Annotated in this window: 55 protein-coding genes and 1 tRNA gene (1 of these 56 cut by a window edge); 32 read left to right on the top strand and 24 right to left on the bottom strand. The window is 65.7% G+C overall.

Going from position 1 to position 56068, the window contains the following annotated elements; all coding sequences use genetic code 11:
- The 15 genes from dinG to EO174_RS04040 form a co-directional block, all read left to right on the top strand.
- Positions 1–1425 carry the 3' portion of an ATP-dependent DNA helicase DinG gene (gene dinG, locus EO174_RS04105; protein WP_126942441.1) on the top strand. 708 nt of this gene lie to the left of the window's left edge, so only the last 1425 of its 2133 coding nucleotides appear in the window; the start codon falls outside the window, past its left edge; it ends in the stop codon at positions 1423–1425.
- 148 nt (positions 1426–1573) lie between these two features.
- A complete protein-coding gene (locus EO174_RS04100; protein ID WP_276568234.1) occupies positions 1574–2854 on the top strand; it encodes an HlyD family efflux transporter periplasmic adaptor subunit in 1281 nt (426 codons plus the stop codon).
- Positions 2851–5037 (top strand): peptidase domain-containing ABC transporter, encoded by a 2187-nt coding sequence (locus EO174_RS04095; RefSeq protein ID WP_126942438.1) that lies wholly within the window; start codon positions 2851–2853, stop codon positions 5035–5037. Before EO174_RS04100 ends, EO174_RS04095 begins: the two co-directional genes overlap by 4 nt.
- A 19-nt stretch (positions 5038–5056) precedes the next feature.
- A complete protein-coding gene (locus EO174_RS22870; RefSeq protein WP_023905561.1) occupies positions 5057–5224 on the top strand; it encodes a hypothetical protein in 168 nt (55 codons plus the stop codon).
- A 68-nt stretch (positions 5225–5292) separates the two neighbouring features.
- Positions 5293–6378 (top strand): hypothetical protein, encoded by a 1086-nt coding sequence (locus EO174_RS04090; RefSeq protein ID WP_342344520.1) that lies wholly within the window; start codon positions 5293–5295, stop codon positions 6376–6378.
- Positions 6375–6983, top strand: a complete 609-nt coding sequence (locus EO174_RS04085) for a DUF6624 domain-containing protein (protein WP_126942435.1) — start codon at positions 6375–6377, stop codon at positions 6981–6983. The genes EO174_RS04090 and EO174_RS04085 overlap by 4 nt, the downstream gene beginning before the upstream one ends.
- Positions 6984–7422: 439 nt before the next feature.
- Positions 7423–8928, top strand: coding sequence for a catalase KatB (katB, locus tag EO174_RS04080; protein ID WP_181142067.1), 1506 nt, complete (start codon positions 7423–7425; stop codon positions 8926–8928).
- 57 nt (positions 8929–8985) lie between these two features.
- The gene (locus EO174_RS04075) at positions 8986–9561 is read left to right on the top strand and encodes an ankyrin repeat domain-containing protein (protein WP_126942432.1); all 576 of its coding nucleotides are present in this window, start codon (positions 8986–8988) and stop codon (positions 9559–9561) included.
- Positions 9562–10429: 868 nt separating this feature from the next.
- Complete coding sequence (locus EO174_RS04070) at positions 10430–10654, top strand: hypothetical protein (RefSeq protein ID WP_016902784.1); 225 nt, start codon at positions 10430–10432, stop codon at positions 10652–10654.
- A 462-nt stretch (positions 10655–11116) separates the two neighbouring features.
- A complete protein-coding gene (dusA, locus tag EO174_RS04065) occupies positions 11117–12121 on the top strand; it encodes a tRNA dihydrouridine(20/20a) synthase DusA (protein ID WP_126942498.1) in 1005 nt (334 codons plus the stop codon).
- A gap of 337 nt (positions 12122–12458) precedes the next feature.
- A complete protein-coding gene (locus tag EO174_RS04060; RefSeq protein WP_104584226.1) occupies positions 12459–12761 on the top strand; it encodes a hypothetical protein in 303 nt (100 codons plus the stop codon).
- 71 nt (positions 12762–12832) lie between these two features.
- Complete coding sequence (locus EO174_RS04055; protein ID WP_002808458.1) at positions 12833–13516, top strand: response regulator transcription factor; 684 nt, start codon at positions 12833–12835, stop codon at positions 13514–13516.
- A 74-nt stretch (positions 13517–13590) separates the two neighbouring features.
- Positions 13591–14961: an ATP-binding protein gene (locus EO174_RS04050; RefSeq protein WP_024939071.1), complete on the top strand. Its 1371-nt coding sequence runs from the start codon at positions 13591–13593 to the stop codon at positions 14959–14961.
- Between the two features lie 144 nt (positions 14962–15105).
- The gene (locus EO174_RS04045; RefSeq protein WP_241235954.1) at positions 15106–16674 is read left to right on the top strand and encodes a DUF1800 domain-containing protein; all 1569 of its coding nucleotides are present in this window, start codon (positions 15106–15108) and stop codon (positions 16672–16674) included.
- 84 nt (positions 16675–16758) lie between these two features.
- Complete coding sequence (locus EO174_RS04040) at positions 16759–17946, top strand: DUF1501 domain-containing protein (RefSeq protein ID WP_126942429.1); 1188 nt, start codon at positions 16759–16761, stop codon at positions 17944–17946.
- A gap of 146 nt (positions 17947–18092) precedes the next feature.
- Here EO174_RS04040 and EO174_RS04035 read toward each other — a convergent pair whose 3' ends face one another.
- Entirely contained in the window at positions 18093–18848 is a 756-nt protein-coding gene (locus EO174_RS04035) for a M90 family metallopeptidase (protein WP_126942426.1), read from the bottom strand.
- Positions 18849–18856: 8 nt separating this feature from the next.
- Complete coding sequence (locus EO174_RS04030; protein WP_126942423.1) at positions 18857–19171, bottom strand: hypothetical protein; 315 nt, start codon at positions 19169–19171, stop codon at positions 18857–18859.
- A gap of 50 nt (positions 19172–19221) precedes the next feature.
- Here EO174_RS04030 and birA point away from each other — a divergent pair, with 50 nt between their 5' ends.
- The 4 genes from birA to EO174_RS04010 all read left to right on the top strand — a co-directional run bounded on the left by birA (position 19222) and on the right by EO174_RS04010 (position 22110).
- Positions 19222–20226 (top strand): bifunctional biotin--[acetyl-CoA-carboxylase] ligase/biotin operon repressor BirA, encoded by a 1005-nt coding sequence (gene birA, locus EO174_RS04025; RefSeq protein WP_321186574.1) that lies wholly within the window; start codon positions 19222–19224, stop codon positions 20224–20226.
- Positions 20223–20951, top strand: a complete 729-nt coding sequence (locus EO174_RS04020; protein WP_126942420.1) for a type III pantothenate kinase — start codon at positions 20223–20225, stop codon at positions 20949–20951. Before birA ends, EO174_RS04020 begins: the two co-directional genes overlap by 4 nt.
- A gap of 156 nt (positions 20952–21107) precedes the next feature.
- Positions 21108–22001, top strand: a complete 894-nt coding sequence (locus EO174_RS04015) for an SPOR domain-containing protein (RefSeq protein WP_126942417.1) — start codon at positions 21108–21110, stop codon at positions 21999–22001.
- A gap of 33 nt (positions 22002–22034) precedes the next feature.
- Positions 22035–22110, top strand: a tRNA-Thr gene (locus EO174_RS04010).
- Positions 22111–22280: 170 nt separating this feature from the next.
- On the opposite strand, the gene tmk is transcribed toward EO174_RS04010, so the two are convergent.
- The 5 genes from tmk to EO174_RS03985 all read right to left on the bottom strand — a co-directional run bounded on the left by tmk (position 22281) and on the right by EO174_RS03985 (position 25925).
- Positions 22281–22964: a dTMP kinase gene (gene tmk / locus EO174_RS04005; RefSeq protein ID WP_104584242.1), complete on the bottom strand. Its 684-nt coding sequence runs from the start codon at positions 22962–22964 to the stop codon at positions 22281–22283.
- 534 nt (positions 22965–23498) lie between these two features.
- Complete coding sequence (locus EO174_RS04000; protein WP_016904520.1) at positions 23499–24041, bottom strand: GTPase; 543 nt, start codon at positions 24039–24041, stop codon at positions 23499–23501.
- A complete protein-coding gene (locus tag EO174_RS03995; protein WP_126942414.1) occupies positions 24038–24955 on the bottom strand; it encodes a hypothetical protein in 918 nt (305 codons plus the stop codon). Before EO174_RS03995 ends, EO174_RS04000 begins: the two co-directional genes overlap by 4 nt.
- A 94-nt stretch (positions 24956–25049) precedes the next feature.
- Positions 25050–25409 carry a hypothetical protein gene (locus tag EO174_RS03990; protein ID WP_016904518.1) on the bottom strand — a complete coding sequence of 120 codons (360 nt, stop codon included), beginning with the start codon at positions 25407–25409 and terminating at the stop codon, positions 25050–25052.
- Positions 25410–25472: 63 nt separating this feature from the next.
- Complete coding sequence (locus EO174_RS03985; RefSeq protein WP_126942411.1) at positions 25473–25925, bottom strand: roadblock/LC7 domain-containing protein; 453 nt, start codon at positions 25923–25925, stop codon at positions 25473–25475.
- Between the two features lie 476 nt (positions 25926–26401).
- Here EO174_RS03985 and rocF point away from each other — a divergent pair, with 476 nt between their 5' ends.
- From rocF to EO174_RS03950, 7 genes are all read left to right on the top strand, one after another.
- Positions 26402–27325 (top strand): arginase, encoded by a 924-nt coding sequence (rocF, locus tag EO174_RS03980; protein ID WP_104584297.1) that lies wholly within the window; start codon positions 26402–26404, stop codon positions 27323–27325.
- Positions 27326–27434: 109 nt separating this feature from the next.
- A complete protein-coding gene (locus tag EO174_RS03975; protein ID WP_006451340.1) occupies positions 27435–27587 on the top strand; it encodes an entericidin A/B family lipoprotein in 153 nt (50 codons plus the stop codon).
- 78 nt (positions 27588–27665) lie between these two features.
- Positions 27666–27800, top strand: coding sequence for an entericidin A/B family lipoprotein (locus tag EO174_RS03970; protein ID WP_016904515.1), 135 nt, complete (start codon positions 27666–27668; stop codon positions 27798–27800).
- Positions 27801–28038: 238 nt separating this feature from the next.
- Positions 28039–28248, top strand: a complete 210-nt coding sequence (locus EO174_RS03965; protein WP_016904514.1) for a CsbD family protein — start codon at positions 28039–28041, stop codon at positions 28246–28248.
- Positions 28249–28441: 193 nt separating this feature from the next.
- Positions 28442–29731, top strand: coding sequence for a tryptophan--tRNA ligase (locus EO174_RS03960; protein ID WP_126942408.1), 1290 nt, complete (start codon positions 28442–28444; stop codon positions 29729–29731).
- A gap of 57 nt (positions 29732–29788) precedes the next feature.
- A complete protein-coding gene (locus EO174_RS03955) occupies positions 29789–30733 on the top strand; it encodes an MBL fold metallo-hydrolase (protein WP_126942405.1) in 945 nt (314 codons plus the stop codon).
- 318 nt (positions 30734–31051) lie between these two features.
- The gene (locus EO174_RS03950) at positions 31052–32746 is read left to right on the top strand and encodes a M28 family metallopeptidase (RefSeq protein ID WP_164740082.1); all 1695 of its coding nucleotides are present in this window, start codon (positions 31052–31054) and stop codon (positions 32744–32746) included.
- A 124-nt stretch (positions 32747–32870) separates the two neighbouring features.
- Here the strand turns inward: EO174_RS03950 and EO174_RS03945 are convergent, their stop codons facing one another.
- Positions 32871–33254 (bottom strand): Rap1a/Tai family immunity protein, encoded by a 384-nt coding sequence (locus tag EO174_RS03945; protein ID WP_232087887.1) that lies wholly within the window; start codon positions 33252–33254, stop codon positions 32871–32873.
- A gap of 117 nt (positions 33255–33371) precedes the next feature.
- On the opposite strand from EO174_RS03945, the gene yedA reads away from it, so the two are divergent.
- Complete coding sequence (gene yedA, locus EO174_RS03940) at positions 33372–34268, top strand: drug/metabolite exporter YedA (protein WP_126942399.1); 897 nt, start codon at positions 33372–33374, stop codon at positions 34266–34268.
- Positions 34265–35176, top strand: a complete 912-nt coding sequence (gene rarD, locus EO174_RS03935) for an EamA family transporter RarD (RefSeq protein ID WP_104584258.1) — start codon at positions 34265–34267, stop codon at positions 35174–35176. The genes yedA and rarD overlap by 4 nt, the downstream gene beginning before the upstream one ends.
- Positions 35177–35428: 252 nt before the next feature.
- On the opposite strand, the gene EO174_RS03930 is transcribed toward rarD, so the two are convergent.
- The 5 genes from EO174_RS03930 to EO174_RS03910 form a co-directional block, all read right to left on the bottom strand.
- The gene (locus EO174_RS03930) at positions 35429–36544 is read right to left on the bottom strand and encodes an alpha/beta fold hydrolase (protein WP_104584260.1); all 1116 of its coding nucleotides are present in this window, start codon (positions 36542–36544) and stop codon (positions 35429–35431) included.
- Positions 36545–36735: 191 nt separating this feature from the next.
- On the bottom strand, positions 36736–38061 hold the full coding sequence (locus EO174_RS03925) for an ABC transporter permease (protein ID WP_164740076.1): 1326 nt from the start codon (positions 38059–38061) through the stop codon (positions 36736–36738).
- Positions 38062–38068: 7 nt separating this feature from the next.
- Positions 38069–39229, bottom strand: a complete 1161-nt coding sequence (locus EO174_RS03920) for an ABC transporter permease (protein ID WP_126942396.1) — start codon at positions 39227–39229, stop codon at positions 38069–38071.
- Between the two features lie 12 nt (positions 39230–39241).
- Positions 39242–39931 carry an ABC transporter ATP-binding protein gene (locus tag EO174_RS03915; protein WP_126942393.1) on the bottom strand — a complete coding sequence of 230 codons (690 nt, stop codon included), beginning with the start codon at positions 39929–39931 and terminating at the stop codon, positions 39242–39244.
- 382 nt (positions 39932–40313) lie between these two features.
- The gene (locus EO174_RS03910; protein ID WP_164740075.1) at positions 40314–41564 is read right to left on the bottom strand and encodes an efflux RND transporter periplasmic adaptor subunit; all 1251 of its coding nucleotides are present in this window, start codon (positions 41562–41564) and stop codon (positions 40314–40316) included.
- A 432-nt stretch (positions 41565–41996) separates the two neighbouring features.
- Between EO174_RS03910 and EO174_RS03905 the strand changes: the two genes are divergently transcribed.
- The 3 genes from EO174_RS03905 to EO174_RS03895 all read left to right on the top strand — a co-directional run bounded on the left by EO174_RS03905 (position 41997) and on the right by EO174_RS03895 (position 44842).
- Positions 41997–43184 (top strand): sensor histidine kinase, encoded by a 1188-nt coding sequence (locus EO174_RS03905; protein WP_126942390.1) that lies wholly within the window; start codon positions 41997–41999, stop codon positions 43182–43184.
- 89 nt (positions 43185–43273) lie between these two features.
- Positions 43274–43876 carry a response regulator transcription factor gene (locus tag EO174_RS03900; protein WP_104649953.1) on the top strand — a complete coding sequence of 201 codons (603 nt, stop codon included), beginning with the start codon at positions 43274–43276 and terminating at the stop codon, positions 43874–43876.
- A 177-nt stretch (positions 43877–44053) separates the two neighbouring features.
- Entirely contained in the window at positions 44054–44842 is a 789-nt protein-coding gene (locus tag EO174_RS03895; protein ID WP_126942387.1) for a ThuA domain-containing protein, read from the top strand.
- A gap of 242 nt (positions 44843–45084) precedes the next feature.
- On the opposite strand, the gene EO174_RS03890 is transcribed toward EO174_RS03895, so the two are convergent.
- The 9 genes from EO174_RS03890 to EO174_RS03850 form a co-directional block, all read right to left on the bottom strand.
- Positions 45085–45627, bottom strand: a complete 543-nt coding sequence (locus tag EO174_RS03890; RefSeq protein WP_104649955.1) for a cytochrome b — start codon at positions 45625–45627, stop codon at positions 45085–45087.
- Positions 45624–46718 (bottom strand): catalase family peroxidase, encoded by a 1095-nt coding sequence (locus tag EO174_RS03885; RefSeq protein WP_104649956.1) that lies wholly within the window; start codon positions 46716–46718, stop codon positions 45624–45626. Before EO174_RS03885 ends, EO174_RS03890 begins: the two co-directional genes overlap by 4 nt.
- Positions 46719–47307: 589 nt before the next feature.
- Positions 47308–48678, bottom strand: a complete 1371-nt coding sequence (locus EO174_RS03880; RefSeq protein ID WP_126942384.1) for a leucyl aminopeptidase family protein — start codon at positions 48676–48678, stop codon at positions 47308–47310.
- A gap of 42 nt (positions 48679–48720) precedes the next feature.
- Positions 48721–49458 carry an HAD family hydrolase gene (locus EO174_RS03875; protein ID WP_104584849.1) on the bottom strand — a complete coding sequence of 246 codons (738 nt, stop codon included), beginning with the start codon at positions 49456–49458 and terminating at the stop codon, positions 48721–48723.
- A 129-nt stretch (positions 49459–49587) separates the two neighbouring features.
- Positions 49588–50694 (bottom strand): AI-2E family transporter, encoded by a 1107-nt coding sequence (locus EO174_RS03870; RefSeq protein WP_104584851.1) that lies wholly within the window; start codon positions 50692–50694, stop codon positions 49588–49590.
- A gap of 187 nt (positions 50695–50881) precedes the next feature.
- Positions 50882–51265 (bottom strand): hypothetical protein, encoded by a 384-nt coding sequence (locus tag EO174_RS03865; protein WP_104584853.1) that lies wholly within the window; start codon positions 51263–51265, stop codon positions 50882–50884.
- Positions 51262–51750, bottom strand: coding sequence for a hypothetical protein (locus EO174_RS03860; RefSeq protein WP_104584855.1), 489 nt, complete (start codon positions 51748–51750; stop codon positions 51262–51264). Before EO174_RS03860 ends, EO174_RS03865 begins: the two co-directional genes overlap by 4 nt.
- A 3-nt stretch (positions 51751–51753) precedes the next feature.
- Positions 51754–52116, bottom strand: a complete 363-nt coding sequence (locus EO174_RS03855; protein WP_006450942.1) for a hypothetical protein — start codon at positions 52114–52116, stop codon at positions 51754–51756.
- A gap of 116 nt (positions 52117–52232) precedes the next feature.
- On the bottom strand, positions 52233–53672 hold the full coding sequence (locus tag EO174_RS03850) for a Do family serine endopeptidase (protein ID WP_104584857.1): 1440 nt from the start codon (positions 53670–53672) through the stop codon (positions 52233–52235).
- A 242-nt stretch (positions 53673–53914) separates the two neighbouring features.
- Between EO174_RS03850 and EO174_RS03845 the strand changes: the two genes are divergently transcribed.
- Positions 53915–54733 (top strand): histidine biosynthesis protein HisIE, encoded by an 819-nt coding sequence (locus EO174_RS03845; protein ID WP_126942381.1) that lies wholly within the window; start codon positions 53915–53917, stop codon positions 54731–54733.
- A 309-nt stretch (positions 54734–55042) separates the two neighbouring features.
- Here EO174_RS03845 and EO174_RS03840 read toward each other — a convergent pair whose 3' ends face one another.
- Both EO174_RS03840 and EO174_RS03835 read right to left on the bottom strand, forming a co-directional pair.
- A complete protein-coding gene (locus EO174_RS03840; protein ID WP_126942378.1) occupies positions 55043–55705 on the bottom strand; it encodes a DUF3313 domain-containing protein in 663 nt (220 codons plus the stop codon).
- 59 nt (positions 55706–55764) lie between these two features.
- Positions 55765–56055: a hypothetical protein gene (locus EO174_RS03835; protein ID WP_104649963.1), complete on the bottom strand. Its 291-nt coding sequence runs from the start codon at positions 56053–56055 to the stop codon at positions 55765–55767.
- Positions 56056–56068 lie beyond the last annotated feature (13 nt).

The following is a 56068-nucleotide window of genomic DNA, read 5'->3' as shown; positions in this document are numbered from 1 at the left end:
GTGGTCACCAACCATGCACTGCTGCTGTCGTCGCTGTCGCTGGGCGATGCCGAGAATGGCCAGCCATTGATCGCCCCGCCCGCCGACATGCTGCTGGTGCTCGACGAAGGCCACCACATCGCCGGCGTGGCGATCGACCAGGGCGCGGCCAGCCTGCCATTGGACGAGATGGCCAAGCGCACCGGCCGGTTGCAGATCCTCATCGCCGCCGCCTACCGCGCCGTGGACAAGGACAAGCTCGGCAACCTGCTGCCCAACGAGGCCATCGAGGTGGCCGCGCGCGTGTCCAAGCTGCTCAAGGCCTTCCATGCCGAGGTCGAACGAGTGTGGAAGCCCGAGCCCGGCGAGCGCGATCCCTTGTGGCGTGCGGCCAACGGCAAGCTGCCGCCGCAGTGGGGCCCGGCCATCGAAGAACTTGGCGAAGAAACCCGCGCGCTGTTCAACTGGGTGCATGCCGCACACAGTGCGATCGCCAAGGGCAAGCAGGACGATGCGGCGCGCGAACGCCTGCAGCGCAGCCTCGGCCTGGCCCTGGAGATGGCCGAGCAGCAACACAATCTGTGGAGCGGCTGGCGGCGCGAGGACAAGGAAGGCCAGCCGCCGATGGCCCGCTGGATCACCCTGTCGCGCGATGGCGATCTGATCTGCCATTGCTCGCCGGTGTCGGCCGCGCAGGTGCTGCGCACGATGATCTGGAACGAAGTGGATTCGGTGGTGATGACCTCGGCCACCTTGACCGGTGGCGGCGATTTCCAATCGTTCGCCATCGACAACGGCCTGCCCGATCACGCCGAGATGGCCTCGCTGGCCTCACCGTTCGACTTGCCCAACCAGGCCGAGTTGATCGTGCCCAATTTCCCGGTCACTCCCGACGATCGCGAAGGCCACCCGAAGGAAGTCGCACGTTACCTGGTGCGCGAACTCGACTGGACCGCCAAGGGCAGCATCGTGCTGTTCACCTCGCGCTGGAAGATGGAAAAGGTCGCCGACCTGATGCCGCTGGCGCAGCGCAACCGCGTACTGGTGCAGGGCGATGGCAACAAGTCGCAACTGATCACCGAACACCTGCGCCGCATCGCCGCCGGCGAAGGCTCGGTGCTGTTTGGCCTGAACTCCTTCGGCGAAGGCCTGGACCTGCCCGGCGATGCCTGCACCACCGTGGTCATTACCCAGGTACCGTTCGCAGTGCCGACCGACCCGCAGACCTCGACTCTGAGCGAATGGCTGGAAAGCCGCGGCCACAATGCCTTCAACCTGATCGCCATCCCGCACGCGCTGCGCACGCTCACGCAGTTTGCAGGCCGCTTGATCCGCAGCTCCAGCGACCACGGCCGCGTGATCATCCTCGACTCGCGCCTGCTCACGCGCCGCTATGGCAAACGCATCATCGACGCGCTGCCGCCGTTCAAGCGGGTGATCGGCTAGTCCAGGGCAGCCATTTCTTTTTGCTCTAGAGAGATTCCTGGGCGCGGCATATGGTTATGCGATGCAAGGCGCTTGACAGGACTCAATTCTCTGGATTAACTGGAACTGAAGGAAGTAGGCGCGTCTCTTAGCGAAGCAGGGAGTGCATATGCCGGGCAGTTTCTTCAGGGAAGAAGTGTTGCGCGCACGCCGAGAAGCCTGGCTCGCGCCGGTGCGCCTTGAGGCGCCAAGGTTCGGTTGGCCGTGCTTTGCCACCGCGGTGTTTCTCGTGGTCACAGTGTTCGCGTTGCTGTGCTTTGGAAGTTTCACCCGGCACGAAGCCGTTAATGGCGCATTGGTACCAGACGGTGGCCTGTTGACATTGACGCCGCTCAGCGCGGGCATGGTGTCCAAGGCGTTCGTGGTCGAGGGAGCCACGGTACGGGCTGGTGACCCTGTGCTGGAAATTTCGGGAGAGCAGGACAGCACTTCGCTCGGAGACACGCAGGCATCGGTCATCTCGCAGCTTGAGATAAAGCGCAGTCGTCTGAACGCAGATATGCAGGCGCAGGATCAGCTGTACGCCGCCCAGCAGCGCGATCTGCGCCGAAGGATCGCCTTGCTGCAGGCGCAGGTGGACAACACCGCCGAACAAATCCGGTTGCAGCGCCAGCGCGCAGACAGTGCGCTTCGACTCTACGAGCAATGGGTGAGCGCCGCAGAAAAGGGGATATTGACCAAGGTTCAATTACTGCAGCAGCAAGACATTGCAATCCAGAACCAAAGTCAACTCAAGGAGTTGCAAAAGCATGCGCTAGACCTTCGCGTGGAGCATTCTCAACTGCAATCTCAGCTGGAACAAAATCCTGCGACCTTGGAGGCAAAGCGCAACGAAATTGCCAGGCAGATCGCCGACGTCGCTCAATCCCTTTCGGAGAGCGAGGCGCGCCGTTCCATCGTCTTGCGCGCTCCCGCCGACGGAATCATTGGAAACATGTTTGTCCACGCCGGGCAGCCTGTTAGCGCGCAACAGCCGCTGGTCACCTTATTACCCAAAAATATTACCTTGCGCGCTGAACTTTGGGTGCCTTCCAAGGCCGTTGGATTCGTGACGCGTGGCGATCGCGTCCTTCTTCGCTACCAGGCGTTTCCGTATCAGAAGTTCGGTCGCCACGCAGGGCGTGTGGTTGAGGTCTCGCGTAGCGCGGTCACTTCGAAAGAGTTGTCGTCGCTGCTGGGCCAGCAGATTGAGGAGGCCCGCTATCGTGTCATCGTCGAACTGGAAACACAGCATATTGTCGCCAACGGAAGAAACGAACTGCTGCGCCCGGGCATGGTTTTGGATGCCGACATACTTCTGGAGAAGCGCAAGCTGATCGAATGGATGTTTGAACCCGTTTACGAAATGACGGGGCGTTTGTTGGATAATCCGGCCGGGAAACAGGCATGATCGACACCGCATCGGTCCACCAGCTATTGTCGAACCGTGCGCAGATCGTCCCGGTGATGCAGACGGAAGCGGCCGAATGTGGTCTTGCCTGTCTGGTCATGGTCGCTGGATATCACGGTGACAGAATCGATCTCGCTCAGGTCAGGCGGCGATTCAATATCTCGCAGAGAGGCGTTCGCCTTGAGCGGCTGGTGCAGATTGGTCGTGCCATGGGTCTGGATGTTCGGGCAATGCGAGCCGAGCCTGACTATCTGCAAGACCTGGAACAACCATGCATCCTGCATTGGGACATGTCGCACTTCGTTGTTCTTGAAGGCATAGTGCGAGGCGTTGCGCTGCTACACGACCCTGCACGGGGGACGTTGCGGCTACCGATGTCCGAGGTCGGAAAACATTTCACGGGCGTCTTGCTGGAACTGCAGCCTGGCACAGACTTTCGGCCTTCCGTCGAGGCGCCAAAGGTGTCCTTGCGATCCCTGACAGGGCGAATTTTTGGCCTGAGGCGCGGATTGCTGCAGATATTCGGCTTGGCGTTGGCGATCGAGGTGCTTGCGCTACTTCTGCCTTTCCAGATGCAGTGGGTTATCGACCACGTGCTGGTTTCAGCCGATATGCAGCTGCTTAAGATCCTGACCATTGCTTTCTTGCTTACCGTCGTTTTCCAGACCATGCTGACAGTCGCGCGGAGCTGGATCGTCAGTTGGCTCGGCGCATCATTGAATACCCAATGGATCACCAACCTGTTTGGCCATCTAATGCGGCTTCCACTTGAGTACTTCGAGAAGCGGCATATGGGCGATGTGTTGTCGCGCTTTTCTTCTTTGAAGTCCATTCAGACGACATTGACCGGCAGCTTTGTGGAGGCGATGCTCAACGGGCTTACAGGATGCTTGGCCGTGGTGATTCTGATGGCCTACAGCCTCCCACTTACAAGCCTGGTCCTGGCAGCTTTCACCCTGTATCTCGGCTTGCGTCTGGCGTTCTATCGACTGCAATTCGTGACCAGTCGTGATCAGTTGGCATATGCGGCACGTCAGCAAAGCGAGTTGATGGAGTCGGTGCGGGGCATACAGGCGATCAAGCTTGCCAACAAGCAGGGGCTTCGCCAGGGCAGATTGTTCAGTGCCACAGCACAGAGTGTGCGTCTGGAAATGCAGACGCAACGTTTTGGCCTTGCATTCAATGCGCTCAATCAGGGACTGTTCGGGACGCAGAGAGTGTTTCTCATCGCCATCGGCGGTTACTTGGCATTGAATGGAACCTTGTCGGCAGGCATGCTTGTTGCCTTCCTAGCGTACGCGGATCTTTTCACCAGCAGGGCTGCGGGCTTGGTCGATAAGTTCATCGAACTCAAGATGCTGCGTCTGCATGCGGAGCGGATCGCGGATATCGCCACGACTGCCCCGGATCTAGATGAAATTTCCAGTTATAGCGGCCCGGAGCCCGTTCCTGAAATTCTCGTCAAGGGGCTGAGTTTCCGTTATTCGGACGACGATCCATGGGTCATACGCAATCTCAATCTGCGCATCGAAGCGGGTGAGTCGGTTGCCATTGTGGGCCCTAGCGGCTGTGGCAAGTCCACATTCGCCAAGTTGCTGCTGGGTCTGATCGAGCCGACTGAGGGCACCATCGAGGTCGGCGGTGTCGATATCCGCAAATTCGGGCTGGAAAACTACAGGACGATGGTGTCGGCAGTCATGCAGGATGATCAGCTATTTGCCGGATCGTTGGCCGACAATATCGCATTCTTCGATCCGGATTCGAGTATCGAGCGGATCGCCAGTGCCGCGCAGCTGGCTGCGATCCATGACGATATTGCCAGGATGCCAATGGGATACGAATCCCTTGTCGGCGATATGGGTTCGATCCTGTCCGGCGGTCAACGTCAGCGCGTCATCCTCGCGCGCGCTTTGTACCGGCAGCCGAAGATCCTCGTACTGGACGAGGCGACCAGTCATCTGGATTCCACCAGAGATCAAGTGGTCAACGCGCATATCAAGGCGATGAAAATGACCAGGATCATCATCGCGCACCGGCAGGAAACGATTGCCTCTGCCGACCGCAGGATATCGCTTGTCGCCGATTTGCGAGATAAGCAGGCTGCCAGTCATGGCGCCGAGAAACTTGATGCCAGTGATGGTGTCGAGAAGCACGTCGGTAATTTCGCCGGCGAACTACCCTGAAACAGCCAAGGAGTAAGTAATGGAAAACTTTGAACTCATGGAAAACTCGCGTCCCGTCGCTCAGCGCTTCGCACGTGAGATGACTCAGGAAGAAGTCAGTGCTGTGTCCTGCGGTGGTGCTGGCGATACGTTAGTCATCATCATTGTCGAGGCCATCGACACCGAAACGATCATTATCGTCAGCTAAGCGTACCCCGGCATGGCGACATGCAGATGTCGCCATGCTCCTGTCGCGCCTTGGAATGTGTTGGGTCTATGGACAAAAATATCAGGAATGTGTTGATCGTCGCCCCGCGCAGCGATACGCATGCGTCCGCGATTGCTGCGATGATCGCCGCGTCGGGACACGCCGTGAGCCTGTTGGACACCGGGCAGTGGCCGTGTGGCCTCGACGGGTCTTTGCTGTATGGGTCGCAAGGCGTGAGTGTTGTTCGAGATGGCGTTCCGATTGTCTACGATGCGGCTTGGAGCCGCCGTTTGTTGTTCAATAAATCGGTGCCTACGCATGTCCACGATCAGGACATAAAATTCATCAAGACCGAAGGGCTGCTGTTCGATCTGGGGGCGGTGGCCCTGCTCGCAGCTGGGCACGGCGTAAAGCGTTGGGTCAATGCGCCGCTAGTTGCACTCGCCGCTGATCAGAAGCCGCTGCAGCTCGCCGCTGCAGTTGCCAGTGGTCTGTTAGTGCCGGAGACCTTGATCAGCCATCGTCCGGACGATGTTCATGCATTTCGTCAGAGACATGCCGATGGTGTTGTCGTCAAGCCGTTCAATGTCGGGGCATGGGCGGATGGTGAAAACTACAGCGTCTCCTATGCGACACGCATTGCTCCGAAAGAACAGCTGGCGGATGGGGATCTGCGCGCGTGTCCGACGACCTATCAGCAGGTTATTAGTCATCAAGCGGACCTACGGGTGGTCTGCATGGGGGGGGAGTACTTCTGCATGCAGATGCGTCATTCCTTGTTGGGCGAGATCGACTATCGTGCTGTCAGGCATAAGACGACCATGCACTACGAGTGGATATCTTTGTATCCCGGATTGCAGGCAAAGCTGGATGTGCTTCGATCATCACTGGGGATCGACTTCTTCTGTGCAGATTTTGTCGTCCCCATCGCTGGGGGTGAGCCGGTATTCCTGGAGCTCAACCCAGGTGGACAATTCCTCTATCTGGATGACAAGTCGCCTGGGATGGACATAGCGGGCAAGTTTTGTTCGTTCCTGGTTTACGGGAAAACCAGTAGGTACCGGGAATTTCCACGCTTGGAAGAAAAGCCCGTAGCTGTCCAGAGTGGGACGGGGGTCAAGAGTTTTCCAGAATCGAGAGTTGCGTGCTCATGAAAGTGGTGATGCTAGGAGTGCTGCTGTGGCAGCTGGCGACGATAGGGCATGCTGTTGCTGAAGCAGGGCAGAATCTGCAGCCGGACCACCACTCAATGAATGCTACCTACCGCGAACAGCTGCTGGCACTGGCCGATGCAGATCAGAAGATCCGCGAGCAGATTCGTGGTGCTTTCACGGCGCAACAGCTACAGGCCAACCAAGGCGCAGCGAAAGACATGGCAATGCGTCTGGTTGCGTCGCAACGGGAAAACCAGGCTGCGCTGTCTGCATTGATCGAGAAATTCGGCTTCCCCGATGTCGCGTCGGTTGGCGAAGACGGGGCGCATGCTGGTTTCCTGGTCGCGCAGCACTCCACTGACCGCACGTTTCGCGATGGCTTCCTGAAGAGCATCGAGGTTGCAGTGGCGCGCGGGTCTTACAGCACCGCGGACATGGCATTGTTCGTGGATCGTAATCTGATCATGTCGGGCAAGCCGCAGCGCTACGGTACCCAGCGCAAGGCGGACGGCAGCCTGTTCGAGCTGGAGGATCCGGCGCAGCTGGCACGCAGACGGGCAGACGTAGGTTTGCCTGACGAACAGGGCGGTTCTGGCGGTCTTTGAACCTTGCGGAGATCGCCAAGTGCGATGCGATGGCTGCGCTGCTTGTCAACGCATGGGGCGCGTGCATGCCTGGGTCAAAAAGACGTCGCGATGTACGGGTGCCTTGGTTTTCGCTAGCGATGACACCCGGCCCTGTGCGTATTTTCACCGCATGCTGTTGCTGGTTCGTGAGCCTGCCGATCTTCTGCACTGCAGTATTCTTACAGCCACCAACGCACTGCGTGCGTCGCTGTGAATCAGGTCTGGTCACCGCATCCGCGGCATAAGCGGCATGATCTTCAACGTACCGCCGCTTTGTTACGCGATGCATATCACGCTCTGTAGTCATCATCATGTTCGCCTATCGCAGCGATCATAACTAACGACTTCTCACGCTTCGGCCCGCTGGCCATGATTCAGCTCCCTCAAACGAGCTGACGCCATGCGCCCTGGATCCCTCATGGTGCTAGCCCTGCTAGCCCCCACGCTGATCGCCCCGCCGGTCTTCGCCCAATCCGTCCTGACCCGCGACAACGGCGCCAAGGTCGGTGACAACCAGAACTCGCAGACCGCCGGCGCCAATGGCCCGACCCTGCTGCAGGATGTGCAGCTGATCCAGAAGCTGCAGCGCTTCGATCGCGAGCGCATCCCCGAGCGCGTGGTGCATGCACGCGGCACCGGCGTCAAAGGCGAGTTCACCGCTACTGCCGATCTGTCCAGCCTGACCAAGGCCAAGGTATTCAGTGCCGGCGAAAAGACCCCGGTGTTCGTGCGCTTCTCCTCGGTGGTGCACGGCAATCACTCGCCGGAGACCTTGCGCGACCCGCACGGCTTTGCCACCAAGTTCTACACCAGCGAAGGCAACTGGGATCTGGTCGGCAACAACTTCCCCACCTTCTTCATCCGCGATGCGATCAAGTTCCCCGACATGGTCCATGCCTTCAAGCCGGACCCGCGCACCAACCTGGACGACGACTCGCGCCGTTTCGATTTCTTCTCGCACGTGCCCGAAAGCACCCGCACGCTGACGCTGCTGTATTCCAACGAAGGCACCCCGGCCGGCTATCGCTTCATGGATGGCAACGGTGTGCATGCCTACAAGCTGGTCAATGCCCAGGGTGAAGTGCACTACGTCAAGTTCCACTGGAAGACGCTGCAGGGCATCAAGAACCTCGATCCCAAGCAGGTTGCCGCCGTTCAGGCCAAGGACTACAGCCACCTGACCAACGACCTGGTCGGTGCGATCAAGAAGGGCGACTACCCGAAGTGGGACCTGTACGTGCAGGTGCTCAAGCCGGAAGACCTGGCCAAGTTCGATTTCGATCCGCTGGATGCCACCAAGATCTGGCCGGACGTGCCGGAGCAGAAAGTCGGCCAGATGGTGTTGAACAAGAACGTCGACAACTTCTTCCAGGAAACCGAGCAGGTCGCGATGGCGCCGGCCAACCTGGTGCCGGGCATCGAGCCGTCCGAAGATCGTTTGCTGCAGGGCCGTATCTTCTCCTACGCCGATACCCAGCTGTATCGCGTCGGCACCAATGGTTTGAGCCTGCCGGTGAATCGTCCGCGTGTGGCGGTCAACAACGGCAACCAGGATGGCGAGGCCAATCACGGCCACACCACCAGTGGCGTGAACTACGAGCCGAGCCGCCTGGAACCGCGTCCGCAGGACACTGCTGCGCGCTATAGCGAACTGCCGCTGTCGGGTACCACCCAGCAGGCCAAGATCACCCGCGAGCAGAACTTCAAGCAGGCCGGTGAGTTGTATCGGTCCTACAGCAAGAAGGATCGCGCCGATCTGGTGCAGAGTTTCGGCGAGTCGCTGGCCAACACCGATACCGAGAGCAAGCACATCCTGCTGTCGTTCCTGTACAAGGCCGACCCCGAGTACGGCACCGGCGTGACCCGTGTCGCCAAGGGCGACCTGGCCCGGGTCAAGCAGCTGGCCTCCAGCCTGCAGGACTGATCCACCCACGGCATCGCGGCCTGTGCCGCGGTGCCGTTTCGCTATCGGGAGAGCCATATGCGCACCCTGCTGTTTCTGATGCTCGGCACCCTGTCTGCGGCTGCCAACGCTGCCTCGCCCACAGCTGCCTCCACCAGCGCCACGACTGCCGCCGCCGACCCGGCGCAGATCAAGCTGCAGTTGCGCGAGTACTTCTTCGACGCCGCACGCGAAGGGCGGCAGGACATGCTTGCCGAGTTCATCCGCTCGCACTACGACCTCAACACCCGCGACGAGAAGGGCTACACCGCCCTGATCCTGGCGGCCTATCACGGCCAGCGCCCGGCGGTGGAGCAGTTGCTCAGCGCCGGCGCCGACCCCTGCGCGCAGGACAAGCGCGGCAACACCGCGCTGATGGGCGCGATCTTCAAGGGCGAGCTGGGCATCGCCAAGCGTCTGATGCAGGCCGACTGTGCTCCCGACCAGCGCAACAATGCCGGGCAAACCGCGGCGATGTACGCAGCGCTGTTCCAGCGGACCGACGTGCTCAAGGACCTGGCCGCCAAGGGCGCGGACCTCAGCCTTAAGGATGGGCAGGGCAACGATGTGACCAGGCTGCAACGCGGCGAGTTCGCGACGACCCCGGCGCGCTGAGCGCGCCTGTCATGCGTGGCCGGGCAGGCGTGCGTGATGCCAAGCGTGCGTGGTGCCAGGCGTCAGCAAGCTTGCACAGGCGCCATGCGGCCGATGCCGGCGTGAGCCAACGGCGATGCTTGCTGCAGCGTGCCGTACCGCAATGCACCTGGTGCACAGGCCAGTTGCCTGCAGGCCGCCGCCGAGCGGATTGCACGCCTAGCGCTCGGCCGTCTTCGAAGCGCTGTCGGTGGTTGCGACGGCAGCTCCGTCCCGGTGGCCGTCGGATGAGCCGCTGATCGGCATCGCCTGAGTCCTGCACCTCGATACACGGAGCCTCGGCGGCCTCGCTGCAGCACTCCATCTACCGGGTGCGTACCGGCGACGCCCGCTCGGCTATGACCACCGACGTGGTTCGGGGGGGCAGCCGTTGCGCACCGAGCGCACCGCATCCTCGCTCTGAGATCGGCTGGCCGCGCGTCGACTTACTCAATCTGCCTGCATCACCTGCCGAGAGGCGCAACCATCGCCCCCGCCAGGTTCGGAGGTCAGCCATCGTGCACCGAGCGCAGCGAATCGTCGCTCCCGGATCGGCTAGTGGCTCGCCGACCTGCTCAATTTGCCTCCACGACCCGCCAAAAAGTGCGGCCGCCGCCTCCGCCGGTTTTCTGCCGCAGGCGCGTTGGATCTCTGGCGGAGGTGGTGATTTTTCCGCCACTGCGTCAGGAGTCTCCTGACGTGGAAACGCTTGTGCGCCAAGGGTTTGACAGAAGTCTGAGTGCGCGCTGACTTGCCTGAAATTTGTTCGGGAAAACCGCAAAAAACAGTTCAAGAAAGCGCTGCGAACGCCGATGCTTCCGCTATCGCACACTAGGAATCCCCCCGGACCATGAAGCTCGATCCCTCCATCCCTTTCCTGATGTCCCTGCTGGCCATGGTGCTGTGCACCGCCACTGCCGTGGTCGCCCTGGTGTTCGGTCAGGTACACGTGCTGGCCACGTCGTGGAGCTTCTACACCGTGCTGGGCACTGCCCTGATCACTCTGGTCGCTTCGTACCACGCCCTCGGCAAGCCGCTGAGTGCCGAAGAGCGTGTGGGCTTCCGCAACCCGTAACTACAGATGCGGTCCAGGCGCAGGAAACTACGCTGCACCGGACCAATCAGCTTCGCGCGTCACCGATGATGCACTGCGTTCGCCCTGTCCAGGCGAACGCCGCCAGACACCGCGCATCCTGCAGCGATGCCGCCTGAGCCGCCTGATGACGCTTGCACCGGGCAAGCGACGGGAACGAGAACAGCGCCAGCGCGATGTTGTTCGCTCCTCCCGATGGCACAAAGCCGCCCGCTGCCACCTGCCAAAGCGCGCCGCAAGTACGTCATAAAACGTGCGTCCTGCGTGGATTCGGCCAGCCGAGATGGGGCAGTCACACAGTGCAGTGAGCGATGATCCTGCAGAGGACTCCGGTAGGTAAGCCGTGCGGGATGCCGCGCCGCGCTGCGGCAGATTCATCCACGCCCGTGTAAGCTGTTGATCCTGCTCCGCATTCCGATGGCCGCCTGCTGCGGCCACATGTCGATGACCGCTTCCGCCGATCGCTACGCCGCCTCCCTGCGCCTGTCCGTCGCTCCGATGATGGACTGGACCGACCGCCATTGCCGGGTCTTCCATCGCCTGCTGGCACCCTCGGCGCGGCTATATACCGAGATGGTGCACGCCAATGCAGTGATCCATGGCGATCGCGCGCGGCTGATCGGCTTCGATCCGGTCGAACATCCGCTGGCGCTGCAACTGGGCGGCAGCGAGCCGGCACTGCTTGCGCAGGCCGCGGCGATCGCGCAGGCCTGGGGCTACGACGAGATCAACCTCAATTGCGGCTGCCCGTCCGATCGCGTGCAGGCCGGGCGCTTCGGTGCCTGCCTGATGCGCGAGCCGGGCCTGGTGGCCGACTGTGTTGCCGCCATGCGTGCAGCGACCACGCTGCCGATCACGGTCAAGTGCCGCCTCGGCGTGGACGACGATGACGACTACGCCGTGTTCGCCAGCTTCGTCGATCAGGTGGTCGCAGCCGGTGCGGCCATGGTGGTGGTGCATGCCCGCAACGCGTGGCTCAAGGGCCTGTCGCCCAAGGAAAACCGCGAAGTGCCGCCGCTGCGTTACGACTGGGCGTATCGCCTCAAGCAGGAGCGCTCCGCGCTGCCGGTTGTCCTCAATGGCGGCATTGCGACGGTGGAGGCCGCCATGGAGCATCTACACCAGACCGACGGCGTCATGCTCGGCCGGGCCGCCTACCACGACCCCTACGTGCTGCATCGCCTGGATGCGGCCCTGAACCAGCGTGCGGAGCAGCCGCGCGATGCGTTGCTGCGCGCCTTGCGGCCCTACGTCGAGTCGCAGCTGGAACGCGGCCTGGCGCTGAAGCATATGACCCGGCACGTGCTGGGGCTGTTCCATGGCCAGCCGGGCGGACGCGCGTTCCGGCAGGTTCTGAGCGAGGGCGCACACCGGCCGGGTGCCGGTTGGGATCTGGTCGAGCAGGCCTTGCAGCGCACCGACACCCAGGGCTGGCGCGTGGTGGCCTGAACTGGCTTGCAGCTTGCATTAGCTGAACCGGCATACGGATGTCTGGCATGTAGCGGGATGCCGCCGGGCAGGCGCGACTGCGAAATCCGGCGCTGAACCGTCCTATGGTGGCCGGATGGATTCATTTCGCTGAACCGCGTTAACACAAAGCTAAAAAGTTCAGATGGGATTCACCCCGAAAAATCAAGAATTTGGGTCTATTCTCGGGTTCGACCATGCGGTGCCCGGTGGCCGTCTTCACGAATTTTGAATGTTCCTGAACAACCCGCTAGGATTTATTGTGACCCAGCCGTCCTGCCGCGCCCGCTATGTCGTCCTGGTTGCCCTTGGGGCCGCCATGGCAGCGCCGTTGGCATGGGGACAGGCGTATCCGATGTCGCATGCGGGGCGCGAGGCGTTGCCGCCGTCTGCGCGCGGCAATGGACGCACGCTCTCGGACACCATCCGGCAGGTGCAGCGGTCCACCGGTGGACAGATCCTTAGTGCCGAGCGCGTGCCGTTCGACGGGGGCAATCTCAACCGGATCAAGTACATGAAGGATGGCCGCGTGCATACCGTGTATGAGTCGGAGCAGATGCAGGCCACGCCGCCGCGCAGCCAGGCTCAGCCGGATGCGCCACCACGCGACGATAACCACTAGACGTAGATAGTTCTGCGTTCAGTCTTATAAATTCCCCGGCCATTGGCCGACAACGTAACTAGGGAGAGTGCATGCGTATCCTTTTGGTCGAAGACGAAGCTCCGCTGCGCGAGACCCTTGCCGCGCGCTTGAAGCGTGAAGGCTTTGCTGTCGACGCTGCACAAGACGGCGAAGAAGGCCTGTACATGGGCCGCGAAGTCCCGTTCGATGTCGGCATCATCGACCTTGGCCTGCCCAAGATGTCCGGGATGGAGCTGATCAAGGCGCTGCGCGACGAGGGCAAGAAATTCCCGGTGCTGATCCTGACCGCGCGTTCGAGCTGGCAGGACAAGGTCGAAGGCCTCAAGCAGGGTGCCGACGATTACCTGGTCAAGCCGTTTCATGTGGAAGAGTTGCTGGCGCGCGTCAATGCGCTGCTGCGACGCGCCGCAGGCTGGAGCAAGCCGACCCTGGAATGCGGCCCGGTTGCCCTAGATCTGGCAGCGCAGACGGTCAGCGTCAATGGCGCCAACGTGGACCTGACCAGCTACGAGTACAAGGTGCTCGAGTACCTGATGATGCATGCCGGCGAACTGGTCTCCAAGGCCGATCTGACCGAGCACATCTACCAGCAGGATTTCGATCGCGATTCGAACGTGCTGGAAGTGTTCATCGGCCGCCTGCGCAAGAAGCTCGATCCCGATGGTGAGCTCAAGCCGATCGAGACCGTACGCGGTCGCGGCTACCGTTTCGCCATTCCGCGTACCGAAGGCTGAGTCCGCGCATCGGCAAGCAGGAAGATCAGGTGCCGGGCCGCTCCAAATGGTATAGACGCTGGCGGCCGCGCTCCCTGCAGGCCCGCCAGCTGCTGGCTGCCAGCCTCAGTCTGGTGGCCTTCCTGGCCCTGGCGGGGTATGCGCTGGACGTGGCGTTTGCCGATACCGCCGAGAAAAACCTGCGCGAGCGGCTGAAGAACTACGCCTCTGCGTACGCGGCCAATATCGATTTCGTCCGCGACGGCTCGCTGTATATCGGCGGGCAGCCGCCAGACCCGCGTTTCGATGTGCCCGGTGGCGGGCTGTACGTGGAAGTCGTGCGCCCGGATGAAAGCTGGACCTCGATGTCGGCCGAGGGCCCGAATATTCCGCACGGGCGCATGCTCGAGCCGCGCCAGGAAGAATTCATCGGCCCGCTGGAGATGACCCAGATCGACGGCAGCGTGGGCCAGTTGTACCGCTACGGCCTGGGTGTGAGCTACGTCGAGCGCGAACACGGCGGGGAGATTCCGTACACCATCTACGTGATGGAAGATGCGCGCTCGATGGGTGCGCAGCTGCGCGTGTTCCGTGGCGCGGTGTGGTTCTATCTCGGCAGTGCCGGCGTGGTGCTGCTGGTGCTGCAGGCCTTCATCCTGCAATGGAGCCTGCGTCCGCTGCGGCGGGTCATCAACGAGTTGACCAAGGTGCAGCGCGGCGAGATCCAGCGCATGAGCGAGCAGCATCCGCGCGAGCTGGAGCCGCTGACCGAAAGCATCAACGCCTTCATCGAGAGTGAGCGCGACAATCTGGACCGCCAGCGCAATACGCTGGCCGATCTGGCACACAGCCTCAAGACGCCGATCGCGGTGTTGCGCACCCAGCTCGATAGCGGGCAGTCCGAGCGCGATCTGCACGAGGAAATGGACGTACAGCTGCGCCGCATGAACGACCTGGTGTCCTACCAGCTCGCACGCGCGGCCTCTAGCGGCCACAAGCTGTTTGCCGCACCGCTGCCGATCGAGTCGACCGCCGAAGAAATCGTGCGCGGACTGGAGAAGGTCTATTCGGTCAAGGGCGTGTTGTGCGAGTTCGATATTTCGCCCGACGCGCGCTTTCATGGGGAGCCGGGCGACCTGCAGGAATTGCTGGGCAACCTGCTGGAAAACGGCTTCAAGTGGGCGCGCAGTCGCGTGCTGCTGACCGCCCAGCCCGGTCCCACCACCGGCAGCCGTCGCGCCGGTTTGATCCTGTCGGTGGAAGACGATGGCCCCGGCATCGCGCCGGAAGACGTGGCCAAGATCCTGCAGCGTGGCGTGCGCGGCGACGAGCGCGTGCAAGGCCACGGCATCGGCATGTCGATCGTGCAGGACCTCATCAAGGCCTACCGCGGCGAACTGCAGGTGGTGCGCTCGCAGGAACTGGGCGGTGCCCGCTTCGACGTGACCCTGCCGCCGGGACTGTGACCGGCATGGGTGGCGGAATGAACCGGTGGTCAACGTCGCAGCGCGCTCCGACAACCGTTTAACGCCCCGCGCGTTGGCGTGACCATACTGGGCCGATTGCAGGCCGCTGCGATGGAGAGCTGCATGTTCGAGCGCAATGCACAGATGCACTGGCTGAGCGCACATCCGGTGGGCACGCGCCGCCGTCATCGATGGCAGCTGACGTGGCTTCTCGCGGGTTGTGCCTTCGCCATGTCGGGCAGTGCTGCCAATCCAGCACTGACGCCGACCCAGACACGCTGGCTGCAGCGTGCCACCTACGGTGTGGATGCCGGTAGCGCAGCGCAACTGCAGCGGCTCGGGCCCAAACGCTACGGCAAGCTGCTATTGCAGGCCGGCGACGATGCGGCACTGCCAGCGCCGATCCGTGCCCAACTGCAGCAATTCGATGCATTGCACACGCCCTTGCTGGCCTTGCTGACGCAGTACGAGGCCGACAAGATCCGCCTGCAAGGCATGCCCGATGGCGACGAAAAGACGGCATTGCGCAAGGCGTGGCAGGCGCGTGGCGGGCAGATGCTGACCCAGGCGCGTCAGGCGCAGCTGCTGCGTGCGGTGTATGCGCCGGAACAGGTGCATGAGCAGCTGGTGTGGTTCTGGCTCAATCATTTCAGCGTGTACGCCGACAAGGGGCGCGTGAAATGGATGGCGGCCGATTACATGGAAAACGCGATCCGCCCACACGCCACCGGCAAGTTCGCCGACCTGGTGATGGCCACGCTGGAAAGCCCGGCGATGCTGGAGTATCTGGACAACGCCAAGAACGCCAAGGGCAAGGTCAACGAAAATTACGCACGCGAACTGATGGAGCTGCACACGCTGGGCGTGCATGGCGGCTACAGCCAGCAGGATGTGCAGCAGCTGGCGCTGATCCTTACCGGTGCCGGCCTGGTGCCGGTCAAGGCCGAGGGCGCTCCGCCGCTGGCCGCTACCGCGCCGGGGCAGCCGCAGGTGGTGCGCAAGGGGCTGTTCGAATTCAATCCTGCGCGTCATCAACCTGGCGACAAGACCTTGCTTGGCCAGCGCATCGCCGCCGGCGGCCTGGATGAGATCGCGCGTGCGGTGCAGTTGCTGGTGCGGCAGCCGGCATGCGCCCATTTCATTTCGCAGCGCTTGGCCGAGTACTTTGTCAGCGACACGCCACCGGCCGCGTTGGTCGAACGCATGGCAAACACCTTTCAGCGCAGCGATGGCGATATCGCCAAGGTCATGCAGACCCTGCTGGATTCAGCGGAGTTTGCGCAGGCGCAACCGCGCAAGTTCAAGGATCCGAATCGGTTTGTGGTCTCGGCGATGCGGCTGGCGTACGAGGGTCAACCGGTGGTCAATGCCGCGCCGATGGTGAGCTGGGTGCAGCAACTCGGCGAGCCGGTGTTCGGGCGCATCACTCCCGATGGGTGGTCGCTGCAATCGCAGGCGTGGACCAGCTCCGGGCAGCTGGCACGCCGCTTCGAGGTGGCGCGTGCGTTGGGGGGCGGACCCAGGCAATTGTTTCGCTTCGATGGCGATAACGACACGCCACTTCCGGCGCTGACGCGGATCGATACGCGCCCATCGTATCGCTGGGTTGCGCCGTCGCTTTCCAGCAGCACGCGTGAGGCGCTGGACCAGGCGCGTTCGCCTGCGGAATGGAACGGATTCCTGCTGTCATCGCCGGACTTCAACTATCGCTGATTCAAGGGGCGCCGATTCAACGGCCGCCGATGCAATACCCGCTGATCAACAACCGACCAGCGATCACCGCCACGGGAGTGCGCCATGCAACGACGTCGATTTCTGCTCGCCTCCGCAGCGGCCGCCAGCCTGCCCTGGAGCGGTCGCCTGTTTGCTGCACCACGCGACAGTGCACGCATGCTGGTGGTGTTCCTGCGTGGCGGCTATGACAGCAACAACCTGCTTGTGCCGCATGCCAGCGATTTCTATTATCAGGCGCGTCCGACCCTGGCGATTGCGCGGCCGGATGCGGCCAATCCGTACAGTGCCATTGCGCTGGATACGCAATGGGGGCTCAACCCGGTGATGCGCGATGCGCTGCTGCCGCTATGGCAACGCCAGCAGCTGGCGTTCGTGCCGTTTGCCGGCACCGACGATCTGTCGCGCAGTCACTTCGAAACCCAGGACGACATCGAATCCGGGCAGGCCGGCACGCAGCGCCGCGATTATCGTTCCGGCTTCATGGCGCGCCTGTCGGGCGTGCTCAGCGGAGTGCCGGCGATTGCCTTCACCGATTCGCTGCCGCTGACCTTCCAGGGCGGCGGCGACCTGCCCAACGTGTCGTTGCGGGGCATCGGCAAGGGCGGTATGGATGCGCGACAGGCGCAGATCCTGTCGCAGATGTACGACGCAACGCCGCTGGCAGCGGCCGCGCACGAAGGTCTGGCGCTGCGTCAGCAGGTCACCGCGCAGCTGCGCGAAGAGATGGAGCAGGCCGGTCGCGGCGCCGCCAGCGCGCGCAGCTTCGCCGACGAAACCCGGCGCATGGCGAGCCTGATGCGCGAGCGTTATCGGCTGGGATTTGTCGATGTCGGCGGTTGGGACACGCACGCCAACCAGGGCAGTGTCGAGGGCGGCCTGGCCAACAATCTGCGCAATCTGGGCGAAGGGCTGGCGGCGTACGCCGAGGCCCTGGGGCCGGCATGGAAGGACACCGTGGTGGTGGTGCTGTCCGAGTTCGGCCGCACCTTCCGCGAGAACGGCAGCAAGGGCACCGATCATGGGCATGGCACCACGTACTGGGTACTGGGCGGCAGCGTGCGTGGCGGCCGGATCGCGGGCGAGCAGGTCGCCGTTGCGCAGGCACAGCTGCTGCAGAACCGCGATTATCCGGTGCTCACCAATTACCGCAGCCTGTTCGGCGGTGTATTGAGCCGGTTGTGGGGATTGTCGCCTGCGCAGCTGGACCGGGTGTTTCCCGGGGCCAGGCCGCGCGATCTTGGGCTGGTGTGACTGCGTGGCAGTGCGTTGATGCGGGCAGTCCGTCTGCGTGCGGACCTGTGCGGCATCGCGCATTGGCGCGGTGGGTAACACCAGCGGCCGACACGCGCGACAGCATTGCATCAGGCCATCCCGATGTCTGCTGCGATGTCACACCCTCAGCGCTGCGCTGAAGATGCAAACGGGGAAAGCCCGTAAAACCGCGTCAGCTGCGCAGCGATATCCGGCATGACGCGCGCCAGCAGCTGCGGTGCGGAGAAGTGGTATTCGCTCACCACTGCAAAGAATTCGTCCGGTGCTTCGGCGGCATACGGGTCGATCTCGGTGTCTTCGCCGGCATCGACGCGTTGGCAGAAGGCGTCGAAGGCCTGCTGAAAATCGCGTGCCCAGGCGCGCTGCGCATCGCGCGGCAGCGGCGGAGTGCCGTCGAGGGCGCCATCGAGTGCATCGAGCTTGTGCGCCATCTCATGCACGATCACGTTGAAGCCGGCCTGCGGGTCGTCCAGGTCGGCCTGCACGTCGGCCCAGCTGACGATCAGCGGGCCTTGTTCCCAGGCCTCGCCGATCAGGGTGTCGTCCCAGGCGTGCATTACCCCGGCCGCATCCACATGCGTGCGCTGCACGCGGAACGCGTCCGGGTAGACGATCAGTTGCGACCAGCCACGCCAGCCGGCCGCGCCGATGTTCAGCAGCGGCAGGCAGCAGCTGGCAGCCAGCAAGACGCGATCGTGGGGTTGCAGCTGCAGCCCGCCGATCGGCGAAATGGTCTTTTGCTGCAGGAACTGCGCGGCCAATGCACGCAGACGTTGCTGGCGGGGCAGGTCGAGCGCAGCGACCCAGGCGCAGCGGCGGCTGGCCGCAACCCACAACGCATCGGGAATATCGAGCGGCGGCCGGCGCAGCCGGCGCAACACCCACTGGATCAGCGGAACATGCCCGGCAGGAAGCTATGCCAGCGCGGCATCGTACGCATGCGGGGGAACAGTCCGTCGCCGTCGCTGCCACCGCCGCCGGTGGCCGGCGTGGGCTTGTGCGCGGGAGCGCGTGCCGGGGCTGCCGGGTCGCTGTTGGGGGTTCTGCCACGTGCCGCCGAGTTGCTGCTGACGCAGCTCTCATGATCGCCATCGGCCAGCTGGTCCGATGCCAGTGCGGCAAGCGGAGCCAACAACAACAGCAGGCAAACCGTGATTCGGCGCATCGTCCACATCCAGGGCAAGCGGCGTGAGTGGCCGATCATAACGTGCTTTTCACTCCCGCACGCAAGCCAGGCTGGGCGGGTGGGAGCGCTTGGCGCATACTTTCACGGATCGATTTGGGAACCTTGCCGTGGATGACCGCGCCTTGCTGGCCAAACTTGCGAGCGGCCGGCTATCCGGCGATGCGTTGGCGCGCGACGCCGGGCTGACCCGTGCGGCGGTGTGGAAGCGGATCCAGCATCTGCGCGCGGCCGGGGTCGAGATCGAAGGGCGGGCCGGGGACGGCTACCGCCTGGCGGCACCGCTGGACCTGCTGGACGAGGCGCGCATTCGTGCAGCGCTGTCGGCCGATGCGCTGGCAGGCCTGGCTGCGCTGGAGGTCGCCTGGACGCTGGAATCCACCAATACCAGCTTGCTGGCGCGTCCGGCGCCGGAGCAGGGCGTGGCAGTGCTGCTGGCCGAGCGGCAGACCGGCGGGCGTGGCCGGCGCGGACGCCAATGGACTTCGCCGCTGGGCGCACACATCTATCTCTCGGCCTCGCGCCGGTTCAGCGGTGGGCTGGGGCAGTTGGCCGGGCTCAGCCTGGCCGTGGGCGTGGCGGTGGCCGAGGCCTTGCGTGATTGCGGCTTTGCCGATGTCGGGCTGAAATGGCCCAACGATCTGCTGGCGCGCGAGCGCAAGCTGGGCGGCCTGCTGATCGAAGGCGGCGGCGAAATGGCCGGCAACGCGCGCGCGGTGATCGGGCTGGGTTTGAACGTGCATATGCCGGCCGCCGCCGCCGTTGCGATCGACCAACCATGGGTGGATCTGGATACGCTGGCCGGCCGCGCGGTGTCGCGCGCGACCGTGGTTGCGGCGGTGGTGTCGGCGCTGCTGCCGGCGCTGGCGCTGTTCGAAGCGCAGGGGCTGGCGCCGTTCCTGGGCCGCTATGCGGCCCTGGACGTCTTGCGCGGCCGCGCGGTGCAGGTCGAAGAGGCCGGCACCCGGCATCACGGTGTTGCGCTTGGCCTGGCAGCCGACGGCGCGTTGCGGGTGCAACTGGGCGAGACGGTGCGGCTGTTCCACTCCGGAGAAGTGAGCGTGAGACCTGCATGAGCGAGTGGCTGTTCGACCTGGGGAATTCGCGGTTCAAGTACGCACCGCTGCAGGGCGACCGCGCAGGCGATGTGCAGGCCTGGCCGCACGGTGCCGAGGCGATGGATGCGGCCGCATTGGCCGCATTGCCCACCGGGCGCATTGCGCACGTGGCCAGCGTGGCCGCGCCGGCATTGACGCAGCGCATGCTGGGCTGCCTGCGCGAGCGCTTCGAACAGGTGCGCATCGTGCGGACCGTGGCCGAATGCGCCGGCATCCGCATCGCCTACGCAGACCCGGGCCGTTTCGGGGTGGACCGCTTCCTCGCGCTGCTGGGCGCACGCGGCGACGCACCGGTGCTGGTGGCCGGCGTGGGCACCGCGCTGACCATCGATGTACTGGGCGCCGACGGACAGCACCACGGCGGGCGGATCGCTGCCTCGCCGACCACGATGCGCGAAGCGCTGCATGCGCGCGCAGTGCAGTTGCCGGCCAGCGGCGGGGCCTATGTCGAGCTGGCCGACGACACCGACGACGCATTGACCTCCGGCTGCGATGGCGCCGCGGTGGCGCTGATCGAACGCAGCCTGCAGCACGCCCAACGCAGCCTGGGCGTGCCGGTGCGGCTGCTGGTGCACGGGGGCGGTGCGCCGCCGTTGCTGCCGCTGTTGCCCGATGCCAGCTTCCGCGCGGCGTTGGTGCTGGACGGGCTGGCGACCTGGGCCAGGGCTGCGTCGGCAGCTTGAACGCACGAGCCGCGCGCTCGCACGGCCTCGCAGCGGGTGCGGCCGGCAGACGGAACCGGCCGGCCGCGCCGGTGCACTGCGCCCACGAGCCCTGCCCTCGGCGGCGGGTCGACGAGCACTCGTGCGTTGTGACCGCCCCCGCTTAGAATCCTTGGCATGTATGTGCGCGCACTCATCGTTGTTCTGATCGTCCTCAATGCCGGTGTGGCGTTGTGGTGGGCGTTGCAGCCGGCACCGGCAGCCGTGGCTGCACCGCCGCAGCCGGCTGGTGTGGCGCGCCTGGAAGTACTGCCGAGCACGGCGACAGCCGCGGCGGCTGCGGTGTCAGGCGAGGCAGGCACCGCAGCGGCGGCGTCGGGCGCTGCGCCGACCGCACCATCGGATGCGCCGGCACCGGCATCGCCTGAGACATTGACGACCGCACCAGCGGCGGCAGCTTCCTCGACAGCTGCGGCTGCGGCGAAGGTGGCCGCCACGTCGCAGTCATCGGCACAGGCGCCATCACCAGCACCGGCCAAGCCCGCTCCGTCGCCGGCCGAGCGTGCCGCGGCAGCGCCGATCAACGCTTCGCCGGCGGTGCCCGCTCCGGCCGCTGCGCCGGAGCGCTGTGCCAGCCTGGGGCCGTATGCGGCGCGCGCCGAGGCCGATGCCGCGCTGGCACGCTTGCGTGGCCAGGCCACGCGCACCCGCGTGCGCGAGGACAAGGACGCCGGGGTCAGTACGTTCCGGGTGATGCTGCCCAATGTCGGCGACCGTGCGGCGGCGCAGGCGTTGGTCAAACGTATTGCTGCGGCCGGCATCGGCGACTATTACGTGATTGCCCAGGGTGAGGACACCAGCATCGCGCTGGGCCAGTACCAGAGTCGCGAACGTGCCGAGCGACGTCAGGCCAGCCTGGCCGGCGCGGGATTTCCGGCGCAGCTGCTGCCCAGCGGCAACGGGCAATCGCGCTGGTGGATCGATGTGCGCAGCACGGCCGCAATCGGGACATTGCAGGGCACCGCAGGCGCAACGCGTCAGCGGTCGCTAGATTGCACCACGCTGCGCTAGAATGCGCACCGGCGCGCAACGCGCTTGGCCTTTGCCGGCATAGCTCAGTTGGTAGAGCAACCGCCTTGTAAGCGGTAGGTCCCCAGTTCGAATCCGGGTGCCGGCACCACGAAGGTCCTTCGTGGTCTCCCGCAATCTGTGCATGTAGCTCGGTGCTGGCTGCCCGTCAGCGCCCCGGAGCGCGTCTTCGCGGGTTCGACCGGTCGAGAACAGATCCCTGCACGCAGCCCGCCAATCACTGCGCGGTTGCGTTTGCCTGCGCGTGGTTCGCGCAGCACCTCAGGCCGGGCGACCGGCCGACAGCAGCTCCAGCGTGGCCTTGTCGGCGTCGGCGTCGGCGGCCTCGCTGCGTAGGCGGTCGGCCAGTGCGGCGACGACGATGGCGTGGGCCTGGCGGAGCACGCTGTCCGCATCGGCACTGGCGTCCACGACGTGCTTCCCCGGCAGCTGCAGCTGCGCAAAGATGCTGCGGCAGCGTTCCAGGTTGTCCTGGGTCTCGAAGTGATTGGGCGCATCGCCGCGGGCGCGGATACGCGCCAGCCCGGTGGGCGGGGGCAGGTCGAGCAGCAGCAGCACGTCCGGGCGCGGCGCGAAGGCGTTGCGTTCCAGCAGATCGTCCAGCGGCAGGCCGGCAGCGCCCTGGTAGGCGACCATCGAGGGGAAATACCGGTCCAGGATCACGATGTCGCCGCGTGCCAGCGCCGGTGCGATCAGGGTGTCCACGTGCTCGTGGCGGTCGCGGATCAGCAACTCGGCTTCTTCGTCCGCGCGCAGGCGGCCGGTGGCGGCGGACTGGCGCAGCTGGGTGCCCCAGGGGCCGTTGGTCGGCTCCTTGCTCAGCACCACGCGCGCGCCGGCCGCTTCCAGCGTGGTGGCCAGGCTGCGGGCGAGGGTGGTCTTGCCGGCGCCGTCGATGCCTTCGATCGCGATCAGCAGACCGCCGGGCTTCAGTTCGAGTGTCATCGCGCTACTTTATCCGATCATGGTGCTGGATCAGCACTTGCGCAGCGGCATCGACCTCGGCCTGCAATCGCCGATCCCGGTGGGTCAGGTATCTGCTGCGTCTATCTGCTGCGTCCACCGATGGGCGTTGATGCCGCACATCGCTGCGTGCGTGAAACGGCGGGACGACTGGTGTGTCCAACGCGTCGCCGGGCGTGCCTTGCAACCGCCGGTTGCGTGCGTGGCTGGCGACCGGCCGCCAGCGCTATTGCCCATGCCGTATCGCCGGTATGTCCTGCGCGATGTCGGGAATGTCCCGATGCCCTGGTTTCCGACCGTGCCTCATACTGAACAAGTCAGGCAGCGCGCTCGAAGATATGACGTTCGCGTCGCGTGCCTGGCATCAAGGAAGATGGACGCGTCGCCGCCACCCTAGAGGCGGCATCCCCCGCGTGACGCCCCTCAGGCACCGTCGTGACCGGATTCCTTGTTTTGTCTCGCGCCTCGTCTTGTCTTTGCGCCGCCCGCCTCGGCATGCGCCAGGCGCATGGCCGGTCAGCTGGTTGCCGAGGTGTAACGATAGGACAGCAGCGACTTCACCAGGAACGTGATCTGGGTGGCCGAGCGCGCATCCACGCGCATGACCGGGATGCGGAAGCCTTCGGCCACCAATGCGTCGCGGAACGGCGGCAGCAAAAAGTCCTGCATTTCGTCGGTCATGGTGATGCCCACCGCCAGGCTTGCCGCAGGTGCGATCTGCGAAAACTCGCGCAGCAAGGCCACGGTGGCATCGCGCATCTGCGGATCGCGCGCGCTGACCAGCACGATCACGCCCAAGGCGCCGTCACACACCAGCGGCCACATGAAATCCAGGTACTTCTGCCCCGGCACGCCGTAGACGTGCAGCAACTCGCCGTCTTCCAGTTCGATCGAGCTGTAGTCCAGCGCGACCGTGGTGTAGGTCTTGTCGCCGTAGGCATCCTGGCTGAGCGGCATCTCGGTGCTGACCGGCTCCACGTCGGAAATGGCGCGCACGGCGGTGGTCTTGCCGGCGCCCATGCCGCCAACGAACACCAGTTTGTTGGCCGGAAGACTCATGACTGCGCCTGAAAGAGAGAGAGGCCAAAGCGACGTGCGACCCAGGAGAGAAACCGGGAGTTGCTGCTGTCCGGGCGGGGCTGCGTTGCAGGCACGGGAATCTCCGCGGTCTGGGCAAGGCCGCTGGCGAGTGCCGCGGCGAACAGGCATTCCACCGTTTGCAGCGGTAGCTTGCAAGCCTTGGCCAGCGCCTGCGGGCGCCACGGACGCGCATGCAGGTGGGCAATGGCCAGCAGCCGCGCCGGCGAACTGGTCTCGGCGCTCAGCTCCGGCCATTGGCGCAGCTGCAACGCGTGGCTGGGTTCGACCGCCGGCAGCGCGGGGCGCAGGTGCTCGGGCAGGGCGAAATACAGCGCCTCGAACGAAAGGCGTTGGGTCAATGCGCTATCGGCGGTGTCCGGTACGACCTGCCAGCCGGGGCGATCCAGTGCGGCGACCAGCTCCGGCAACGCAATGCCGGCGGGAAGCTGCACGCAGCCGTTGGCCGGATCCACGCGCACCTGCAGGTGTGCATGGCGCAACAGCACCGCAGCGGTACCGAACTCGCCGCGGCAATGGCGGACCAGCAATGCCGGCTCGGCGACCTGCGCGTGATCGGAGGACGACAGCAGCAGGCGCATCTGTTCGTTGAGTTCGCGCACGGTGGCGCCGTGCTTGAGCCATGCGCCGCCCACCGGTGTCCGCGACACCACCAGCACACGCACGGGTTGCCCCTGCAAGGCCTGCCAGGCGGCCAGGCCGTCGGCGCTTTCCAGCCCCAGCACCACCACCTCGGCGGTATGTTGCGGCCATTGCCCCAGCTGCACGTCGATGCGTTCGGCCAGCAACAACGAGCACGCCAGTTTCAGGCGCGTGGTGTGCAGCAGGTCCAGGCCGGCCGTGGCGACCCGCATGGCGTGAATGGGTGTGGTCATGACAGGGCGCCGCGTCGGCGCTTTGAAAGTGCGGTGCCTGCCGGGACAAGCCGGCAGGCCGGGCAGGCGACGCGTGCGCGCCGCCGGTGTGGCATCAACCGAAGTCCAGGGTCTTCTCGAACGCCTTGAGCTCGTGGCGGGCCATGGCCAGATTGGCCTTGGCGCGATCCAACACGACGTACAGGAACAAGGTGCCGTTGCTCTCCAGCGGACGCAGCAGGTGGTACTGACGCGCCAGGGTGATCAGGATGTCTTCGATGGTGTCGTTCAGGCCGAGCTGCTCGGCGATACGGCGCTTGGCACGCACCACTTCGGTATTGCCGGCCGCGGCAAGTTCCAGGTTGAGATCGGTGCCGCCGGTCATGCCCAGCGCCATGCCGCTGTCGCTATCGACCAGGGCGGCGCCGACGAAGCCGGCGATCGAATGCAGGTGTTCCAGATTGAGTTTTGACACGGGTCGTCCTTACGAGCGATGAGAGATGGGTGCACTGGCACAAGCACGAACAATGCCAAACGCTCAGTTCGCCGGCTGCGCCAGCGCCGCAGCCAGACGGCCGGCGCAGTCGCGCGCGTTGAACAACAGCGCCGCGGCATTGATGTCGTTGCCGCCCACCGCAGTGAGCGTCAATGGTTTGTCGGCGCGAATGCGGATCAGCACCAGCTGCCCGCCACGCGTACTGATGGTGGCGTAGTCGGCTTCGCTCAGGCTGGATTCGCGCGCCAGCGTCTCGCCCAGGGTCAGGAACGAATTGGCCATGGCCGCCAGACGGCGACCGTCCACATCCAGGCTGGAGTGTTCGGCGATGGCACGCCCGTCGGCGGTGGACAGCATCAACAGGCGGATGCCCCGCTCGCGCTCGATGGTCTGCGCGAACTCGCGGCCGATGCGCTGCAGATCGTAGTGATGCGTCGCCCGCGCGATCTCGCCCACGGCAGCCTTGACGACCTGGTTGACGGCGTTATGCGGCATGAAATCCTCCCCTGTACGAAACGCGCTGCGCGATGAAGGATCCTGTCGATGACACCGGGTCCCGCGCTGGCGGGCGAACAGTAGCATCGGCACGTTTTGTCATCGTCATAGCACCCTCAATGTCTTAACTGTGCGGTCAGGCAAGCACATTCGGCAAAGCGCGAATACGCCACAAACTGCCCAACCACGTCACCTGAAGCGGCCGTCGGGACGCCGTTGCCGCCCCAAGCGGACGCGGCCGATGGCGCTGGTTCGCCGGGCTGCATCACGCCGACGCGGCGGTGTTGCGCCTGCTGCCCGAGCCGGTTCGACGACTGCCCGCTACGCACTATCGGCCGCACTTTCGATTGCTGCAGTGGCAGATGCGATTGCGTGATGGGACGCACGGCGTGCGTCGTGCGTCGTGCTGCGCTGCCGCGCGTCAGCGCGCGGGCCGGCGACTAGACTGCAGCGCTTTCTCGATGCTGGAGCAATGCATGGCGACGCAGTATGTGCCGGTTTCCCTGATTGGCGTTCCCACCGACATCGGTGCCGGCCACCGTGGTGCGCGGATGGGGCCGGAGGCGCTGCGCATCGCCGGGTTGCAGGAGGCCTTGATCGGCCGCGGCGTGGAGGTGCGCGATCTGGGCAATCTGGATGGGCCGCGCAATCCCTGGCAGGCCCCGCAGGCCGGCTACCGGCACCTGGACGAAGTGGTGGCCTGGAACCAGGTGCTGATGGAGGCCAGCTATGCGCAGCTGCGCGCCGGGCGCATGCCGATCATGCTTGGTGGCGACCACTGCCTGGGCATCGGTTCGATCACCGCCGTGGCCAGGTACTGCCGCGAGCAGCAACGCCCGTTGCGGGTGCTGTGGCTGGATGCGCACTCGGACTTCAATACCAGCGAGGTGACGCCGTCGGGCAATGTGCACGGCATGCCGGTGGCCTGCCTGTGCGGGCTGGGTCCGCAGGCATTGACCCACCTGGGCGGCAGTGCGCCGGCGCTGCTGCCCGAGCAGGTGCGGCAGATCGGCATCCGTTCGGTGGACCCGGAGGAGAAACGCCTGATCAAGCAGCACCGCATCGATGTCTATGACATGCGCTACATCGACGAGGCCGGCATGAAGCGCACCATGGAGACCGCCTTGCAGGGCATGAGCGAGGACACCCATCTGCATGTGAGCTTCGATGTGGATTTCCTGGACCCGAGCATCGCGCCAGGCGTGGGCACCACCGTGCCGGGGGGACCCAATTACCGCGAGGCGCAGCTGGTGATGGAGATGATCGCCGATACCGGGCGCATGGGGTCGCTGGACATCGTTGAACTCAACCCGGTGCTGGACAACCGCAATGCCACGGCGGAGCTGGCGGTGGATCTGGTCGAGAGCCTGTTCGGCAAGTCGACACTGATGCGAGATTGATCGATCGCTGAACGCGGCACGCCACGTTCACATCAAATCCACGGCCGCGCAGTCAGATTTGGCGCCAGAGATGGTGCGTCTGCACCGAACGCAGAACTGAGGAAGACCGATGAAGCGACTGCTGACACTGATGGTACTGGGCCTGTTTTCGGCCGGTGTGATGACTGGCTGCAACACCATGGCTGGCGCCGGCAAGGACATGCAGGGCGCGGGCGAGAAGGTCGAAAAGAAGGCCGACAATTGCAGTGACGGTAAGTGCTGATCCTTGAGTTTTGTTTGATCGTTGTTTGATTTGATTGATCTGCGGCAAGCCGCCGCTTTACCCACGAAGGAGTCTGTTATGAAGCGTGCAATTGTGCTGCTGGTGCTGTCGGTGTTGTCGGTCGGTATGCTGTCGGGTTGCAACACCGTCGCAGGTGCCGGCAAGGACGTGCAGGGCGCTGGCGAGAAGGTGGAAGACGCTGCGCGCAAGTAATCGAGCGCTGCATGCAGAAAGAACGGGCCGCAAGGCCCGTTTTTTTGTCCGACGTTCTGCGCACGCAGGGCTGCGATGAGGCGTGAGGGCACAGCCGATGCGAACAAGGTGCGCCGCAAGCGCAGGCCACCGTTCAGTGCGGTGAGTACGGGTTTGACGGCTTTTGATCTGCGGCGAACGGGGCCGGGGGCAAGCTGCGCATACGGTCAATCGCGGCCGCATCAGCGGAGTCGACGCAATGAATACTGACATCATTTCCGGCAAGTGGACCCAGCTCAAGGGCAAGGCGCAGGCCAAGTGGGGCGACCTCACTGACGACGATTTCAAGGTGGCCGAAGGCAATGCCGAGTATCTGCAGGGCAAGCTCCAGGAGCGCTATGGCTGGGACCGCGATCGTGCCCAGACCGAGGTGCGCGCTTTCGAGAAGTCGCTGCGCGACGACACCTGACGGTGTCGCTTCACTGCGTCCAGCCACTGCGGTGAGACAGTGGTGACGGTACATTGCACACGACGGGCCGCCTGATGCGGCCCGTTGCGCGTCTGCCGCCGGCGCAGGCGGCAGCAGGCATCCAACGCGGTTGCGTCCATGCCAGGGGCGCGGAACCGCTAAACTTGCGTGCTGACTCCCTGGCCTTACGCAGATGACCACTCGCGTCCTTACCGGCATCACCACCTCCGGCACCCCGCATCTGGGCAATTACGTCGGTGCGATCCGCCCGGCCATCCAGGCCAGTGCGGCGGCCGATGCGGAGAGCTTCTACTTCCTGGCCGACCTGCACAGCCTGATCAAGGCGCAGGACCCGGCGCGGACGCAACGCTCCACGCTGGAGATCGCCGCCAGCTGGCTGGCCTGCGGCCTGGACCCGGAAACGGTGTGGTTCTATCGCCAGTCCGATGTGCCGGAAACCACCGAGTTGCTGTGGTTGCTGACCTGCGTGGCCGGCAAGGGCATCCTCAATCGTGCGCATGCCTACAAGGCGGCGGTAGACAAGAATCGCGCCGACGGCGAGGACGAGGACGCGGGCGTGACCGCCGGCTTGTTCATGTATCCGGTGCTGATGGCCGCAGACATCCTGATCTTCAACGCGCACAAGGTGCCGGTGGGACGCGACCAGATCCAGCATATCGAGATGGCGCGCGATTTCGCCCAGCGCTTCAATCACGTGTATGGCCGCGACTTCTTCACCCTGCCCGAGGCGGTGATCGATGAGCAGGTCTCGACCTTGCCGGGTCTGGATGGCCGCAAGATGAGCAAGAGTTACGGCAACACGATTCCGCTGTTCGCCCCGCGCGAGGAACTGCGCAAGCTGGTGTTCTCCATCCTCACCGATTCGCGCGCACCCGGCCAGGCCAAGGACACGCAGGGGTCGGCGTTGTTCCAGTTGTACCAGGCCTTTGCCACGCCGCAGGAAACGGCCGCCTTTGCGCAGGCCTTTGCCGATGGCATCAGCTGGGGCGATGCCAAGCAGCAGCTGTTCGAGCGGATCGATCAGGAGATCGCACCGCTGCGCACGCGCTATGACGCGTTGATGGCCGAGCCGGGCAAGATCGAGGCGATTCTGCGCGCCGGTGGCGCACGTCTGCGCGCACGCTACGCCACGCCGTTCCTGGCCGAGCTGCGTGCTGCGGTGGGCCTGCGCGACCTGTCCAGCCAGGGCGATGTGGCCGCGCCGGCGGTGGGCGAGAAGAGCGCACCGCCGGTGTTCAAGCAGTACCGCGAGAGCGATGGGCAGTTCTATTTCAAGTTGACCGATGGCGCCGGCGCGTTGCTGCTGCACAGCGATGGCTTCGCCTCGCCACGCGATGCGGGCCAGCTGATTGCGCGGCTGAAACAGGCCGAGCAGGGCAGCGACCTGCAATTGCCGGGCGTGCATGCGCAGGTGGGGGCGGACGTGATCCTGGCGGCGCTGCGCGTGTTGCGCGAGGCGTAACGACATGCGTGGAACCCATGGCTAGACTGGGGCCTCCCGCATAGCCGTGGAGGAGCAATGACAGCGATTGCCGATTCCAGCATCCAGACCATCGATACCGGCTTTGGCGGTGTGCAGTTCGATGCGGCGTACCTGATCGTCGAGGCGCATCGGGGTGCCTTCGTCGATTGCGGCACTTCGCTGTCGGTGCCGCAGATGCTGGCCGCGTTGCAGTCGGCCGGGCTGACGCCTGCGCAGGTGGACTGGCTGATCCTGACCCATGTGCATCTGGATCACGCCGGCGGTGCGGGTGCCTTGCTGCAGCACCTGCCCAATGCGCGGGTACTGGTGCATCCGCGCGGCGCGCCGCACATGATCGATCCGACCCGGCTGATTGCCGGTGCCACGGCGGTGTACGGCGAGGCGGAAATGGCGCGCAGCTACGGCGCGATCGTGCCGGTACCGGCCGAGCGCGTGGTGGAAGCGGCCGACGGACAGACCGTGATGCTGGGCGAGCGCGCGCTGCGCACCATCGAGACGCCCGGCCACGCGCGGCATCATCTGTGCGTGTGGGATGCGCGCAGCCGCAGCTGGTTCACTGGCGACACCTTCGGCCTGTCGTATCGCCAGCTCGACAGCGCGCAAGGCGCCTTCATCCTGCCGACCTCCTCGCCGGTGCAGTTCGAGCCGGAGGCGATGCTGCAGTCGATCGCGCGGCTGATGGAGGCCGCGCCGCAGGCGATGTATCTCACCCATTACGGCCGGGTCGAATCGCCGGCACCACTGGCGCAGGCGCTGGTCGAGCAGATCCATGCGATGACCGCCATCGCGCTGGCGTGCGCGCAGCGCGCCGATCGCCATCGCTGCATGGTGGAGGCGCTGACCGACCTGTATCTGCAGCGCGCCCGCCTGCACGGCTGCCGCCTGGACGATGCGCGCGTGGCGCAGTTGCTGGGTACCGATATCGAACTCAACGCGCAGGGCCTGGCCTGCTGGCTGGACCGCGCGACGCGTACGAATTAGCGCGCCTGGAGCGGGTAACGCCTCACCAGGCGAACGCTGTAGCGAGTCGTAGCCTCGCGTGGCTGCAGTCAAAGGCCGAGTCAGTCGAGCGTGCGGCGCCCTCACCACTTGCGGGGCACGCCGTGAACCCGTCCGTGGAGGTTCGGTAGCGGCATCCATGCCGCCACACGGTCCCGCAACCGGCGAGGACACCGCACCAGACCGTTGCAGGTTGCTTTCTTGAGAATGTGTTGCCTGGCCTGCGGTGGCAGGCGAGAGGTTGCAGGTTGCGTATGCAAGGCAGTGTCTGCTGTCCCGCGGCGGGCGCGCGCTTGTAAACTGTGTGTCATCTATCTGTTGCAAGGCCACGCCGTGAATCCGATGCGCATCCTGTTGTTGTCCGCCTGCCTGTTCGTGGGAGGCGTGGCGCAGGCCGCCAACGATCTGCCCGGTGGCGGCATCGATGCCGAAGCGCTGTCGCGGCATGTGCGCCTGCTGGCATCGGATGAGTTCGAGGGCCGTGCGCCGGCCAGTGCCGGCGAGCAGCGCACGGTCGATTACCTGGTCGAGCAGTTCAAGGCCGGCGGCCTGCAGCCGGGTGGCGAGCAGGGCGGCTGGACCCAGGCGGTGCCCTTGGTACGCGCGCAGGTGGACGGCCCGGTGCGCGCCAGCCTGCGTGTCGGCGGCAAGACCCAGGCGCTGGTCAATGGCAGCGACGTGACCTTGCAGAGCCTGCGTCCGCAGGCCGCGGTGCGCTTGAAGAATGCACCGCTGGTGTTCGTGGGCTACGGCATCAGCGCGCCGGAGCGGCAGTGGGACGACTACAAGGGCGTGGACCTGCGCGGCAAGATCGCGGTGGTGCTGATCAACGATGCCGACTTTGAATCCAGCCAGCCTGGCGCCTTCGATGGCAAGGCGGTGACCTACTACGGCCGCTGGACCTACAAGTACGAAGAGGCCGCGCGTCGCGGTGCCGCCGGCGTGCTGATCGTGCACGAGACCGCACCGGCCGCGTACGGCTGGGCGACGGTGCAGAGTTCGGGCTTGTCGCCGTTGTTCGATATCGAACGCAGCGACGCCGATGCAAAGGCGCAGCACGTACCGGTGCGTGGCTGGATGCAGCAGGCATTGGCGGCGTCGCTGTTCCAGCGCGCCGGGCTGGATTTTGCGCAGGCCAAGCAGCGTGCGCAGCAGCGCGACTTCGCCCCGATGGCATTGGGCGATGCGACGCTGTCGGTGGACTTCAAGCTCAAGCGCGAGCGCGTGGTCACGCACAACGTGGTGGCCAAGCTCACCGGCAGCCAGCATCCGGACGAGACGGTGATCTTCTCCGCGCACTGGGATGCGTTCGGCGTGGGCAAGGCCGATGCCGGCGGCGACACGGTGCGGCGTGGCGCGGTGGACAACGCCACCGGCGTGGCCAGCGTGCTGGAGCTGGCACGCGTGTTCGCCGCCGGCCCCAAGCCGCAGCGCACGCTGTATTTCATCGCATTGACGGCGGAAGAGAAGGGCCTGCTCGGCGCCAATTACTACGCCGCCCATCCGCTGGCGCCGTTGGACAAGACCGTGGCGGTGCTCAACATGGAAATGTTCAGCCCCGATGGCCCCACCCGCGATATCGCCTCGTGGGGACGCGGACGGGTGTCGCTGGAAGGCGATCTGGAAACCGCGGCCAAGGCGCGCGGCCGCAGCTATTCGCCCGACCCGAATCTGGAAGCGGGCTTCTTCTACCGCGCCGACCATTTCGCCTTTGCGCGCATGGGCGTGCCGGCGATCACCGCAGGGCCCGGTCTGGACATGCTCGAAGGCGGCGTGGCGGCCGGCAAGGCGCTGCGCGACAAGTACTTTGCCGATTGCTATCACCAGCCCTGCGACCGCTGGACCCCGCAATGGGACGCCAGCGGCCACGCGGCCGACACCACCCTGGTCTACGACGTGGGCATGGCGCTGGCCAACGGCCGGCAGTGGCCGAGCTGGCAGGACGGTTCGGAGTTCAAGGCGATCCGCGCCAGCAGCGATGCCGCGCGCAAGTAAAGGCCAGCGGTGTTCAAACGCCTGGTGCGTCCAAGCCGGCGCGGCGAGCGATTCGCGCGGCGCATGTGCACCACATCCGGCCATTGCATGGCGGTGCGTCGAGCTGGCTTCTGGCGACCGCCCGCTACTTGCGGCACGGATAGCGCTTGGCCAGCGCCTGTACGATCAATGCGGGTGCGGCCTCGTCCAGGCGCGCATCCGGCAGCGCGCCGATATCGGCGATGATCGCCTGCAGATCCGGCGGGCCGCTTTTGCCGGCCGGCATGCACCAGTGCGTGCGGTAGCTGCTGCTGGCGACGCCGAGCAGGTAGGCGCCGGCGCGGTTTGCCGAGAGCATGACCTTGAGTTCGGTTTGTTCGGGCGCGATTTCCGGCGCCAACGAACCGTCCAGCCCGGCCTCGAGCAGTTTGCGCCCGCTCGGTTCCCAGGGTTCGGGGACACGCGCCGACGCACTGGCCGATAGCACGGTCAGGGCGGCAAAGGTCAACCAGGTGACGTGACGCTGCATGGGCACTCCGAGCCGGGGATCACTGCGCACCATAACGCGGCGGGCGCCTGAGGGCGTAGCCGTTGGCGTAGGCAGGTGATCTAGAATTGAAGCTTCTGCTGCACTTGGCAATCTCCGATGTCCTCTTCACACGATGCTGCTGTGCCTGCGCGCAGCGGCTTGGTCGTTGTCGCTTTGTTGCTGGTCTATGTGGTCTGGGGCTCGACCTATCTGGCGATCCGCTTTGCGCTGGAAGGCGGCGCGCTGCCGCTGACCATGGTGTCCGGGACGCGTTTCATCGTGGCCGGCACGGTGTTGTATGCAGTGTTGCGCTGGCGTGGTGTGGCCGCGCCGACACGTGCGCAGTGGAAGAACGTGGCGATGATGGGCGCGGCCCTGCTGTTGCTGGGCAACGGCATGGTGGTGCTGGCCGAGCGCAGCGTCTCGTCCGGCCTGGCTGCCACCGCGGTGGCGTCGGTGCCGCTATGGATGGCCTTGTTCGGCGCCGTGCGCGGGCAGCACGCCAGCCGTGGCGAATGGCTGGGCATCGTGGTCGGCTTTCTGGGCGTGGTCTGGCTCAATGCCGGCAGCAGCCTGACCGCCTCGCCGGGCGGGCTGGTGTTGCTGCTGATTGCGCCGATCGGCTGGGCATTCGGCTCGGTGTGGTCGCGCGGACGCGACCTGCCGTCGCCATTCATGACCGCCGCCGGGCAGATGCTGTGCGGCGGCGTGTTGCTGGTCGGCACCGGTCTGCTGATTGGCGAACGCCCACAGCGCCTGCCGACCTCGCAGGGGCTGCTGGCGGTGGCCTACCTGTGCGTGTTCGGCTCGATCGTGGCGTTCACCGCCTACGTGTGGCTGCTGCATCACGTGCGCCCGGCGTTGGCCGGCAGCTATGCCTACGTCAACCCGGTGATTGCGGTGGCGTTGGGCGCCTGGCTGGGGCATGAGCGTTTCAGCGCGCACGACATCGGCGCGATGGCGGTGATCCTGTCCGGCGTGCTGGTGGTGACGCTGGCAAAGGCGCGGCGATGACGGTGGTTTCGCCGATCGAGGCACGCCGCGGACTGCTGATCACCGCATCGACCTTCGTGATCTGGGGCCTGGTGCCGCTGTACTGGCATCTGCTCAAGGCGGTGCCGTCGCTGCAGATCATCGCGCACCGCATCGTCTGGAGTGCGTTGCTGGTGGTGGTGTGGTTGCTGGCCACCTCGGGCCTGCGCTGGTGGCGCGCTGTCGCCACGCAGCCGCGCGCGCTGTGGATGCTGGCCGGCAGCAGCGTGGCGATCGCGTTCAATTGGGGCCTGTACATCTGGGCGATCAACGCCGGGCATGTGATCGAGGCCAGCCTGGGCTATTTCATCAATCCGCTGCTGAGCGTGTTGCTGGGCGTGCTGGTGCTGAAGGAACGCCTGCAGCGCATTCAATGGGTGGCGGTGGTGTGCGCGGCGGTGGGCGTGCTGTGGCTGACCCTGGATGCCGGCGCACCGCCGTGGATCGCGCTGGGGCTGGCGCTCTCGTTCGGTGCCTACGGCCTGCTGCGCAAGCTGGTGGCGGTGGATCCGGTGGCCGGGCTGGGCGTGGAAAGCGTGTATCTGTTCGTGCCGGCACTGCTGCTGGCGGGCTGGGGCGAGCAGGGCCACGGCGGTGCCTTCCTGAGCGGCTGGGACCTGCGCACCGATCTGTTGCTGATCTTCGGCGGCGTGCTGACCGCAGTGCCGCTGATCGGGTTTGCGTATGGCGTGCGGCGGATTCCGCTGTCGTTGGTGGGCATCCTGCAGTACATCGCGCCGAGCCTGCAGTTGCTGCTGGGCGTGTGGTTCTTCCACGAGCCGTTCGATCAGGGGCGCGCGATCGGGTTTGCCGCGATCTGGGTCGGGCTGCTACTGTTCGTCGGCGATAGCGTGTGGCGGTCGCGGCGGCCGGCTGTGGCGGTGCCGTGAGCATCGGTGGTGCGCGCTCGGGGTGAGCGCGCAGCGACGGCGTCACGTGGCGGGCAGCAATGCGGTTGCGCGCTCCGTGCAGCCTGCCGCCGGCCACTTCCCGTCTGGATGCAGGGCGCCCAGCAGAGCACTGCGCTCGGTGCCATGCGGGCGCGGTCGCTGCCCGCAATCGGCATGTCCTTCGTATACGCAGGCTGAGAGCGTGCGGTCCGCTCCGGCCTGCCGACCGCGCAAGGTTCTTGTCGGCCGCCCTCAGCCGCGCGGCGCCGATGCCGGTGCCGCCACCGCGAGCGTGGAGGTCGGCAGTGCCTGCGGGGCAGGGCAGTGATTCGGATCCTGCTGCGTCTGCGCCAGCCACTGGTCGATCGGCCCGCCCAGCAGATCCAGTCGCAGCGGCAGGCTCAGATGGGTTTCGCCGGGCAGCTCGACGTAGTGCGCGCGCGGGCTGGCCAGCGCCAGCGCACGTCCATGCGCCACCGGGATGTGCTGATCGGCATCGCCATGCACCAGCAGCACGCAGCTGCGGGTGTCGGCCAGGGCGTGCGCGACATCGACGTGGTCCAGATCCAGCTGCAGCTGGCGGTCGGCGGCGGCGATCACCGCGTCGAGATCCTGGTCGGCATAGCGCCAGCGCGCATACGCGGCCACCGCCTGCCCACGCCAGCCGTTCGGTTGGCTGGCGAGCAGGTGCGGCACCATGTCGCGAATGCCGCGCCCGGCGTTGGCGAAGGATTCCATCGCCACCACGCCTGTCACGCGCGGCCCGAGCTTGTCGGCGGTGAACAGCGCGGTGGCGGCGCCGTAGGAAATGCCGAACAGGTACAGCGGGCCGCGGATCTCGCCGCGCGGCTGCAGCGCATCGAGCACATCGATGACGTCGTCGGATTCGCGCGTGCCGTAGCCGGACGGGCCACCGCCGGAATGGCCGTGGTTGCGCAGGTCGATGGTGATCACCCGGTAGCCGGCCTGGGCCAGTTCCAGCGACCACGGCAGCAGCGAATCGCCATCCATCATCCAGCCGTGCAACAGCACCACGGTGCCGCGGGGCGTCGGCGGGGGGGCGGTGGGCACCTTGAAACTGAAATCCACATCCAGCGCATGCGCCGGATCGTGGCGCTGGCCGAGATAGCGGTAGTGCATGGCGTACTGGCCGGGGTCGATCGCGCGCCAGAAGATCGGCACCTGGTCGCGCGTGACCACATGCCCGCTGCGGTTGGGCACCGTGGCGATGGTGGCGGCAATGCGCTCGGCATCCAGCAATGGCGAAGTGCCGCCGGGCGCAACCAGGCGTTCGCTGAGCGAGGTGGAGGACGAAGAACAGCCGGCCAGCCACAGGCAGGCGCAGGCCAGCAGAATCAGGCGCGTCATGGGCACGATCGATGGATGCAACGGCCGAGCAGCCTAAGGTCCGCCCGCCCGCGCATCTACCGCACTGCAGTGACAAAACGATGACAGCCTGCACTAGGTTCAGCCGCAGCAGCGCACTTGCTCCGCTTTGGCTGTCACGAATCCCCACTCCCGATTCCCGATTCCCGATTCCCGGCGGGCCAAGGCCCGCGCTACACCTCACGCAAGGCCGTCGTGATCGGCAAGCGCGCCGCGCGCAAGGCCGGGAACAGCCCGCCGACCAGGCCAATGCCCAGCGCCCATTTCAGCCCGCTCCACAACAGCTCCGGTGAGACCTTGAACTGGAACACGATCTGGCTGAAGTTGCTGCCCAGCGTGGACACGCTGTAGCCATTGAAGATGGCCCAGGCGATCAAGCCACCGAGCAGGCCGCCCAGCAGCGCCAGCAGCATGGTCTCCAGCATCAGCGCCATGATCACCGGCGTGCCGCGAAAGCCGATCGCGCGCATCGTGGCGATCTCGCGCGCCCGCGTGGCCACTGCCGCATACATGGTGTTGAGCGCGCCGAACACCGCGCCCACCGCCATGATCGCGCCGATCACCGTGCCCAGCACGCTGATCAACCTGTTCAAGCCGCCGCCCTGTTTGCCGTAGTAGGCGCGGGTGGTTTCGACATCCAGTTTGAGCCGCGGGTCGGCCGCCATGGCGGTCTTGAACTGGCTGAAACCGGCCTTGCCGGTGGTGCGTACGCTGATCGACTGATAGGCGCTGCGGTTGTAGGTGGTGGCCAGCGTCTGCGCGTCGGTCCACAGCTCCGAATCGTGCGCATCGCCGGAGGCGAACACGCCGACCACGGTCCATTGCTGGCTGCCGAGGGTGAGCGTCCTGCCCAGCTCCAAGCCACGGAACTGATTCAACGCGCCCTTGCCGACCACGATCTCGCGCAGGCCGGTGGTGAAGCGCCGGCCCTGCACCAGCCTGACCTTGGCGTGCACCGCCCAGGCCTGTTCGCCCACGCCACGTACCTGCGCGTTGACGTCGGTGCCATCGGACTTGGAGGCGATGTTGACCACTTGCGAGAGCTCCGGCGACAGCAGCGGGCGGTCCCTGGCATCGGCGGCGATGCCGGGCAGGCTGCTGATCAGCGGCACCAGCTCGCGCGTGATCACCGAGTTGGTCTCGGCCTGGGAGCCGCCGCGCAACACAATGGCGGTGGTGTCGTCGCCGGTGCTGTTGAGCGTGGCCTGGAAGCCCTGGCCCATCGCCAGCATCGCCACCAGCACCCCGACCACCCCGGCGATGCCGACCACGATCACCGAGCTGGCACCCCAGCGTTGCGGCAGCGTGGCGATGCCGATACGTGCGGCGGCCAGTGACAGCCGGCCGCTGCGTGTGGCCAGCAGCCACACCGCCAGCAACGCTGCGATGACCAGCACGCCGATCCAGGGCAATGCGATCCACACACCCAGCCCAACGGCCAGCGCCACGACCGACAGCAGATTGATGAGACGGTTCTTCCATTTGGTTTGCATCTGCATGCTCCTGTCAGCGGCCGGCGAGGGCATCGACGATCTTCAAGCGCTGCGCGCGTCGCGCCGGCAGCGCACCCACCACGATGCCGATGCCGGCCATCAGGCCCAGCCCGACCAACCAGGTCTGCAGCGGCACGCTCTGCACCGGCATCACCCCGCCGCTGCGCGCGGCCACCAGCGGGATCACCAACGCTGCCAGGCCCATGCCAATCAGCCCGCCCAGCCCGATCAACAGCACCGATTCGACCATCACCAGACTCAACACCGTGCGGTCCTGAAAGCCCAGCGTCTTGAGCGTGGCCAGTTCCGGAATGCGCTCGCGCACCGCCTGCGCCATGGTGTTGCCGGTCAGCAGCAGCAAGGTGAAGAACACCGCGGCCATGATCGAGGTGACGATCAGGCCGATATCGGCGAACTGCTTGATGAAGGCCTGCTGGAACGCCGACTCGGTCTGTGACTTGGTTTCGTGATCGGAGTTGGCCGACAACGCATCGATGGCCTGCGCCACGCGCGAGGCCTGGTCGGCGTTGGCCAGCGTCACCGTGTACCAGCTGACCTTGCTCTTGATGTAGTCGTTGGACTCGTCGAAGTACTTCCAGTTCATCATCAACTGGCGCTCCTGGTTGGCCGCCACCGCGCGGTCTTTCATGCGGAAGATGCCGACCAGTTGCAGCGGCCAGTCGTTGCTGCCGCCACGCGGAAAGATGGTGGCCTGCAGCGGAATGGTGTCGCCGATCTTCCAGCCATTGGCCTTGGCCAGGGTCTCGCCGACGATGGCGCCGGTACGCGTGGTCTGGAATGCCTTCAGCTGCTCCCTGGGCAACTCGTACTCGCTGTAGACGTCGAAGAAATTCGGCGCCACCGAAAAGTTCGGGAAGAAGTTCTTCGGGTCGCGGTAGATCCCGCCGAACCACATCGCCGAGGTCACATCGCGCACGCCCGGCACGCTGCGGATCTGCGGCTCCAGGCTGATCGGCAGCGACTGGGTGATCGACAGGCGCGAGGCCACCACCAGGCGGTTCACGCCGCTGACACTGCCGCCGGCGGTGAAGGCCACGCGCACCGAGTCGAGCATGCCGAACAGCAGGAATGCCGCCACCACCGACAGCAAGGTCAACAAGGTGCGCGTCTTGCTGCGGAACAACTGCGCCCACACCAGCGAGAGATACTTCATGGCATCACTCCGTTAGAGCGCAAGCGGCGCGTCGGCCAGCTCGCCCTTGTCCAGATGGATGGTATGGGTGGCGTACTCGGCGGCCTTGGGGTCGTGGGTCACCATCACGATGGTCTTGCCGTGTTCGCGATTGAGTTCCTGCAGCAGGCGCAGGATCTCCTCGGCGTTATGGCGATCCAGGTCGCCGGTGGGTTCGTCGCAGATCAGGAACGTGGGATCGGACACGATTGCGCGTGCAATCGCCACGCGTTGCTGCTGGCCGCCGGACAGTTCGCTGGGCTTGTGGTTGCGGCGTTCCTGCAGGCCGACCAGGGTCAGGGCGATTTCCGCATTGCGCTTGCGTTGCGCGGCGTTGAGCGCGGTGAGCAGCAACGGCAGCTCCACATTCTTTTGCGCGGTGAGCATCGGCATCAGGTTGTAGAACTGGAACACGAAGCCGACATGGTGGCTGCGCCAGGTCGCGAGCTGGCCGCCGCTCATGCGGTCGATGCGCTCGCCCTGGATCTCGATCTCGCCACCGCTGGGGTTGTCCAGCCCGCCGATCAGGTTGAGCAAGGTGGTCTTGCCCGAGCCGGACGGACCCATCAACGCGACGAAGTCGCCGCTGGCGATGTCCAGGTCGATGCCGTGCAGCACCTGCACCTGCTCGGGGCCGCGTTGGTAGGTCTTGGTGATGTTGCGCAAGCTGACGAGAGCGGTCATGGCGACTCCTGACGGTGCAAGGGAAAGAGGCAAGCGCGATGCAGCGTGGCGACCGCGCTGGAATGAGACGGCAACACGGCGATGCGATGACGGTGACGGTGACGCGGCAAGACGGTGCGAGGCTTGCTGACGACGGACGCAACTGCTGGGTGAAAACCGCGACGACGCATGGCGGCGGCGAGCCAAGCGTGGTTCTGCAATGACCGATGACAAGTGCGGATCGCGATCGACCGCGCTCCCGGCGCCATGGCGACATCGCTGTGTGCGATCACAACCCCATCCAGGCGCAACGAGCGCATACGCCGCCGGCTGCCACTATGGGCGCCGCGCTCGCCGCAGCGGCGTTGCTGCCCAGCGTTGTTGACTGCAATATCCGTTGTGGTTATTCGGCAGCGTCCGCTTCCGCGTCCGCCTCGGCCACCGTGTCGCCATCTTTCAGCCCTTGCGGCGGATCCAGCACCACGCTGTCGCCTGCACTCAAGCCCGATACCACCTGGCGGTCCTGGCCCATCACCATGCCGGGAGTGACCGTCCTTGCGGTGACGGTGTTGCGCTCGCCAAGCACGAACGCGACCGTGCGCGTGTCGCGTTCGACCAGCGCCGCACCCGGCACGCGCACGCCCTGCGGCTTGCTGGCCTCCTGCGTGTTGGCCCGCTCCAGAAAGCTCACCCGCACGCCCATCTCCGGCACGATGCGCGGGTCCTTGAGCTTGAACGCCACGCGCACCTTCACCGTGGCCTTGCCGCGATCGGCGGTGGGAATGATGGCGATCACCTCGCCGGGAATCTTCCATTCCGGGTAGGCGTTGAGCACCGCTTCCACCGGCATCTTCGGCTGCACGCGGCCGATGTAGGACTCGCCCACTTCCACTTCGATCTCCAGCGATTCCATATCCACGATGGTGCCGATGCCGGTGCGGGTGAAGCCGCCGCCGGCCGACAGCGGCGAGACGATTTCGCCGGGCTGGGCGGCCTTGGCGGTGACCACGCCGGCAAACGGCGCACGCACCACGTTGAAGTCCGAGCGGATCGCCGAGATCGCCAGCTGGTCCGATGCCACGCGCACGTTGCGTTGCGCACTCTGCAGCTGTGCGCGCAAGGCATCGCGTTGTGCAGTGGCCTGCTCGTATTGCGAGCGCGACACCAGTTGCGCGCCGACCAGCGATTGCAGCCGCGTCGCATCGGCATTGGCCACCGCCAGCTGCGCCTGCATGTTGTCGACCTGGCTGCGTGCGGCCGACAGTTGCGATGCCGACAGCGTGCGCTGTGCATCGGCATCCAGCGGGTCCAGCGTCGCCATCACCTGGCCCTGTTCGACACGCATGCCTTCCTCGATCATCACCTCGCGCACCTTGCCGGTGACCTGCGCCGACACCGTGGCCATGCGCCGCGCCACCACGTAGCCGGATGCGTCCAGCACCGAGGCGCTGCTGCTGCCGGCGCTGATCGCCACCACCGGTGCGGTCTGCACCTTCATCACTGGGCGTCTGGTGAACCACCACGCCGCGGTCGCCAACAGGATCACGATGACCACCGCGGCGATGATCCAGCCACCGCGCCGTGCAGGTTCAGGGGCAGCAGGACGCTGGCGGTCGATGCGCAGTTGCTTGAGCAGATCGGCAGAAGTATTCATCGATAACCGGGACGGGATGCTGCGCGGAATGTGACCGGACGCGGGCGGCGCCGCAAGCTGCCGGAAGTCACCAATGCAGGTGGGGCGACGAACGGTCGCGCGATCGACGCGGCTGCAAGGTGCTGCGCAGCATGCGACCGTCGCGGCACCTCCACCAGTGACAGCTGTCACCTGCCGTCCATGACAGCGGCAACTGGCCGGGCTTTGCAGCATGCGCGAGGCTGCAGCATCCTCATACTGCCGGATTGGCCATGCGCTGCGTTCATTGCTGTTGTCGGCCTGCGCGATTGCCCGGGTCGGTGCTGTGCAGGATCACCACGAGCGGGCGCGGCGCAGATGCATGAGCGTGCCGGTTCGCAGCGAGCTGCCGCATCGGGCGCCCGGCCGGGCCCGGCAGTGGCAGAATCCGATCACTCACACGGACCCATCCCGATGCGCTTGTCGCTGCCCGCCTGGCTTCGCCCCGCCGCCACGTCGCAGGTTGCCGCACGGCTGGCGCAGGGCCAGTCGCCGTGGATGGATGCCGTGCATCTGCTGTGGTCGAGCTGGGTGTTCGTGGTGCCGGTGTTTTCGCCACGTGGCTACGACAGCACCTGGCTGCTGTGCACCGTGCTGTCGTATCCGGTGTTTCTGCTGTTGTACGCGCGGATGTTGCTGGCGCCGCGCGGCACGCTGTATCGCTACGCCTGGGCGATGGGTGCGCTCAGTGCCGCATTGCTGCCGGTGTATCCGGCGGGGATCAGCTATTTCGTCTTCGCCTGCCTGAGCCTGCGCCCGTCCACACGGCATGCCATGTGGCGGCACTTCGCGATGCTGGTGGTGATGAACGTGCTCTACCTGGGTTGGGCGCACTGGCTGGGAATGCGCCTGCAGTCGCTGGTGTGGCTGCCGGTGTCGGTGCTGGGCATGGCCGGGGTCGGTGCGGTGTACAGCATCAACGAACGCAAGGACGCATTGCTGCGCCTGTCGCAGGACGAAGTGCGCCGGCTGGCGGCCACCGCCGAGCGCGAACGGATTGGCCGCGATCTGCACGATCTGCTCGGCCACACCTTGTCGCTGGTGGCGCTCAAGTCCGATCTGGCCGCGCGTCTGATCGAGCGTGATCCGCAGGGGGCACGCAGCGAGATCGATGCGGTGGCGCAGATTTCGCGCGATGCCCTGGCGCAGGTGCGGCGCGCGGTCACCGGCATTCGCGCGGCCGGGCTGGTGGCCGAGCTGGCGTCGGCGCGGGTATTGCTGGACATGGACGGCATCGTGCTGGAACACGACCTGCAGACGCTGGCATTGCCGCCGGAACACGAAACCGCGCTGGCGCTGGTGGTGCGCGAGGCGGCCACCAACGTGCAACGGCATGCGCGGGCCAGACACGTGCGCGTGAGCTTGCGCGCGCACGGCGACCAGGCTGTGCTGGACATCAGCGACGACGGGCGCGGCGGGGTGATCGTGCCCGGCAATGGCCTGGACGGCATGCGCGCACGCCTGCGCGGCCTGGGCGGCGCGCTGGAGGTGGAAGCGCTGCCGCGCGGCATGCGCCTGCGCGCCAGCGTGCCGTTGCCGCAGCCCACACCGGTGCCGGCGCAGCCGCCGGTGCCGGTCCCGCTGGTGACACCGTCGCGCTGATCGCACGCACGTCCACTGCATCCACCCATGCACGGCAGGCGCCACCGCTGCTATCGTGCGCCACCGTTGTCTGCATACGAGCGCGCGCGATGATCCGGGTGTTGTTGGCCGAAGACCAGGCGCTGTTGCGTGGCGCATTGGTCGCCTTGCTTGGGCTGGAAGACGATATCGAGGTGGTCGGCAGCGCAGGCGACGGCGAAAGTGCCTGGCGCGACCTGCAACGCCTGCAGCCGGACGTGCTGATCACCGATATCGAAATGCCCGGCTTGACCGGCCTGGAACTGGCCCAGCGTATCCAGCGCCAGGCGCTGCCGGTGCGGGTGATGATCGTCACCACCTTCGCCCGCCCGGGATTTCTGCGCCGCGCGCTGGATGCCGGTGTGGCTGCCTATCTGCTCAAGGACGCGCCGGCCGAACAACTGGTCAGCGCACTGCGTCAGGTGCAGCGCGGCGGCCGGGTGATCGACCCACACCTGGCCCTGGACGCCTGGGTGGAAGCCGACCCCCTGAGCGAACGCGAGCGCACCGTGTTGCGGCTGGCCGGCGAAGGGCGCTCGGCCAGCGAGATCGCGCAGCAGCTGCAGTTGTCGCACGGTACGGTGCGCAACTATCTGTCCGAATGCATCGGCAAGCTGGGCGTGGCCAATCGCATCGAGGCGTATCGGCTGGCCCGGCAGAAAGGCTGGCTGTGAACCGGTGAGGCAGACGCGTTGCGCTGTCAGCGGGCGCAGCGCTGGATGGCATTGGCCATGCGCTGGCACGCATCACTCGATCACCGGCGCAGCGGACAGCTATTCCAGATCATGCGCAAAGCATGCCGTGCAGGCGCAGGTACACTGCCGGGCCAGAACGATTTCCGAGCGAACGGCATGAAACCTCTGTGGCTGTTGGGTCTGCTGCTTGTCTGCGCATTCAATGCGTCCGCCGAGCAGTTCAAGATCCTGGTGGCGGCAATTCCCAACCAGTATCACCACGACTATATCCCGGTGGCCAAGCCGCAATTCGAAGCGATGGCGCGCAAGCATTATGTCGAGCTGGTCTGGGCGTGGAATGCCAAGGCCTTCGATGGCGATCTATCGCAATACGCGGCAATCGTGCTGCTCAACACGCCGGCCACCGATCTGGATCCGGCGCAACGCGCGAACTTCCAGAAATACGTGCGCAACGGCGGCGGCGTGGTGGCGGTGCACAAGGCGTTTGCGATCAAGCGTGGCGACTGGGAGTGGTACGACCATCTGATCGGCCGCGCGTTCCGCACCCATCCGTACATGCAGACCGCGATGGTCGACGTGGTGGACCCCAACTTCCCGGCCACCGCCGGCCTGCCCAGGCGCTGGGTGTGGACCGACGAGTGGTACGAATACGATCCGCCGTACAGCGATGACCTGGTCACACTGCTGACGGTGGACGAGAGCAGCTACGACCCCACGCTGATCTGGCCGGGCCAGGTCGCCAAGGGCATGGGCACCCAGCACCCGGTGGCCTGGTACCACCAGTTCGAAGGCGGCCGCGTGTTCGCCACCGCGCTCGGCCATCTGGCCGAGGCCTACAACGACCCGCGTTATCTGGAGCATCTGTATGGCGGGATCTACTGGGCCGCGACCGGCAAGGGCATTCAGGCACCCGCGCCAGCGGCCAAGACGAAGCGCCAGCGTTAGATCCTGGCCCCTCTCCCGTCGGGAGAGGGGTGGGGTGAGGGTACGGGGGTAACGCCACTCCACATGGCAGCGAAGCCGATGCTTCGCCCGCACCCGCATCCGCCCCTGCGGGGCACCTTCTCCCAGCGGGAGAAGGGAAGACCAAGCCCCTCTCCCACTGGGAGAGGGGTTGGGGTAAGGGTACGTCCGCGCAGTGAAATCACTCAGCGCAACACGTCTTCCAACACCCCCCATCCAATCCGTCAACGCGCAGACCGCTCCCCGCGCGCCATGCTGGAAAACACGCCATCCCGGCGTACCCAGGCATGGAACAGCGCTGCGCTCAGATGCCCCAGCACGGTGGCGAACAACAGATACGCCAACCACCCATGCGCGCTGCGCAGCCAGGCGTACAGCGCCGGATCGTGCGGTGCGATCGGCGGCAGGTTCGCACCCGGCCACAGCACGATCGGATACGCACCGGCCGACAGCATCGCCCAGCCGATCAACGGCATCCCCAGCATCAACGCATACAGCAGCCAGTGCGAAGCGATCGCGGCGGCCTTCTGCCAGGCCGGCAGGTCGGCCGGCAGCGGCGGCGGGCGGTGACGCAGGCGGTTGATCAGGCGCAGCACCGCAAGAACCAGGATCGCAATGCCCAGGGGGCGATGCAGGTCGATCAACCACGGCCGCTGCGTCACCGACGCCACCATGCCCACGCCGACGAACAGCATGGTCAGGATCATCGCGGCCATCAACCAATGCAGGATGCGCGCGGGCAGATTGAAGTGGGGATGGCTGCTCATCGGTGCGCTCCCTGGCCGGTGGCAGCGTTGCCTGTGCCATTGGCGATCTCATGCTCGCGCCGGTTGAACGATTGCGAATACACCGACGAGCGCGCCGCCAGGATCGGGTCGTTGGATCCGGCGATGCCCTTGGGCAGGATCAGCGGGTCGTAATTCAGATCGCGGCACGGGCCGGTGGCCTGCGGTTCGGCATGATCGATCGACACCGTGCCGGCCACGATCTGCTTGCGGCTTTCCGGCCATGGCTGCGAGGGATCGTCCACCGCATCTCCAGGCTCGGCCACGGTCAGCACCATGTCCCAGCGCAGCGGACCCTGCGCCAGGCGGGTGTCCAGGTCGGTGGCGAGAAAATCGCCATCGGCCTGCGCGCGCTGCTCGGCGCTGAGCTCCTTGAACGGCGTATGCGGACGCATCGACCAGCGGATGTAGCGCTCGCGTCCATCGGCCGCAATCGCGCGGAACGCATTCACCCCGTTGTATTGGGTGTTGGCCCAGCTGTTGGACCACGGCGCGGTCTTGGCCCACTGCTGGAACTTGGCCGCTTCCGGATACTGCTTGCCGAACGCGGCCAGCTTGGCCGGATCGGGCTTGCCGGTGGCCGGGTCCGGCCTGGAGGCCACATTCAAGGCCTGAAAACCGGCCGGCGTGGCCACCACGAAGAACGGAAAACTGTTCATCGCGGTGCGCCATTCCTGCCCGTCGTCGCTGCGCAGCAGCAATGCCATGCTGCGTACGCGCGCCGCGCCGTCGGCGCCATGCGGGTCGCCGCCGCCGATCGACATGCGCCCGAGCACCGGCGTGCTGGCCTGGCTGAAGATGCGTGCCGACGACAGCCAGGTGGCCTTGCCGCTGGCCTTGAACTCCCCGCTCACACACACGCCCTTGGTGTGCGCGCGGCGAAAGCCCGGATGCGGCGGCCCGCTGGCTTCGATGGTGTCGGTCATGCGCGCGGCAGTGAGCCGGTCGCCACCGATCCAGCCGGCGGTCCAGGCGAACGCCACCGCGATACCGCCGGCAATCGCGGCGATACCGAGCAATGGCGCCACAACACGTGCGCGCTGCGGGGGTGGAGCGGGAGGTGGCAAGTTCATGGCTGGCTCCGGTGGCAATGCGGCAAAGAGTCGATGCGGTGAGGCGTGTGGCACCGTGGTCGCCACCCCGCCCAACCTGCGGCACCGGTACGACCCGTGGGCGCATAGTCCACGCTCCAGTGCGTCTGGTGTGTGATGCCGCGACCAAAGCGGTGATGAATGATCCAGATGACGGGCAATGGCGCAGCGTGCTCAAGGCACTACGCCCTCGACCCGCTCGGCTTGGGGATAGTCAAACGACGCTGAAGCTCGAGCGCTCGCTCGCCTTTGGAGGTAATCGAACGGAGTGGATGCGTCGGTTGTGGAGCGGATGATCTGCGGGTTTGCTGCAGGCCCCTTGCCGCCCACCCTCGCGGGGCACGCTGCAAGTATGTCCATGTAAGCTCTTACGCGGCAATCCATGCCGCGTAAGGTCCCGCGACGGTGGGCGGGCAAGGACCAGTCGGGATGGTCGGTGTGCATGGCTGCGAGCCGTGAATGCGGCGCAGGCTGATCACGCACTTTAATCCGATCGACGTCGCTGCCATTGTCGACATCACTTCACGCGTCGACGAAGGCGAGTTTGTTGAAGCCGTGCTGTCAGCCGGCCTCAGCCGCCGTAACGTTGCTCGAGCATCGCGTAAGCCGAGCGCAACGCCAGTGCCTCGCCGCCAGCCGGGCGGCCGGGGCGGTCGCTGTCGTTCCAGGCGTAGACGTCCAGATGCGCCCACGGCTGGCCCGGTGCGACAAAGCGCTCCAGGTACAGCGCGGCGGTGACCGCGCCAGCCATGCGCGAGCCGGCGTTGGCCATGTCGGCGACATGGCTGTTGAGGTAACGCAGGTACGGGCGCCATAGCGGCATGCGCCAGACCGGGTCACGGGTCTGCTCGCCGGCGTTCAACCAGGCCTGCGCCAGCGCATCGTCGTTGGCGAACAGCGCGGGCAGGTCCGGCCCTAGGGCGATGCGTGCGGCGCCGGTGAGCGTTGCGAAATCCAGGATCAGATCGGGGCGCTGCTCGGTGGCGTAGCTCAGCGCATCGCACAGCACCAGGCGGCCTTCGGCATCGGTGTTGTCCACTTCCACCGTGACACCGGCGCGGGTGGTGATGACTTCGCCCGGGCGGAACGCATCCGGGCCGACGGCGTTTTCCACCGCGGCGATCAACAGGGTCAGCCGCACCGGCAACTGCTGCGCCATCACCAGGCCGGCCAGCGCCAATGCATGCGCCGCCCCGCCCATATCCTTTTTCATGTTGCGCATGCCATCGGCCGGTTTCAGGTCCAGCCCGCCGGTGTCGAAGCACACCCCCTTGCCGACCAGCACCAGATGCGGATGCGCCGCGTCGCCCCATTGCAGCGTGATCAGCCGCGGGGCCCGGTGCGAGGCACGCCCGACCGCGTGGATGGTGGGGAAGTTCTGCGCCAGCAATTCCTCACCGACGATGGCCTCGACCTGCGCACCGTGCGGTTGCGCCACTGCACGCGCGGCCTCTTCCAGATGCTGCGGGCCCATGTCTTCGGTCGGGGTATTGACCCAGTCGCGCACGCGGATGCAGGCCTGGATCAAGGCGCGCGTGTGCGGCGCCGGTGTAGCGGCCAGTTCGGCCGGTGCGCGCGGCACCTTGCGGTAGCGCGAGAAGCGGTACGCGCCCAGGCCCCAGCCCAGGTGCAGCAGCGCCTGCTCGCTCTCGCTCAGCGCGCTGGCCAGCGTCCAGCGGCTGGCCGGCGGCAGCGCCATCGGCGCGTGCGCATAGGCGTAGGCATCGGCGCGGTCGCCGATGCCCAGCACCGCGCCGGCTAGCCCCTGTTCGCCCGGCAGCAACAGCACGCTGCCCGGCGCCGCATCGAAACGCTGCGCCTGCGCCCACGCCAGCACGCGGGTGGGCTGCTCGGCGCACCAACCTGCAAAGCCTTCGCGGTCGAGCACATGCAGCGGCAGGGCTGCGGCGTTGGGATCGATGAAACCGGTGAGCTGCGACATGGAAATCCTCGGAGGCGGCGCCATGCGCCGAGCAAAAGTGGCTCAGGCGGGAAGGCGGATGCCAGCGTGTGCGGTGCCTGGATGCGGCTGCTGCGCGTCCAGCCAATCGGCCAGCCCGGTCATGGAGTCGAACTCCAGATCCGGCTGCTGGGTCGGGTGCGACCACTGTGCTCGGTCGCGATTGATCCAGCAGGCGCGCAGTCCGGCATCCAGCGCGCCAAGCACGTCCATGCGCACATGGTCGCCCACATGCAGCACCTGTGCCGGCGGCACCTCCAGGCGCGCGCAGGCAGCCAGGAAGATGCTCGGGTCGGGTTTTGCGCTGCCGTGCTCGCGCGAGCCCAGCTGAAACGCGAAGTGATGCATCAGCCCGATGCGCTGCAGATCGGCATTGCCGTTGCTGAGCGCCGCCACCGGCACGTGCGCGGCGATGCGTGCCAGCGCGTCCAGCGCATCCGGGTAGCACTCCACCTGGTTGCGCGCGGCGTAGAAGACCTCATACGCAGGCTCCAGCAAGGCCAGATCGCCGCCGCTTTCGCGCAGTGCCATTTCCAGCGTCAGCCGCCGCAGCGCGCTGAGATCGTGATGCAGGTGCGGGTTGTCGGCAAAGCTGCGCTCGCGCAGTTCGCGCATCGCCTCCACCGGAAACCGCTCGGCGGTGACCGGACTGTGCTCGCGCATCCAGTCGTACAACACCTGGTCGATCCGCGCCCCGATCGGCGCAAAGGGCCACAACGTGTCGTCGAGGTCGAGAGTGATGGCGCTGATTGGGAAACTCATCGCGAGATTGTAATGCCGGGAATGGGGAGTCGGGAATCGAGAATGGGTAGAGCAACGCTTTGGCGGGCTGCTTCACTGCTCTTGCGATTCCCGATTCCCGATTCCCGATTCCCGAATCCCCAATCCCGGCTACTCAAGCAGCCTGGCCCAGCGCTGCATTCCCTCCACCCGGCTCAGCACCATCTTGATGCAGACCAGCAGCGGCACCGCCAACAGCAGGCCGATCATGCCCCACAGCCAGCCGAACAGCATCAGCGCCAGGATCAGCATCAGCGGCGAGATCGCCATGCGGCGGCCGAGCACGATCGGAGTGACCACCTGGCCCTCGATGGTGTGCAGCGCCAGATACAGGATCGCCGGCAGCATTGCCGACAAGGTGGTGCGGAATTCCACAAAGCCCATCAGCAGCATCAGCATCACGCCGATCAACGGACCCACGTACGGTGCGAAATTGAGCAGCGCCACCACCGTGCCCCACAACAGCGCTTCGGGCAGCGGAATCTTGAGCACATAGAGAATGCCGGCAAAGACCAGCCCGACCAGCGTATTGATCACGCTGATGGTGAGCACGTAGCGCGAGACCTCGCGCTCGATGTCCAGCATGATTTCGGTGGTGAAGCGTTGCTGCTGGCGATTGGGCAGCAACGCAATCGCATGCCGTTGCAGGCTTTCGCCGTAGACCATGAAGAAGAACGTCAGCAGTACCACCGCCAGCACCGAGGCGGCCAGTTTCGGCGTGCGCACCAGCGCCTTGTAGGGGTCGTCCATCTGCGTGCGCACGATCTGCACGCTGCGCTGGCCGTCGCCGCCGGCGGCGCGCGCAAAGTTTTCCGCGGCCTGGTTGGCCTGCATCATCGGCTTGGTGAAATCGCGCACGTCGCGCGCAATCTGGCGCATCTGTCGGGGCGCCTGCTGCACCCACTCGGCTGCCGGCCCGGCCAGCTGCGCAGCCAGCGCCACGGTCGCGGCCAGGCCCAGGCACAACACCATCAAGGCGCCGAGAAAGCGCGGGATATACAGCTTGCGCAGACCGCGCAGGATGGGATTGCCGATCAAGGCAAAAAACGCTGCCAGCATCACCGGCAGGATGATCGTCTGTGCCGCCCACAGGGTGTAACCGACCGCCAGCGTGGCCAGCACCACCAACGAGACCGGTGCGCGCGGGCGCGGTGCCGGTGGCGGCGGAAGCGAATCTGCCGCAACGGCAGCATCCATTGAATCGACGGGAAGAGTCATGCGCGCCCTGGCAGCGGACTGGCGTGCTGCCAGCGGTGCGCCATTATCAGCCGAACGCGTCAACACCGCGCACAGAGGGTGTGCGCAGGATGTCAGGCCCCGATGATGTCAGTGGCGGGCTCTGCCGTGTACCGGGTGGCACACCTTGCGCAGCGTGATCCCGGGCGATGGCCCGGGACCGTCGTCATTACGCGGCGCGATCAACCGGTGCCTGCACCACCGTCACCGGTGGATCGGCAGCGACCTCTTCGGCATTGTCGGCGGCACGTTCGGCCTGCTCGGAGGCTTCCTGCGCACGATGTGCAGTGAACAGAGCAGAGATCGTGCTGATCATCTGCAGGATTTTCGGGATACCGCCCAGCTTGCTGGCGATACTGCCCAACGCCGCCTGCGGTTCGTTACGGCCGGTGACAAAACCCAGGCCGAACCCGACCACCACGATCCGCAACGGGGACCATCCGGCACGCCAGGTGTCACGCAGTTCTCCCCAATGCAGGCGCGTTTCCTGTGCGCGCCCTTCCACCAGGAATTCCGCGCGATCGACGCGCTGACGCAAGGTGCCAAACTTCATGTACGTGCTCCAGTGGCAGCCGATGCATGGGCATCGTCGTCGTCGCTGCTGTCATCGAAGATGCCCAGCTTGACCAGCTGACGGCGTGTTGCATTCAAGCCGGTGTGGTCGAAGTAGAAGAACACGCGCCACGCCGCGATACCGGTGACCAACAGGCTGGCCAACGCGGTGAAAAACATCGCCTGGAACCACGACAGCCCCGCGCGTTGCAGCAGGGCGATGATCGCACCCGCCAGCAACAGCCACGACGAGGCGCCGAAGACCACGGCAACGCATGCCCAGGCCAGTCCGCGCCCGAAGGCACTGCGTGCAAGTTGTAAATCGGCCGACACCAGCCGGCGCAATGCCCGGCTGGTGTCCTTGGCCGAGCCCAGCGTCGCACGGCCGGCTGCGCCGACAGCACGTACGCTTTCGTCCAGTCCTGGCGTTTCCGGCCGCGCGTTGGGCGCGTCGGAGGCGGCAGCTGTGGAGGCCTGATCGCTCACGACTTAGTTGTCGTTGCTGCGTGCCAGCTTGGCAATGATCCAGCCGGTCGCGAACGCCACACCGAACGCAGCCAGCGGCCGCTCACGGATCAGATCGGTCGCGCTTTCCAGCAGGTCGTTGCCCTTGCTGACCAGCACGTCGAGCTGCTCCTTGGCAGCGGCGCCGCCGAACTCGGCAGCCGCCATACCGGCCAGTGCGGTATCGGAGAGCTCTGCCTTGACGTTGGCACGACCAAGCTTGAGTTCGTCGCCGGCAGCACTGGTGGCGCCTTTGACGGCTTCGCCTGCGGCGCTGGCGGCAGACTTCAGGTGGGTGCTGGCTTCGCTCAGGTTTTCTTTCAGCTGGTCGGTATTGGTGGGGCTCATGCGATATCTCCTTCGGTCATTGATGGCAGCCGCGAACAGCATGCGGGCGTGGTGCAGCAATAGCATCGCTGCGGTGTAGGAGGTGTTAGTGCAGGTCGAGGGCAGTGCACGCCATGTCAACGCATCAACGCGTCGTATTGCGCATTGCCACGCAGGATGCGCACCACCAGTTGCTGCGGCTTGCGCTGGAAATTGGCGCGCCAGCTGGCCAGATCGGCAAACTCGCCCACGCTGCTGGCCACGATCACATCGCCGGTGACCAGACCATTGGCTGCGGCACGACCGCCGCGTTTGACCTCGCTGACCATGACGCCGGTGATGCCGGACTGGCGCAGCGATTCGGGCAGATCCACGAAGGTGGCGCCGCCCAGGCGTGGGTCGAGCATGTCGCCGGTGACCGCGCGGTCCTGCTCCTTCAGTGTCGCGGTGAGCGTGAGCGGTTTGCCATCGCGGCGAATCTCCAGCCTTACCGCGCTACCGACCGCCTGCAGGCCTTCATAGTTGTGCAATGCCTCTGCGCTGTCCACGCGTTGGTCGTTGGCCGCCACCACCACATCGCCCGGCTGCACGCCTGCGGCCGCCGCGGCGGACCCTGGCAACACGCGCGTCACCAGCGCGCCGCGCAACGAATCCACACCCAGGCCCTGCAGCATCTGCTGGGTGAGGTTCTGGGTTTCCAGCCCGAGCGTGCCGCGCACGACCACGCCCTTGGTCACCAGTTGCTCGACAACATTGCGCGCCAGGTTGGAGGGGATCGCCAGGCCCAGGCCGATGTTGCCGGCCATGCTGCCCTGCGGGTTGAAGCTGGCGGTGTTGATGCCCACCAACTGGCCCTGCAGGTTGACCAGCGCGCCGCCGGAATTGCCCGGGTTGATCGAGGCATCGGTCTGGATGAAGTTCTGGTAGCCCAGCCCGCGAATCCCGCTGCGGCCCACTGCCGAGACGATGCCGGAGGTGACCGTCTGGGTAAAGCCGAACGGGTTGCCGATCGCCACCACGAAGTCGCCCACGCGCAGCGCGTTGCTGTCGGCCAGCTTGATGTCGGTGAGCTTGTCGGCCTTGATGCGGATCAACGCGATATCGGTATCGGCATCGGAGCCGATGAAATCGGCCTTGACCGTGCGCCCGTCGCCGAGCGTGACCTGCACGTCGTCGGCGTTTTCGATGACATGGTGATTGGTCAGCACGTAGCCCTTCTGCGCATCGATGATCACGCCCGAGCCCAGCGATTCATTGATGCGGTCCTGCGGAATCTCCGGGAACAGCCGGCGCAGGATCGGGTCGTTGAAGAACGGGTTGCGCACGCGCACCACCTGCTTGGTGTTGACGCTCACCACCGCCGGCATCGCCTGTTGCAGCATCGGCGCCAGCGACGGCACCGGTTGCCCGGCCACGGCGGCCGGCAACGCGGCAGCCGCCGGCAGGCTGAAGGTGGTGGCGGCGCCGGCCGGTGTGGCCTCGGCGCGGTTGTCCATCCAGGCATTGATGCCGGTGGCGGCAAAACCGCCGAAGGCAGCGGCCAGGGAAAGTGTCAGCAAGGTAGGCAGCGGGCGCATGCAACGAAGTCCGGGTTACGCGGTGGAAGAGGAATAGGGCGTCTGACTGCGTAAATCAAGCTGAACGAGAGTGCCAGCGGGCAATTTAACGCGTGGTGAAAGCGCAGCAGATCCCTTGCGGGCCCTGCGTTGACAGCCGCTTGAGCCCGGCGTAGCGTCCGCTTGATCCGATGCCTGTTCAGCATACGCATGCCGCTGCGCATCGCCCGCGTTTTCCGCACTGACGCCCTTAAGGAGGGTCTATGAACAACGGCAATGGTGTGACGGCAACCCTGTCCGACGCTGTCGAGAGCGTCAAGAGCACGGCCACCGAACTGGGCGAGACCATCGCCAGCACCACCAGCGACGCGGTGGCCAGCGTGCAGGACGCGGCCGGTACGGCGGCAGCGCAGGTCAGGACCGGCGTCGCCAAGGCGCGCAAGGCCGTGGTCAAGGTCGAACAGCGCGTCGTCGACAAAGCCGGCGATGCAGCCACCGCGGTCAAGCGCGGCGTGGCCAAGACCAAGCGTTCGCTGGTGTCGGGCAAAGCGGCCGCCAAGGACAAACTGGCCGCCACCAGTGCTGCCGCCAGGCAGAAGCTCGCCTCCACCAAGGATGCGGCCAAGCAGAAGCTGAGCACCACCACCGGTGCTGCCAAACAGACACTGGCCAACACCAAGGCCAGCGCCAGGCAGAAGCTGGAGACCGCCAAGGCCAATGCCAAGGCCGACGCGGCGGCGCTCAGTGCCAAGACGGCCGCCAAGAGCGCGGCGCGCAAGAGCGCGGTGGCCACGGTGGGTGCGCGCGCAGCAGCGAAGAAGGCGGTGGCCAAGTCGGCCCCGGTCAAGAAGCCGGTCGCCAAGACCATCGTCAAGCCCGCCGCCAAGAAGGCGCCGGTGGCCAAGCAGACCGCCACCAAGCAGGCTGCAGTGAAAAAGGTGCCGCTCAAGAAGGCGGTGACCAAGACCACCTTGAAGAAGGCCGCCAAGGTCACCAAGACGCCGGCCACGCGCGCCGTGGCCAAGACCACCGCCGCCCGCAAGGCCGTCGGCAAGAAGGCGGCCAAGCGGGTCACGCGCTGAGGCTGCAGCGCCAAGAGGGTATGGCCCGCTGACAACACGTTGGCGGCGCAAACTGACAAAGGCCGGCGCTGTCCGTACGGCGCCGGCCTTTTCGTGGGTTGATCGTGACCCGGCGACCACGGTCTTGCTGCGCTCCTGTGATCGGGCAGGTGATCGGATCTGACATCTGGGCTGGATTGGGCCTCTGGTCCGTACCCTCATCCGCCCCTGCGGGGCACCTTCTTCCGGTGGGAGAAGGAAACTAGAAGCCATCGCTTCCGATAATCCGATTCTCGATTCCCGATTCCAATCCCGAATCCCGAATCCCAGCTAATCCATTCCCTTGACCAACTGCTCGGCGCCCTTGCGGATACCGGCCTTGGCGGCGTCGTAGGCGCCCAGGCTGGCCTTGATGTTCATTGCGCTCGGATACTGTTTTTCGACGTAGGCGGCGAGCAGGTGGTTGCTCTGCGCGTCGAAGATTTCCACCGCGTAGCTGACCGAGCCGGAAAACGCGCCTTCCTTGCCGCGTGCGGCCTGCACCGCGTTATAGGAACCGCCGCCCAGATCCACCTTCATGAAGGTGCCCAGCACCCGCTTGCTGGGTTTGGCACCGGTCAGGCTGATGCGCACGCGCAATGTGTCGCGATCGGCCACTGTCGCGCGTTGCCAACGCTGCCCGATCGCATTGCCGAACTCCTGCTGCATGTAATCGGCGAGCATGCGTCTGTCCTGCTCGGGCACGTCTTCGAATTGCGCGTCGGGACCGCGATAGATGCTGACCGGCTCGACCAGTGCGGCGCGGTAACGTGTCCAATCCACCGCGCCCTGGTAGGCGTACGGCATGCGGTCGCCGCGGCTGCCAACGTGCGGGCGCAGATAGCTTGAAGATGGCAACTGGCTGTACGGCATCGGGCGCGTACTGGCACAACCGATCAGCGTCACGCCGACAACCAGCAGCGCGCAGCAACGGACAAGGGAATACGACGACATGGGCAAATACCTGGAGAGGAAGCAGATAGGGACAAGCACGCGCGAGCGGGGCCGCGCGCTCAATGCATCAGATAACTGGCCACCGCCAGCGCAAACACCACTGCGGCGGCAGTGAACAACACACCGCCGTTGGCCCAGCGCTGCAGCCGGCGTGCCTGGCGCGCGCTACGGATATCCGGCAGTGCGCGCCAGATGTCGCGATTGCGCGTGCCTGTGCGGCCACAGCGGAATTCCCGTAGTGCCGCGTTGGTGACGGCGGCAGGGATGACGCTGTCGTTGGCGGCCGCGTGCGGTGCCAGCAGCGCGACGGCAGCGGGGACGAGCGGGGTGGAACGGATCGAGTTGACCATCACCAGGCATCCT

The organism is Xanthomonas sp. BRIP62418 (assembly GCF_003993495.1).
Lineage (GTDB): Bacteria > Pseudomonadota > Gammaproteobacteria > Xanthomonadales > Xanthomonadaceae > Xanthomonas > Xanthomonas euroxanthea.
The sequence above is the reverse complement of the archived record's forward strand: the minus strand, read 5'-3'. Positions and strand labels throughout refer to the sequence as shown.

Excerpts from the sequence above, each read along its gene's own strand:
- EO174_RS04100 (WP_276568234.1), top strand. The coding sequence starts at position 1,574 with ATGCCGGGCAGTTTCTTCAGGGAAGAAGTGTTGCGCGCACGCCGAGAA.
- EO174_RS04095 (WP_126942438.1), top strand. The coding sequence starts at position 2,851 with ATGATCGACACCGCATCGGTCCACCAGCTATTGTCGAACCGTGCGCAG.
- EO174_RS22870 (WP_023905561.1), top strand. The coding sequence starts at position 5,057 with ATGGAAAACTTTGAACTCATGGAAAACTCGCGTCCCGTCGCTCAGCGC.
- EO174_RS04090 (WP_342344520.1), top strand. The coding sequence starts at position 5,293 with ATGGACAAAAATATCAGGAATGTGTTGATCGTCGCCCCGCGCAGCGAT.
- EO174_RS04085 (WP_126942435.1), top strand. The coding sequence starts at position 6,375 with ATGAAAGTGGTGATGCTAGGAGTGCTGCTGTGGCAGCTGGCGACGATA.
- katB (WP_181142067.1), top strand. The coding sequence starts at position 7,423 with ATGGTGCTAGCCCTGCTAGCCCCCACGCTGATCGCCCCGCCGGTCTTC.
- EO174_RS04075 (WP_126942432.1), top strand. The coding sequence starts at position 8,986 with ATGCGCACCCTGCTGTTTCTGATGCTCGGCACCCTGTCTGCGGCTGCC.
- EO174_RS04070 (WP_016902784.1), top strand. The coding sequence starts at position 10,430 with ATGAAGCTCGATCCCTCCATCCCTTTCCTGATGTCCCTGCTGGCCATG.
- dusA (WP_126942498.1), top strand. The coding sequence starts at position 11,117 with ATGACCGCTTCCGCCGATCGCTACGCCGCCTCCCTGCGCCTGTCCGTC.
- EO174_RS04060 (WP_104584226.1), top strand. The coding sequence starts at position 12,459 with ATGGCAGCGCCGTTGGCATGGGGACAGGCGTATCCGATGTCGCATGCG.
- EO174_RS04055 (WP_002808458.1), top strand. The coding sequence starts at position 12,833 with ATGCGTATCCTTTTGGTCGAAGACGAAGCTCCGCTGCGCGAGACCCTT.
- EO174_RS04045 (WP_241235954.1), top strand. The coding sequence starts at position 15,106 with ATGCACTGGCTGAGCGCACATCCGGTGGGCACGCGCCGCCGTCATCGA.
- EO174_RS04040 (WP_126942429.1), top strand. The coding sequence starts at position 16,759 with ATGCAACGACGTCGATTTCTGCTCGCCTCCGCAGCGGCCGCCAGCCTG.
- EO174_RS04030 (WP_126942423.1), bottom strand. The coding sequence starts at position 19,171 with ATGATCGGCCACTCACGCCGCTTGCCCTGGATGTGGACGATGCGCCGA.
- EO174_RS04020 (WP_126942420.1), top strand. The coding sequence starts at position 20,223 with ATGAGCGAGTGGCTGTTCGACCTGGGGAATTCGCGGTTCAAGTACGCA.
- EO174_RS04015 (WP_126942417.1), top strand. The coding sequence starts at position 21,108 with ATGTATGTGCGCGCACTCATCGTTGTTCTGATCGTCCTCAATGCCGGT.
- tmk (WP_104584242.1), bottom strand. The coding sequence starts at position 22,964 with ATGACACTCGAACTGAAGCCCGGCGGTCTGCTGATCGCGATCGAAGGC.
- EO174_RS04000 (WP_016904520.1), bottom strand. The coding sequence starts at position 24,041 with ATGAGTCTTCCGGCCAACAAACTGGTGTTCGTTGGCGGCATGGGCGCC.
- EO174_RS03995 (WP_126942414.1), bottom strand. The coding sequence starts at position 24,955 with ATGACCACACCCATTCACGCCATGCGGGTCGCCACGGCCGGCCTGGAC.
- EO174_RS03985 (WP_126942411.1), bottom strand. The coding sequence starts at position 25,925 with ATGCCGCATAACGCCGTCAACCAGGTCGTCAAGGCTGCCGTGGGCGAG.
- rocF (WP_104584297.1), top strand. The coding sequence starts at position 26,402 with ATGGCGACGCAGTATGTGCCGGTTTCCCTGATTGGCGTTCCCACCGAC.
- EO174_RS03975 (WP_006451340.1), top strand. The coding sequence starts at position 27,435 with ATGAAGCGACTGCTGACACTGATGGTACTGGGCCTGTTTTCGGCCGGT.
- EO174_RS03970 (WP_016904515.1), top strand. The coding sequence starts at position 27,666 with ATGAAGCGTGCAATTGTGCTGCTGGTGCTGTCGGTGTTGTCGGTCGGT.
- EO174_RS03965 (WP_016904514.1), top strand. The coding sequence starts at position 28,039 with ATGAATACTGACATCATTTCCGGCAAGTGGACCCAGCTCAAGGGCAAG.
- EO174_RS03960 (WP_126942408.1), top strand. The coding sequence starts at position 28,442 with ATGACCACTCGCGTCCTTACCGGCATCACCACCTCCGGCACCCCGCAT.
- EO174_RS03955 (WP_126942405.1), top strand. The coding sequence starts at position 29,789 with ATGACAGCGATTGCCGATTCCAGCATCCAGACCATCGATACCGGCTTT.
- EO174_RS03945 (WP_232087887.1), bottom strand. The coding sequence starts at position 33,254 with ATGCAGCGTCACGTCACCTGGTTGACCTTTGCCGCCCTGACCGTGCTA.
- yedA (WP_126942399.1), top strand. The coding sequence starts at position 33,372 with ATGTCCTCTTCACACGATGCTGCTGTGCCTGCGCGCAGCGGCTTGGTC.
- rarD (WP_104584258.1), top strand. The coding sequence starts at position 34,265 with ATGACGGTGGTTTCGCCGATCGAGGCACGCCGCGGACTGCTGATCACC.
- EO174_RS03930 (WP_104584260.1), bottom strand. The coding sequence starts at position 36,544 with ATGACGCGCCTGATTCTGCTGGCCTGCGCCTGCCTGTGGCTGGCCGGC.
- EO174_RS03925 (WP_164740076.1), bottom strand. The coding sequence starts at position 38,061 with ATGCAGATGCAAACCAAATGGAAGAACCGTCTCATCAATCTGCTGTCG.
- EO174_RS03920 (WP_126942396.1), bottom strand. The coding sequence starts at position 39,229 with ATGAAGTATCTCTCGCTGGTGTGGGCGCAGTTGTTCCGCAGCAAGACG.
- EO174_RS03915 (WP_126942393.1), bottom strand. The coding sequence starts at position 39,931 with ATGACCGCTCTCGTCAGCTTGCGCAACATCACCAAGACCTACCAACGC.
- EO174_RS03910 (WP_164740075.1), bottom strand. The coding sequence starts at position 41,564 with ATGAATACTTCTGCCGATCTGCTCAAGCAACTGCGCATCGACCGCCAG.
- EO174_RS03905 (WP_126942390.1), top strand. The coding sequence starts at position 41,997 with ATGCGCTTGTCGCTGCCCGCCTGGCTTCGCCCCGCCGCCACGTCGCAG.
- EO174_RS03900 (WP_104649953.1), top strand. The coding sequence starts at position 43,274 with ATGATCCGGGTGTTGTTGGCCGAAGACCAGGCGCTGTTGCGTGGCGCA.
- EO174_RS03895 (WP_126942387.1), top strand. The coding sequence starts at position 44,054 with ATGAAACCTCTGTGGCTGTTGGGTCTGCTGCTTGTCTGCGCATTCAAT.
- EO174_RS03890 (WP_104649955.1), bottom strand. The coding sequence starts at position 45,627 with ATGAGCAGCCATCCCCACTTCAATCTGCCCGCGCGCATCCTGCATTGG.
- EO174_RS03885 (WP_104649956.1), bottom strand. The coding sequence starts at position 46,718 with ATGAACTTGCCACCTCCCGCTCCACCCCCGCAGCGCGCACGTGTTGTG.
- EO174_RS03880 (WP_126942384.1), bottom strand. The coding sequence starts at position 48,678 with ATGTCGCAGCTCACCGGTTTCATCGATCCCAACGCCGCAGCCCTGCCG.
- EO174_RS03875 (WP_104584849.1), bottom strand. The coding sequence starts at position 49,458 with ATGAGTTTCCCAATCAGCGCCATCACTCTCGACCTCGACGACACGTTG.
- EO174_RS03870 (WP_104584851.1), bottom strand. The coding sequence starts at position 50,694 with ATGACTCTTCCCGTCGATTCAATGGATGCTGCCGTTGCGGCAGATTCG.
- EO174_RS03865 (WP_104584853.1), bottom strand. The coding sequence starts at position 51,265 with ATGAAGTTTGGCACCTTGCGTCAGCGCGTCGATCGCGCGGAATTCCTG.
- EO174_RS03855 (WP_006450942.1), bottom strand. The coding sequence starts at position 52,116 with ATGAGCCCCACCAATACCGACCAGCTGAAAGAAAACCTGAGCGAAGCC.
- EO174_RS03850 (WP_104584857.1), bottom strand. The coding sequence starts at position 53,672 with ATGCGCCCGCTGCCTACCTTGCTGACACTTTCCCTGGCCGCTGCCTTC.
- EO174_RS03845 (WP_126942381.1), top strand. The coding sequence starts at position 53,915 with ATGAACAACGGCAATGGTGTGACGGCAACCCTGTCCGACGCTGTCGAG.
- EO174_RS03840 (WP_126942378.1), bottom strand. The coding sequence starts at position 55,705 with ATGTCGTCGTATTCCCTTGTCCGTTGCTGCGCGCTGCTGGTTGTCGGC.
- EO174_RS03835 (WP_104649963.1), bottom strand. The coding sequence starts at position 56,055 with ATGGTCAACTCGATCCGTTCCACCCCGCTCGTCCCCGCTGCCGTCGCG.